Annotated in this window: 46 protein-coding genes, 3 tRNA genes and 1 pseudogene; 19 read left to right on the plus strand and 31 right to left on the minus strand. The window is 45.0% G+C overall.

Annotated features, from left to right (window positions below; genetic code table 11):
- Window positions 1–507 precede the first annotated feature (507 nt).
- The 14 genes from R7Z77_RS17675 to R7Z77_RS17740 form a co-directional block, all read right to left on the minus strand.
- Window positions 508–1,662, minus strand: a complete 1,155-nt coding sequence (locus tag R7Z77_RS17675) for a flagellin (RefSeq protein WP_005382038.1) — start codon at window positions 1,660–1,662, stop codon at window positions 508–510.
- A 427-nt stretch (window positions 1,663–2,089) separates the two neighbouring features.
- Complete coding sequence (gene flgL / locus R7Z77_RS17680) at window positions 2,090–3,283, minus strand: flagellar hook-associated protein FlgL (protein ID WP_005382037.1); 1,194 nt, start codon at window positions 3,281–3,283, stop codon at window positions 2,090–2,092.
- Window positions 3,284–3,296: 13 nt separating this feature from the next.
- A complete protein-coding gene (flgK, locus tag R7Z77_RS17685; protein ID WP_033906929.1) occupies window positions 3,297–5,237 on the minus strand; it encodes a flagellar hook-associated protein FlgK in 1,941 nt (646 codons plus the stop codon).
- Between the two features lie 160 nt (window positions 5,238–5,397).
- Window positions 5,398–6,324 carry a flagellar assembly peptidoglycan hydrolase FlgJ gene (flgJ, locus tag R7Z77_RS17690; RefSeq protein WP_031779079.1) on the minus strand — a complete coding sequence of 309 codons (927 nt, stop codon included), beginning with the start codon at window positions 6,322–6,324 and terminating at the stop codon, window positions 5,398–5,400.
- Between the two features lie 16 nt (window positions 6,325–6,340).
- Window positions 6,341–7,432, minus strand: coding sequence for a flagellar basal body P-ring protein FlgI (locus R7Z77_RS17695; RefSeq protein ID WP_005393118.1), 1,092 nt, complete (start codon window positions 7,430–7,432; stop codon window positions 6,341–6,343).
- 43 nt (window positions 7,433–7,475) lie between these two features.
- Complete coding sequence (flgH, locus tag R7Z77_RS17700) at window positions 7,476–8,255, minus strand: flagellar basal body L-ring protein FlgH (protein WP_213967739.1); 780 nt, start codon at window positions 8,253–8,255, stop codon at window positions 7,476–7,478.
- 30 nt (window positions 8,256–8,285) lie between these two features.
- Window positions 8,286–9,074, minus strand: a complete 789-nt coding sequence (flgG, locus tag R7Z77_RS17705; RefSeq protein ID WP_005382032.1) for a flagellar basal-body rod protein FlgG — start codon at window positions 9,072–9,074, stop codon at window positions 8,286–8,288.
- Window positions 9,075–9,092: 18 nt separating this feature from the next.
- Complete coding sequence (gene flgF, locus R7Z77_RS17710; protein WP_005382031.1) at window positions 9,093–9,842, minus strand: flagellar basal-body rod protein FlgF; 750 nt, start codon at window positions 9,840–9,842, stop codon at window positions 9,093–9,095.
- 331 nt (window positions 9,843–10,173) lie between these two features.
- Window positions 10,174–11,487 carry a flagellar hook protein FlgE gene (gene flgE, locus R7Z77_RS17715; RefSeq protein WP_005382030.1) on the minus strand — a complete coding sequence of 438 codons (1,314 nt, stop codon included), beginning with the start codon at window positions 11,485–11,487 and terminating at the stop codon, window positions 10,174–10,176.
- 30 nt (window positions 11,488–11,517) lie between these two features.
- Window positions 11,518–12,228, minus strand: coding sequence for a flagellar hook assembly protein FlgD (flgD, locus tag R7Z77_RS17720; protein ID WP_005382029.1), 711 nt, complete (start codon window positions 12,226–12,228; stop codon window positions 11,518–11,520).
- Between the two features lie 17 nt (window positions 12,229–12,245).
- Complete coding sequence (gene flgC, locus R7Z77_RS17725; protein ID WP_005393132.1) at window positions 12,246–12,659, minus strand: flagellar basal body rod protein FlgC; 414 nt, start codon at window positions 12,657–12,659, stop codon at window positions 12,246–12,248.
- A gap of 5 nt (window positions 12,660–12,664) precedes the next feature.
- Window positions 12,665–13,060: a flagellar basal body rod protein FlgB gene (gene flgB, locus R7Z77_RS17730; RefSeq protein ID WP_005382026.1), complete on the minus strand. Its 396-nt coding sequence runs from the start codon at window positions 13,058–13,060 to the stop codon at window positions 12,665–12,667.
- 303 nt (window positions 13,061–13,363) lie between these two features.
- Window positions 13,364–14,191 (minus strand): CheR family methyltransferase, encoded by an 828-nt coding sequence (locus tag R7Z77_RS17735; RefSeq protein ID WP_005382024.1) that lies wholly within the window; start codon window positions 14,189–14,191, stop codon window positions 13,364–13,366.
- Between the two features lie 11 nt (window positions 14,192–14,202).
- Window positions 14,203–15,129 (minus strand): chemotaxis protein CheV, encoded by a 927-nt coding sequence (locus tag R7Z77_RS17740; RefSeq protein ID WP_005382022.1) that lies wholly within the window; start codon window positions 15,127–15,129, stop codon window positions 14,203–14,205.
- 76 nt (window positions 15,130–15,205) lie between these two features.
- Here R7Z77_RS17740 and flgA point away from each other — a divergent pair, with 76 nt between their 5' ends.
- The 3 genes from flgA to R7Z77_RS17755 all read left to right on the plus strand — a co-directional run bounded on the left by flgA (window position 15,206) and on the right by R7Z77_RS17755 (window position 16,836).
- On the plus strand, window positions 15,206–15,952 hold the full coding sequence (flgA, locus tag R7Z77_RS17745) for a flagellar basal body P-ring formation chaperone FlgA (RefSeq protein WP_005382020.1): 747 nt from the start codon (window positions 15,206–15,208) through the stop codon (window positions 15,950–15,952).
- Window positions 15,953–16,068: 116 nt separating this feature from the next.
- On the plus strand, window positions 16,069–16,383 hold the full coding sequence (gene flgM, locus R7Z77_RS17750; RefSeq protein WP_005382018.1) for a flagellar biosynthesis anti-sigma factor FlgM: 315 nt from the start codon (window positions 16,069–16,071) through the stop codon (window positions 16,381–16,383).
- Between the two features lie 27 nt (window positions 16,384–16,410).
- Window positions 16,411–16,836, plus strand: a complete 426-nt coding sequence (locus R7Z77_RS17755; RefSeq protein ID WP_213967738.1) for a flagella synthesis protein FlgN — start codon at window positions 16,411–16,413, stop codon at window positions 16,834–16,836.
- A 102-nt stretch (window positions 16,837–16,938) separates the two neighbouring features.
- On the opposite strand, the gene flgP is transcribed toward R7Z77_RS17755, so the two are convergent.
- Window positions 16,939–17,370 (minus strand): flagellar assembly lipoprotein FlgP, encoded by a 432-nt coding sequence (flgP, locus tag R7Z77_RS17760; RefSeq protein WP_005382014.1) that lies wholly within the window; start codon window positions 17,368–17,370, stop codon window positions 16,939–16,941.
- 9 nt (window positions 17,371–17,379) lie between these two features.
- Window positions 17,380–18,018 carry a FlgO family outer membrane protein gene (locus R7Z77_RS17765; RefSeq protein ID WP_005382013.1) on the minus strand — a complete coding sequence of 213 codons (639 nt, stop codon included), beginning with the start codon at window positions 18,016–18,018 and terminating at the stop codon, window positions 17,380–17,382.
- A 169-nt stretch (window positions 18,019–18,187) separates the two neighbouring features.
- On the opposite strand from R7Z77_RS17765, the gene R7Z77_RS17770 reads away from it, so the two are divergent.
- From R7Z77_RS17770 to R7Z77_RS17780, 3 genes are all read left to right on the plus strand, one after another.
- Window positions 18,188–19,321, plus strand: a complete 1,134-nt coding sequence (locus R7Z77_RS17770; RefSeq protein ID WP_005382012.1) for a flagellar assembly protein FlgT — start codon at window positions 18,188–18,190, stop codon at window positions 19,319–19,321.
- A 175-nt stretch (window positions 19,322–19,496) separates the two neighbouring features.
- Window positions 19,497–19,573: transfer RNA gene (locus R7Z77_RS17775), tRNA-Arg, on the plus strand.
- A 279-nt stretch (window positions 19,574–19,852) separates the two neighbouring features.
- Window positions 19,853–20,359, plus strand: coding sequence for a hypothetical protein (locus tag R7Z77_RS17780; RefSeq protein ID WP_005382011.1), 507 nt, complete (start codon window positions 19,853–19,855; stop codon window positions 20,357–20,359).
- A gap of 115 nt (window positions 20,360–20,474) precedes the next feature.
- On the opposite strand, the gene R7Z77_RS17785 is transcribed toward R7Z77_RS17780, so the two are convergent.
- The 4 genes from R7Z77_RS17785 to chiP form a co-directional block, all read right to left on the minus strand.
- Entirely contained in the window at window positions 20,475–21,437 is a 963-nt protein-coding gene (locus R7Z77_RS17785) for an OmpA family protein (protein WP_005382010.1), read from the minus strand.
- A gap of 641 nt (window positions 21,438–22,078) precedes the next feature.
- The gene (gene gltX, locus R7Z77_RS17790; RefSeq protein ID WP_005384075.1) at window positions 22,079–23,506 is read right to left on the minus strand and encodes a glutamate--tRNA ligase; all 1,428 of its coding nucleotides are present in this window, start codon (window positions 23,504–23,506) and stop codon (window positions 22,079–22,081) included.
- 177 nt (window positions 23,507–23,683) lie between these two features.
- Complete coding sequence (locus R7Z77_RS17795; RefSeq protein WP_031780870.1) at window positions 23,684–24,280, minus strand: DUF2057 domain-containing protein; 597 nt, start codon at window positions 24,278–24,280, stop codon at window positions 23,684–23,686.
- Window positions 24,281–24,403: 123 nt separating this feature from the next.
- Window positions 24,404–25,525, minus strand: coding sequence for a chitoporin (gene chiP / locus R7Z77_RS17800; RefSeq protein WP_017819978.1), 1,122 nt, complete (start codon window positions 25,523–25,525; stop codon window positions 24,404–24,406).
- Between the two features lie 477 nt (window positions 25,526–26,002).
- Here chiP and R7Z77_RS17805 point away from each other — a divergent pair, with 477 nt between their 5' ends.
- Both R7Z77_RS17805 and R7Z77_RS17810 read left to right on the plus strand, forming a co-directional pair.
- Entirely contained in the window at window positions 26,003–28,699 is a 2,697-nt protein-coding gene (locus tag R7Z77_RS17805) for a heavy metal translocating P-type ATPase (RefSeq protein ID WP_064353692.1), read from the plus strand.
- Between the two features lie 21 nt (window positions 28,700–28,720).
- Window positions 28,721–29,170 (plus strand): DUF411 domain-containing protein, encoded by a 450-nt coding sequence (locus R7Z77_RS17810; RefSeq protein ID WP_005382005.1) that lies wholly within the window; start codon window positions 28,721–28,723, stop codon window positions 29,168–29,170.
- 65 nt (window positions 29,171–29,235) lie between these two features.
- Here R7Z77_RS17810 and R7Z77_RS17815 read toward each other — a convergent pair whose 3' ends face one another.
- Both R7Z77_RS17815 and R7Z77_RS17820 read right to left on the minus strand, forming a co-directional pair.
- Window positions 29,236–29,928 carry an oligogalacturonate-specific porin KdgM family protein gene (locus R7Z77_RS17815; protein WP_005382004.1) on the minus strand — a complete coding sequence of 231 codons (693 nt, stop codon included), beginning with the start codon at window positions 29,926–29,928 and terminating at the stop codon, window positions 29,236–29,238.
- A 439-nt stretch (window positions 29,929–30,367) separates the two neighbouring features.
- Window positions 30,368–33,029 (minus strand): annotated as a pseudogene (locus R7Z77_RS17820) (beta-N-acetylhexosaminidase).
- A gap of 494 nt (window positions 33,030–33,523) precedes the next feature.
- Between R7Z77_RS17820 and R7Z77_RS17825 the strand changes: the two are divergent.
- Complete coding sequence (locus R7Z77_RS17825) at window positions 33,524–34,396, plus strand: TraB/GumN family protein (protein WP_064353689.1); 873 nt, start codon at window positions 33,524–33,526, stop codon at window positions 34,394–34,396.
- 152 nt (window positions 34,397–34,548) lie between these two features.
- Entirely contained in the window at window positions 34,549–34,932 is a 384-nt protein-coding gene (locus tag R7Z77_RS17830; RefSeq protein ID WP_375792880.1) for a hypothetical protein, read from the plus strand.
- 186 nt (window positions 34,933–35,118) lie between these two features.
- Here the strand turns inward: R7Z77_RS17830 and R7Z77_RS17835 are convergent.
- Window positions 35,119–35,195, minus strand: a tRNA-Pro gene (locus tag R7Z77_RS17835).
- 259 nt (window positions 35,196–35,454) lie between these two features.
- On the opposite strand from R7Z77_RS17835, the gene R7Z77_RS17840 reads away from it, so the two are divergent.
- The 3 genes from R7Z77_RS17840 to rluF all read left to right on the plus strand — a co-directional run bounded on the left by R7Z77_RS17840 (window position 35,455) and on the right by rluF (window position 37,561).
- The gene (locus R7Z77_RS17840) at window positions 35,455–35,595 is read left to right on the plus strand and encodes a DUF3149 domain-containing protein (RefSeq protein WP_005382236.1); all 141 of its coding nucleotides are present in this window, start codon (window positions 35,455–35,457) and stop codon (window positions 35,593–35,595) included.
- Between the two features lie 132 nt (window positions 35,596–35,727).
- The gene (gene smrA / locus R7Z77_RS17845; protein ID WP_005382233.1) at window positions 35,728–36,309 is read left to right on the plus strand and encodes a DNA endonuclease SmrA; all 582 of its coding nucleotides are present in this window, start codon (window positions 35,728–35,730) and stop codon (window positions 36,307–36,309) included.
- Between the two features lie 94 nt (window positions 36,310–36,403).
- Window positions 36,404–37,561 (plus strand): 23S rRNA pseudouridine(2604) synthase RluF, encoded by a 1,158-nt coding sequence (gene rluF, locus R7Z77_RS17850; RefSeq protein WP_017634839.1) that lies wholly within the window; start codon window positions 36,404–36,406, stop codon window positions 37,559–37,561.
- A gap of 64 nt (window positions 37,562–37,625) precedes the next feature.
- On the opposite strand, the gene ybaK is transcribed toward rluF, so the two are convergent.
- The 8 genes from ybaK to hemA form a co-directional block, all read right to left on the minus strand.
- Window positions 37,626–38,099, minus strand: a complete 474-nt coding sequence (gene ybaK, locus R7Z77_RS17855; RefSeq protein ID WP_005384092.1) for a Cys-tRNA(Pro) deacylase — start codon at window positions 38,097–38,099, stop codon at window positions 37,626–37,628.
- 102 nt (window positions 38,100–38,201) lie between these two features.
- Window positions 38,202–39,884 (minus strand): bifunctional UDP-sugar hydrolase/5'-nucleotidase UshA, encoded by a 1,683-nt coding sequence (gene ushA / locus R7Z77_RS17860; RefSeq protein WP_213967735.1) that lies wholly within the window; start codon window positions 39,882–39,884, stop codon window positions 38,202–38,204.
- 220 nt (window positions 39,885–40,104) lie between these two features.
- Window positions 40,105–40,956 carry a 3-deoxy-8-phosphooctulonate synthase gene (gene kdsA / locus R7Z77_RS17865; RefSeq protein WP_005384095.1) on the minus strand — a complete coding sequence of 284 codons (852 nt, stop codon included), beginning with the start codon at window positions 40,954–40,956 and terminating at the stop codon, window positions 40,105–40,107.
- A 53-nt stretch (window positions 40,957–41,009) separates the two neighbouring features.
- The gene (locus R7Z77_RS17870) at window positions 41,010–41,819 is read right to left on the minus strand and encodes a SirB1 family protein (protein WP_005384098.1); all 810 of its coding nucleotides are present in this window, start codon (window positions 41,817–41,819) and stop codon (window positions 41,010–41,012) included.
- A gap of 5 nt (window positions 41,820–41,824) precedes the next feature.
- The gene (locus R7Z77_RS17875; protein WP_005382225.1) at window positions 41,825–42,208 is read right to left on the minus strand and encodes a SirB2 family protein; all 384 of its coding nucleotides are present in this window, start codon (window positions 42,206–42,208) and stop codon (window positions 41,825–41,827) included.
- 40 nt (window positions 42,209–42,248) lie between these two features.
- Window positions 42,249–43,103: a peptide chain release factor N(5)-glutamine methyltransferase gene (gene prmC, locus R7Z77_RS17880; RefSeq protein ID WP_017634841.1), complete on the minus strand. Its 855-nt coding sequence runs from the start codon at window positions 43,101–43,103 to the stop codon at window positions 42,249–42,251.
- A gap of 3 nt (window positions 43,104–43,106) precedes the next feature.
- The gene (prfA, locus tag R7Z77_RS17885) at window positions 43,107–44,195 is read right to left on the minus strand and encodes a peptide chain release factor 1 (protein WP_005382222.1); all 1,089 of its coding nucleotides are present in this window, start codon (window positions 44,193–44,195) and stop codon (window positions 43,107–43,109) included.
- A 29-nt stretch (window positions 44,196–44,224) separates the two neighbouring features.
- Window positions 44,225–45,481 carry a glutamyl-tRNA reductase gene (gene hemA / locus R7Z77_RS17890; RefSeq protein WP_005384104.1) on the minus strand — a complete coding sequence of 419 codons (1,257 nt, stop codon included), beginning with the start codon at window positions 45,479–45,481 and terminating at the stop codon, window positions 44,225–44,227.
- 134 nt (window positions 45,482–45,615) lie between these two features.
- Between hemA and lolB the strand changes: the two genes are divergently transcribed.
- From lolB to R7Z77_RS17920, 6 genes are all read left to right on the plus strand, one after another.
- A complete protein-coding gene (gene lolB, locus R7Z77_RS17895; protein WP_017634843.1) occupies window positions 45,616–46,254 on the plus strand; it encodes a lipoprotein insertase outer membrane protein LolB in 639 nt (212 codons plus the stop codon).
- Window positions 46,251–47,123, plus strand: a complete 873-nt coding sequence (gene ispE, locus R7Z77_RS17900) for a 4-(cytidine 5'-diphospho)-2-C-methyl-D-erythritol kinase (RefSeq protein WP_005384108.1) — start codon at window positions 46,251–46,253, stop codon at window positions 47,121–47,123. The genes lolB and ispE overlap by 4 nt, the downstream gene beginning before the upstream one ends.
- A gap of 27 nt (window positions 47,124–47,150) precedes the next feature.
- Window positions 47,151–48,095 (plus strand): ribose-phosphate pyrophosphokinase, encoded by a 945-nt coding sequence (locus R7Z77_RS17905; RefSeq protein WP_005393176.1) that lies wholly within the window; start codon window positions 47,151–47,153, stop codon window positions 48,093–48,095.
- Window positions 48,096–48,246: 151 nt separating this feature from the next.
- Window positions 48,247–48,837 (plus strand): aminoacyl-tRNA hydrolase, encoded by a 591-nt coding sequence (gene pth / locus R7Z77_RS17910; RefSeq protein WP_005384112.1) that lies wholly within the window; start codon window positions 48,247–48,249, stop codon window positions 48,835–48,837.
- Window positions 48,838–48,847: 10 nt separating this feature from the next.
- Entirely contained in the window at window positions 48,848–49,939 is a 1,092-nt protein-coding gene (gene ychF / locus R7Z77_RS17915; RefSeq protein WP_170893778.1) for a redox-regulated ATPase YchF, read from the plus strand.
- Between the two features lie 284 nt (window positions 49,940–50,223).
- Window positions 50,224–50,300: transfer RNA gene (locus tag R7Z77_RS17920), tRNA-Met, on the plus strand.
- Window positions 50,301–50,416: the final 116 nt, after the last annotated feature.

Raw genomic sequence — 50,416 nt, forward strand, 5'->3', positions numbered from 1 at the left:
TGGTGATTTCTCCAATTGATTTTCCGGTGTAGCGGTTTCCGACGTCTCGGAAAACCAAGTAGTTCTCTCAAAGTTACCTCTATTAACGACACCAAATTCAGAAGCTTTAGAAAAAAGTTTAAAAAAATAACATTGCGAGATTTAGCTAATAAAATTGAAGAAAAGTAAGAAAGAGTACTCAAGTTTCCACAAATCGAGCCGAGAGGGCCAAATTGTATAGAAAACCAGCAAAAGGAAACAATTAAAGGTTAGTTCGCAGACGATAGACGTGAAAATTAGAAAAGAAAAAGCCCCTTTTCCTTTGAGAGAACTGGGGCTAGGTTGGTCGCCAGAGCCTATGTGGAGATCAAGAGAAATGAACACATTTCCGGCATACCGAGTGAAACTTTACATTGAAAATGATTGGCAGGTGAGAGATGAGAGAGCCGCTCATTCTATTGTAAAGTTGCTTGCCAAAAGCCTGCATTCCCATCCACGTCTGAATGTATTGAGTACAGGCTAAGTAAACTACTGCAATAGTGACATTGCAGAGTTTGGCAACTGTTTCGCTTGAGCAAGAATCGATGTACCTGCTTGTTGCAAAATTTGTGCTTTGGTCATTTGCGTGGTTTCTTTCGCAAAATCTGTATCTTTAATTCGGCTGTTCGATGCGTCAACGTTTTCTTGGATATTCGCCAAGTTGTTGATGCTGTGACTCAAACGGTTTTGCTTCGCACCTAAGTCTGCACGTTGCGAGTCTACGTATTTCAGTGCCGAATCCAGCACAGAAATCGCGTTTTGAGAACCTTGTACCGTGGTCATATCAATATCTTGTACTGACGTTCTGATAGGTTCATCACTCAGGCCAAGCTCAGATGCTAATCCACCAGAAATGGAAATCTCGCCCTGAACGTTTGGGTGCGCGACAAAAACTTGCAGCTTGCCATCTTCACTTACAGACGCATTAATCATATCAGACTGACCATTAATGTAAGTGGCAAGCTCTTCGATGTCGTCGCCCGCTTTAGCATTAATATTGATTTCTAGATCATCAACATTGCCGTCTTCGTCTTCACCCATACCTGGTAGCGTGATCTTCAAGTCAGATTTAGCTGGGTCAACACTCCAGTTTTTATCTTTACCGTTCTCAGATAAGAAGGTCACACCACCCATGCGAGTATCGTCCGCACGAATGCTGGTGAGTCCCATGATCATGGCTTCACCTGAGCTCGCACCAATCTGGAATGCCGCTTCACCGAATGAGCCGTTCAATAGACGACGACCACCAAATGAAGTGGTTTCTGCAATACGGTTTAGCTCGTCAATCAATGCCATTGACTCTTCGTTGATCGCCTGACGCTCAGCCGGAGAGTTAGTACCGTTCGATGATTGAATCGCAAGGTCACGCATTCGTTGCATGACAGAGGTTGCCTCATTCATCGCACCTTCAGCGGTTTGTGCAATCGAGATACCATCGTTCGCGTTACGCATTGCGACATCTAGGCCACGAGACTGTGCAGTTAAGCGGTTAGAGATCTGTAGACCTGCCGCATCATCTTTTGCACTGTTAATCTTATGTCCTGAAGATAAGCGCTCCATCGACGTGTTTAATTCATCAGTCGCTTTGTTTAGGTAACGCTGCGCGGTCATCGCGGAGACGTTAGTACTAACTGTTACAGCCATTTTGCTCTCCTGTTGAGTTCGCAAGCTTTTGCGAAGCGGCCAGCTTTACTCTCATTTGGATAAGCACTGACCGTAAAAGTTACTTGCTAAATCTGCCTTAAACGCAGGGTTTAGAATCTCTAAATCTGTTCTGATATTTTCAATACAATTTGTGTGCCAACTTGCGTAAATTATTTAACTACTTTTAAAAGAATCAAATAAACAATAAGTTAGCTTTATCATTAAGCTATTTCCGGTTTGTCAGCCTCATCTTAGCCCAAGGGTATTGAACGCTGCCCTGTTGCCGCCCGACTTGCCTCCCGCATCATTGCCGCTTTGGGTAAAATCGTGCCGCATGACATCTCAGAGTCTCAGGTTACGTCGACTTATCGCGCTTAAGGCTTTGCACATAAGGCATCAAAATCAGACAATGTGTATGAGTGTCATACTAGATGTAGTTAAACAACGTTAGATCTTTGGTCTTACCGAATGCTTGTTGCGATGCCTGTAACGCTCGCGAGTTTTCACTGAACTCGATCACGGCTTTGGAGTAATCCAAGTCCTCAAAGTTGCTCTTCGCTTTTGCCAGAGACAAATTAAAGTCTTCATGATTTTGCTCTTGGATATCCAGCGTACTCAATCGAGCACCGGCATCTGTACGCGCTTTATTCAAATGGATAAAAGCAGCGTGGAATTCTTCTGTCATTTGGTGCAATTTAGCAGTCGCCGACGTATCCGAAACCGATTTGTCTGACCATGCCATTGCATCCTTGAAGGTATCGAAAATGCTGAACTCTGCCCGCTTTTCGATCTCAATGCTGTCACCAGGCGTAATTTGGCCTTTTACGTGCACTTTCAGGCCTTTGTATTCAATCCCTTTCTCTGGAGAAAACTCATCGGCATCCACTACTTTGCCGTTACGCTCTAATTGGTAACCAAATTTGCCGTTATTCATATCGACAAATGTCACGCGATACGCCGCATCATCCTTAGCGTCAACGTTAGTAGCTTTGTTTAGCAACAGCTCAGAGCCGTTTTGTAGATCGTAATTCGGCTGATAATCGCCAAATGGGTTTGGTATCTCCATAAACAGCTTGCTGCCAGGATCGTTCATTGGCATCTCAAGCATGCTGGAGACTTTCATTTTGCGCTGATAATCGTCCCCAGCGTATTGAACACTACCGTCTTTATCGCGATAGAATGGTTGGCTTTTTGGCTTAGTACCCGCAAACACGTAGTTACCAGATTCATCTTGCGAGTTCACTAAGTTAAGGAAATTGTTCGCAATCTCTTCTAACTCACGCTTCTTTGCTTGTCGGTCTTCAGCAGAAAAGGCACCGTTAATCATCTCCATCGTTAAGCGCTTCGACTCGTCGGCAAAATTCTCCGCATTGGCGATATTAACTTCGTGGTTTTCTAGACGATTACGCACCAACACTATAGAGCTAAGATATTGTTGTAGCTGCTCTTGTTGCTGACTAATGTTTTGGATGTAATGCGCAGCGAGGGGGTCGTCACTAGGTTTCAGTAACTTTTTCCCTGAAGCAAGTTGCTCTTGGTTGTGGTGAACCTTATTCTCTTGACGACGCAGATCATTTTGTACGGACTGATAGTTATGGAAACTAGAAATTCGGGTTAGCACTTATCTCTTCTCCTTACCTCAGTTGTAAAATGGTATTGAAGGTATCATTCGCCGCTTGCATCACACGTGATGAAGCCATGTACGCTTGTTGAAACTTCATCATGTTGGCCGCTTCTTCATCGAGGTTAACACCAGAAATAGAAGCAACGCGCTCTTGCGCCGCTTCATGCTCTAAACGAGCGACGGAGGCTAAACGGTTTGCTGTAGAAGACTTCAGTCCAACTTCGGTATTGAGGTTATGATAAACATCGATCAAGGTACTGGATTTTCCATCCATCATCTTGTCTGTTTGGATCTTCTGCATTTTTCTCAAGTTGCCGTTACCACCTTCAGAAGGCACCAAGTTTGCGGTGAATTTATCATTCATCAGTGCGCCTTCGCTCAACTCAAACACGGTTGCATCGCCGTTTTTATGCAGCGGATGACTTTTCGGCACTGATATTTCAATCTTCGGGTTATCTTTATCTAACGGGTATGAGTATTTGTCCGATAGTAAATTACCCTTGTTATCCGTGATCTTTAACCACGGCTTATCATGCTTCTCGTCGGCTGGTTGTACGGTAACCTCAAACTCTTTAACATCCCCCGCCTCACGAATTTTAAACTTGGCGTTACCTTGGGCAAAAGTGGTTGAGGCTTCATAACTTTGTGCGGCAATAGCTTTTGCGTCATTGGTTTCCATCTTTATGATGGCTGCACCACTTCTCGTTGGGCGTAGCAATACGCGCTCACCGGCGGCAAGGCCTTCACCAATTTGCACTTTCATACCATCCAGAACAAACGACGAATCCGAACGGTCGATGTTCAACGACATTTGCTCACCTTTCGGTGTTGTCACGCTGTATTGGTCGCCATCATAACGCAGCGAATATTCACCACCTTTGATCGCGGAAATATCCTCGATGTAAACCGCAACATCAGCTTGTGAGTCAGGTGCAGCAAAAACTCGAGATTTTGCCACCAGCTCAGAGTTCACGTCGGTAAATACGTCTTTACCTATCTTGCCGTTGAGATCCAGACCTTGAGATTGCAGCTGATTAATTTTGTAGGAGAAACCCGTCGCTAAACGGCCCATTTCATCTTGCAGTTGTGGGATGTGTTTGTCGCGCATTTCAAGTAAAGCGCCGATTTTGCCATCCATATCATCAGACTTGATCGCTTTAATGCCATTCCCTTCCACCATTGCTAATCGTCTTTGATGAACATCCGGATAGCCATCGATCATTTTGAGCTGGCTTGCTTCCGTGCCAGAAACAAGAGTGTGTCCATTGCCGATATGAACATTAAACCCTTCCGCATTTTTGCGTGGGGTTACGGTAACTTTGGTGTATTCTGACAGCTCAGTAACCAGCTTTTCATGCTGATCCATCAGGTCATTATGTGGACCGGGAGTACGCATCATCAGTCGATGAATATCGCGAATTTCCAACGCAAGTTGATTAACGCGCTCAATGCCCATATCCAATTTTTTATTGGTGACATCAGATTGCAGTCGCACGGTTTCGTGGAAATCATTTAATGTATCAGAGAAGATTTTTGCCTTTTCCAATACCACTTTTCGTGCCCCTAAATCGTTCGGGGTATCTGCCATGGTTTTTACCGCATCGAACCACTCATTCAGGTTCTCGGGAATTTTCTTCGATGCCACAGAGCTCAACATGCTAGAAAGCATATCAAGATTATCTTGGGTATCCGTTTTGTTGGCATTGTTGGTCGACGACAGGTTCAGTTCATTCACGGCAAACTGATCCCACGAGCGGCGAACATTTTCCACATGCACACCCATGCCGTAGGTAGAACCACCGAACATGCGCGGATCATTCGTGCCTTGGATAACAGACTGACGGCTATAACCCTCTGTATTAACATTAGAAATATTATGACCAGTGGTGTTTAATTGTCTCTGAGCAGTAAGCACACTTTGAGTACCTACATTCAGAAGATCTGACGCCATACATGCCCCCAAAAACGAAATATAAATCGGCAAAACCGATCACCTAGACACATTAAAAGCAAAAGATGTGCCAAGTGATAGAAAGGCGTAGATATTCAGATAAAGTGAAGGCTTGCACTATGGCAAGCCTTCGAGAACGTCATAAATTGGCGCAGAGACATTACATACTTTCGATTTTATCCTTCACCTGCAGGACTTTATCTGCGTAGTTCGGATCGGTCGCGTAACCCGCACTGTGGATACCGCGAATAAACGACTCTGAGTTCCCGCGTTGCTGCAATGCTGTCTCGTAACGTGGGTTGTCATTCAAAAATCGTACAAAGTCATTAAAGCTGTCTTCGTAACTTGAGTAGGAGCGAAACGCTGCCGTCTCTTTCACTGGCGTGTTATCGTGGAACTCTAGAGTTTGAGTCGTCACTTTGTCACCCTGCCAGCTTCGATCTGCTTTGATGTTAAATAAGTTGTTGCTGCTGCCACGCGCGTTCTTCACGACCTTTTGTCCCCACCCCGTTTCCAAAGCGGCTTGCGCAAGTAGCAAAGATGGCTCGACACCTAGGGCTTTCGCAGCTTTCTCCGCGTATGGCTTCATCGAGTTAACAAAGGATTCTGGTGAATCGAATCGAGTGGGTTCATTGCTTGGTCGAGATAGCTGACCAGACTCAATCAAGCGCTGTTCAATCTCGCGCGCTTTTTTCGGGTCAACACGACGATATTCCGCAGCATTGTTTGCCGCATCACGCATAGCCGTTTCTTTTTTGTCGTTCCCTTGCCCAGCCGTTAATTGCTTAACAATCATATCGGCCAGTCCCATTGAACCAGACGAACTCAATTCACTCGCCATCTGTTCATCCAACATTTGTCGGTAGAACTTCTCGTTTTGGCTGTTCATCATGTTGGACTCAAAGCCCTCATTGGCTTCACGCATGGATTTCAACATCATCGAGGTGAAGATCGATTCGAACTGACGAGCAGCCGCATGCAATGCTTCTTGCTCGCCATCTTTTCCCTCTTTCACTGCTTTTTGACGCAGAGTATCCAGAGAACTGATGTCATGGATAAAACCAATGTCGTTAGGATTGTTCATTATACCTACCTCCTAACCATTAAATGATGATCAACTGGCCTTCAATGGCACCAGCTTGTTTCAATGCTTGTAGAATTGCCATCAAGTCCGAAGGCGCAGCTCCGACTTGGTTCACGGCACGGACCAAATCATCCAACGTTAAGCCTGGTTCGAACTTAAACATTTTGCCTTGTTCTTCGCTGACTTCGATATCCGAGTCTGGTACGACAACGGTTTGCCCACCAGAAAAGCCGTTAGGTTGGCTAACATTCAGGTTTTCTTTGATCGCAACCGTCATGCCGCCATGCGTTACTGCTGCAGGTTTAAGACGCACATGCTTACCAACTACGATGGTGCCCGTTCGTGAGTTAACGATGATTTTGGCTGCACCATCTGCTGGGTCGAACTCTAGGTTTTCGATTGCCGATAAGAACGCAACACGCTGGCTGACGTCACGAGGAGCACGCACGCGCACTGATGTCGCGTCAACAGCGCTCGCCATTTGTGGGCCAAGGAAGTTGTTTACAGCATCCGCCATACGTTGAGCCGTTGTGAAGTCTGACTCAAGCAAGTTGAACGTGATGTAATCACCACGACCAAATGGGTTTGGAATTTCTCGCTCTACTGTCGCACCACTAGAGATAAGACCAACGGTTGGATTGTTACCTACGATTTTAGAACCGTCAGCGCCTTCAGCACTGAAGCCGCTCACTACTAAGTTACCTTGAGCAACCGCGTAAACTTGACCGTCGAGACCTTTGAGGAACGTTTGCAGCAAGGTGCCACCACGCAAACTTTTAGCACTTCCGATGGAAGAGACAGTCACGTCCACTTGCTGACCCGGTTTAGAGAAAGGCGGCAATTCTGCCGTAACCATGACTGCGGCAACGTTTTTAATTTTTGGCTTTGTACCCGGCGGCATCTGAATGCCGAAGTTTTGCAGCATGGCGGCGAAACTTTGCTCTGTAAACGGGTTCGCTTCACCCGTACCAGGTAAGCCTGAAACCAAACCATAACCCACGAGTTGGTTGCTTCGTACACCTGCCACTTGCGCGACGTCTTTGATACGTGCGGCTTGGGCTACGGTAGAAAACAGAGCAACGCTCATCAGTACTAAAAGGAGTTTTTTCATGCTTACTTATCTCTTGCAGTCAAATTGCCGTCAGCACGGCGTGTTATAGCGCTACACTAAAGAATCGTGCCAAGAAGCCTGGCTCTTGCATATCTTGTTGCAAACCAGTGCCAGAGTACTGAATTCTTGCGTTAGAAACACGATTTGATGCAATGGTGTTGTCGAAATTAATATCATCCGGACGAATAGTGCCACTTAAACGTATGTACTCATCACCTGTATTTAGCGTCATCCACTTCTCACCGCGGATCACGAGGTTGCCGTTTGCCAGTACTTCAATCACCTCAACAGTGATGTAACCACTGATGCTGTTGCTCTGCTTTGCAGAAGAGTCACCTGCAAATGAGTTGGAGTTGTTTAAGTCATAAGAGAAATTATATTTTCCGCCAATTTGCAGCTCTTCTCCGCCAACTTGAAGCGGGTCCATTTGCGCTTCATTGGTTTTCGATAAATCGGCATTTGCGCTTTTCGTCGCACTGGTTGTCTCATCCAGTGTTACGGTAATAATGTCGCCAATACCACGTGGTTTAGAATCGTCGTAGAGATCGGTAATGTGCTCGGCGCTAAACAACGAACCTGTTGCAGCAGCATAATGCTCAGGTTTGTTTTTCGGATGAATTGGAGCCCAAGCAGGGTCGCCAGCAACCGGATCGCTTCTACCACGTAAAGTATCTACAATACCGCTGCTCTCTTCTTTCGATTTATCGCCTTCTACTGCGTCGACCACAGTGGTTGCTTGTGTCACTTCATCCGTTTCAATCGGTTCCAACATGGCACAGCCCGACATCGTAGCAATCAAAGCGAGTAGGCAAATACGTTTCATCGTGAGCTCCTCAAATCTTGCTCTTAATCGTTACAATTGCTGGTTAACGAAGCTCATCATTTTATCGACTGACGAGATCACTTTTGAGTTCATTTCGTAAACGCGCTGGGCTTCGATCATGTTGACCAACTCTTCCGTTACATTCACGTTGGACGCTTCCAACATGGATTGACGAATTTCGCCCAAACCGTCCAAACCAGGAACACCCTCTTGTGGATCGCCACTGGCACCCGTTGGTAAGTAAAGGTTCTGACCAATTGGCTCTAGGCCACCCGGGTTAACAAAGTCTGTAATGGTTAGCTGACCAACGACTTGGTTGTCTTGCTGACCTCGGACGCGAACCGACACTTCACCATCCGTACCGACAGTAATAGAAATCGCATCTTCTGGAATCACAATTTCAGGCTCTACAGGGTAGCCAGAACCCGACGTGACTAACGTGCCTTCACCATTTAGCGTGAACTGACCGTTACGGGTATAACCGATGTTGCCGTCCGGCAATGTCACTTGAAAAAAGCCGTCGCCTTCCACCATCATGTCCAGTGCGTTGGTCGTTGTCTGCGCATTGCCGTGCGTGTGCACTTTTTGCGTCGCAACCACTTTAGAACCCGCACCTAGCATCAAGCCACTTGGCAGTTCCGTGTTCTGAGATGACTGGCCGCCAGGCTGGTTGATGTTCTGATAGAACAGATCTTCGAATACTGCACGGCTCTTTTTGTAGCCGACAGTAGAGGCGTTCGCCAAGTTGTTCGAAATCGTGGCAATGTTGGTTTGTTGGGCGTCTAGACCTGTTTTACTTACCCATAGTGCTGGATGCATAGTGAACCTCTAACTCTGTTAACTCATACGAAGCAGTGAATCTGAAGATTTATCCATTTCTTCAGCTGTGCTCATCATCTTGACTTGCATTTCAAACTGACGTTGTAAGTCAATCAATGCGGTCATTTCACCTACGGCATTCACGTTACTGCCTTCTATCGCTCCCGTCTGGAGACTAACAGTCGCGTCTGCTTCGTAAGGTTGGTTTGGAGTTTTATGGCGAAATAAGCCATTGGTGTCTTTAAACAAGCTTTGATCATTAGGCTTAACGAGCTTAATGCGATCAACCGCTTGGAATTCTTCTGCCGGGGCACCTTGAGGAAGTACAGAGATGGTGCCATCCCGACCGATTTCAATTTTGGAGAGAGGGATAGGCAAAGTAATCGGCGCGTCGTTTTCACCCAGCACCAAATGACCACTTGCGTTGGTAAGCATGCCATTTTGATCGACTTTTAGGTTGCCGTTACGGGTCAACCCTTCTTTCCCTGTATGATCGAGTACCGATATCCAACCGCTGCCTTCAATCGTCACATCCAGATCACGCCCTGTTGTAATCACGCTACCTTGAGCAAAGTTATGCCCTGGACGCTCTGTCATGCTGAATACACGTGAAGGATGGCCTTCACCATAAGCCTGCATTGAGCGAGCCTGTGCTAAATCAGCCCGAAATCCGGTCGTGCTTACGTTAGCCAAGTTATTAGCGCGCAATTGTAGTGCCTGCATATTTTGCTTGGCGCCACTCATTGCGAGAAACAGTGCGCGATCCATAAATTACTCCAAAAAATCTCTCTGTACACGGAGTAAAAAGCAATAGTTATGCCAAAACAAAAATAGACTTATTAATCAATACTTTGAATTAAAAATCAACAATGAAAAGAGGTCAATAGAGGCAGAAAACTGTAACGAGAGGCAAGGTTTTGATCCATACGGCGGCAACAGCGGCAAATCGTAGTTCAAAGCATGCTTAGCCTGAGTGAGGTGTATTCAGGCTAAGCATCAGATGAATGTCATGATGAAAATGAACAAAGCGGCAATTACTAAGAAGCAATCACACGCCATTGCTTACTCAAGCAGAGTATCGAATGACCCAGCTAGTGCTCTAGCGGATCTGTAAGATATTCTGTTGTAGTTGGTTGTGTACTTCTAGCGAACGTGAGTTTGCTTGGAAGTTACGCTGAGCAGAGATCAGGTCCACCAACTCCTGCGTCATATCAATGTTTGACTGTTCCAGCATACCGTTATTGATGGTGCCGAAAGAGCCTTTATTTGATTCACCCCAGATCTTGTCACCAGAGAACTGCGTTGAATCCCATTGAGTGCCGCCTTTCTTATCCAGACCTTGCTCGTTTGGAACACGTACGAGAGCAACACGACCCAATGTAACGTTTTCACCGTTTGAGTAAGTTCCCAATACGCTGCCGTTTTCATCGAAGTCAACTTTGGTTAGGAAGCCCGTCGTTGCACCGTCTTCGTCAAACTTAGTCAGTTCGAACGGAGCCGCAAACTGTGTTGCTGAGCCTAAGCCGAAGTTAAGCGTCTGCGCAGGATCGGCACCATTCATATCGACTGGTGTCGTGTTCGTCGCCGGATCGCCCAGAGCCACAGAAGTGATTGGCTGACCATTGTTCAAGCTCGCCAACGTACCATCGTTGTTGAACTTCATGGTATGCCCCACATGACCTGTTGGCGTTTGCGCATCACCAGCCGCAACATTTAAAGGCTTTTCACCTTCTTTATCTGTCACGGTGTAGTAAGTGTTCCATGTATTTGGCTGAGTCTGATCTTTCAAGTAATACGTCGTTAGCTTGTAAGACTGACCCATCGAGTCATAAATTGTCGAAGAGGTTGAACGGTTGTATGTATCTGGGTCTGAAAAATCAAACTGCGTTGGATCTTTCAAATCGCCGTTCGCTGGCAAGTTCACACCCACTTCAATGTTTGCTGTTTGTTTTGGCTTACCAAATTCAGCAGGAATATTGATGGGTTGTGGCTCGTATGAAGAAACCTCACCAGAGCTTGGGTCCACTTGGTAACCTAATAAGAACTCATCGTTCGCGGTCACCATGTAGTTTTCTTTATTTAAGTGAAATGCACCATTACGTGTCAGTTCATTCTGTTGTGGAGTTAGACGCTCTTTCGCTACAGCGAAAAAACCTGTCCCCGAAACACGCAAATCCATTGGGTTGTTGGTGTAAATGCTAGAGCCTTCATGGAACTGCTGTGCCACTTGGCTTGCTTGCGCACCACCACCCGGTGTGGTTTTTGCGTTAGTAAATAAAGAGTTAGAGTAGACATCAGCAAACTCAGCACGGGACTCTTTAAAGCCGTAAGTGTTGGCGTTCGCAATGTTGTTACTGGTGGTGTTCAAATCCAGTTGGGCGGCGGACAAACCGCTTAAAGATACATATGACATTCCAAAATCTCCTAATCTAGCGAGCTATGACTACGCTTTGCCGACTTCCAATACTTCTGCAAGTCGAACTGGCGATTCAAAACCAGCCAGATTGAGTAATACGTTTCCGTCACCTTTGCCAAGCAATACGCTGTTTACGTTGGCGTATGTCGATACTGGGAACTCTTGCGACTCCCCTTCAACTAAGCCAGACGCTTTCACTTTGTATTTGCCAGCTGGCAGTGGATTTCCGCTTTCATCTTTACCGTCCCAAAGCACACGCGTGTCGCCGGCTGGTTTCGCCCCTACCTCAAAGGTACGAACCAGTTGGCCAGCTTCATCCTCTACACGAACAAACAGATTATCGATAGATTGTGAAAGCTTAACCATTGCCGCCATTGGTGCGTCGTCCTGCTTCACACCTGCTGCTCCTGGGACCAATACGTCACGCCCTACCAAAGAGGAAGCTTGTAACGCTTGATTTGATGTCATTGACGAATTCAAACTCTCAAACTGAGTGTTCATCTTGCCAATGCCATCAACGGTCGCAAATGAAGCCATTTGCGCAATCATCTGGTCATTACTTACCGGCTTAAAAGGGTCTTGCTGAGACAGTTGCTTCGTGAGCAATGATAAGAAGTCTTCCTGTTTTAGGTCCTGCTTACCCGTGCTCTCTTCCGCTTTCTTGTTACTCTCTTGTAGACTTTTAAGCTGGTCGATATAGGACAAGCCGCTTTGACCAACGTTGTTAATTCCGGCCATACGCTACCCCCTTATCCTTATTGACCCATCTGCAGCGTACGCAGCAGCATTTGTTTACTAGAATCAGCGACCTGTACATTAGTTTGGTATGCACGAGAAGCTGAAATCATGTTTGCCATTTCTTCCATTACATTGACGTTAGGCTTGTAAATGTAGCCTTCTTCGTTTGCAAGGGGATGGTCTGGGTTGTACTCCGCACTCAGCGGTTTATCACTTTCTACAATACCCATCACTTTCACTGGCACCGTATCACCGCCACGCATGGCGTTACTTAACTCTGCACCAAACACTGCATGACGCGCTTTGTAAGTGTCTTTCGCAGAGCTGCTGACACTGTCGGCGTTCGCCAAGTTGCTTGAGGTAGTATTCAGACGAACGGATTCAGCGCTCATTGCGGAACCTGTCACATTGAAAACGTTAAATAAGCTCATCTAAATTATTCCCCTTTGATTGCTTTGGTTAAGTTCTTGAATTTGCTGCCTAGAAAGTCGAGTGATGCTTGGTGTCTGATTTGGTTTTGCATAAACAAGTTACGCTCTAAATCCAAGTCTACCGTGTTGCCATCTCCCGTATCTGGTTGCGTAGGAAGACGATATAACTTGTCCCCAACCAACGTTGTAGTGGCAGGAATATGCCGACCATCTGTGCGACTAAGACCAATGCTTGCCCCAGATGTTGCCGCTTGCAATTCCTTCGCAAAGTCTAAACCTCTTGCTTTGTAACCAGGCGTGTTTGCTTGTGCGATGTTGGTGGAAATCACCTCTGCATTGCGCTCACGTACGCCCACCGTGTGCTGGTGGATGCCTAGTGCGTTGTCAAAAGATATAGCCATGTTTGCCTCTACAATTAAGAACTGACCGTGATTGATAACCAAAAAGCAATTAGCATGCCAAAACCTAAAGCATTACACCAACCTAGTGGTTACCGTGAATTGAAATAGCAATAAGTGAGCCAAAGTAACTGGAATGTCATGTCGTATTACTTTGTTCACTTAATAAAGATACACCGTGTTGAGGGCACAAGGCAAAAACGCGCTTCAACTAATTGAGTGATACATGAAACGCTCGGCGCAGAAAGGTAACAAACAAAAAAGCCTGACACGAAGTCAGGCTTTTCTATCAATGAAGAGATACCGCTATTTAAGCTTGTAAATGATGCCAGGATTACAGCGCACCATTTCAAATTTATCAGTCAGACCAGTTAGCGACTCTGATGCCCCTAACAGCAAGTAGCCACCAGGGTTTAAACTGCTCGCCATTTGGTTAAGCACTTTAGATTTCATTTCTGGAGAAAAGTAAATCAATACGTTACGACAGAAAATGATGTCGAACTTACCCATCAGTGCGTAACTGTCCATCAAGTTTTGTGGACGAAAGTTCACCAAACGCTTGACGTTATCTTTGACTTTCATGCGACCACCGTCCGCATTTTCAAAGAAGGTGCGACGACGTTCTGGTGAAAGCCCGCGACCCAAAGCCAAGTTGTCGTACACCCCTGCACGACACATCTCGAGCATACTTGCCGAAATATCTGTGGCTGTAATGGACACGTTTGGTAACAAGCCCGGCTTGCGCTGTTGCGTTTCCAGGATCGTCATTGCAATAGAATACGGTTCTTGGCCCGATGAACTGGCAGCAGACCAGATCTTAATTGGGCGCTTACTTGCCGCTACTTCTGGCAATAATTTGTCAGCTAAAACCGTGAACGGATAAGTATCTCGAAACCACAAGGTTTCGTTAGTCGTCATCGCATCCACAGCGGCGACTCGTAATTCTCGATTACGCCCTGTAACAACATCACGTAGCAAATCTGATAACGATGCGAGCTTAAACTTCGTCACTAAAGGACTCAGTCGGCTACGCACGAGGTATTGCTTGCTATCACCTAACACGATGCCACATTGCGATTCTAGAAAACGGCTAAAGTCACGATACTCTTGATCACTGATTGTAATAGCAGTCATTAATGTCTCTTTTATTGTGTTAATGCAGATTTAACCGCGTTACCCAACTCATCTGGGTTAAATTTCGCAATGAAGGTGTTGGCACCTACACGCTCAACCATAGCTTGGTTGAATACACCACTTAATGAAGAATGGAGGATAACATAAAGGTCTTTCAAATCGGCATGTCTGCGAATTTCAGCCGTTAAGGTATAGCCGTCCATTTCTGGCATTTCAATATCGGAAATAACCAACGAAATTTGATCGTAGATATTGCCTTCTTGAGCCATTTCAATCAACTTATTGTACGCTTCTTTGCCGTCTTTGACAGATACGACCTCAAAACCGATGGATGTAATCGCACGCTCTACCTGTTTACGCGCGACCGTCGAGTCATCAGCAATCAGTATGCGGCGTACAATAGGCTTTTCTTGCTCTGCTTGTGCGATTTCTTCGCCAATAGCGGAATCCATCGTTTCATCAACTGGCGCAATTTCTGCCAGGATTTTTTCAACGTCAAGGATTTCAACCAGCTCATTGTCAATGTTTGTCACGGCAGTCAAGTAGTGCGCTTTACCTGCGCCGTCTGGCGGTGGCAAAATCGCTTCCCAATGCATATTGATAATACGCTCAACCGATGATACCAAAAATGCTTGGATCGTACGGTTAAATTCTGCAATAACAACAAAACATTTATCTAAATCAGTGGTTGGGCGGCCACCAATTGCCAGGCTCAAATCAATAACGGACACGGTATGGCCGCGGATATGAGCGATACCTTTAACCAGAGGGTGTAGATTTGGCATTGAAGTCAGCTTAGGGCACTGTAGTACTTCTTTCACTTTGAATACGTTAATGCCGTAGCGCTGTCGGCCCATCAGTCGAAAGGTCAATAATTCCAATCGGTTCTGACCGACGAGTTGCGTACGCTGATTCACCGAGTCAAGAATCCCCGTCATATGCTCATCTCCATCTCAAACTTTTTGTTTTTAAATGATACTCTACCACTGGCAAGCACGATACCAGGGAGACAGTATGGCGTATTTCACTTTCACTTCGACACCATTGACTATGACAATATGTAGAGCGCTAATTACAAAGTACGCTAAGTCTATCGGCATTTTGCTCAGTATGTTTAGCTTTTTTGTTCATTCAGCTTCAGATAATCAGATCGAGCAAATAAAAACAGCAGCAGAACAACATATTCTTGCTACGGTTGATCAGCCTGATGGTGGCGAGCTATCTGTTAATGCGGCAGAGATCGACTCGAGAATAAAAGCAACGGATTGCCCTGTTCCGTTAGATACATCTGCCTCTTCCACCAGCAGCACGAGAAGTAACATCAATGTGTTAGTGGAATGCCAACCGGATGACTGGAAAGTCTATGTTCCTGTGAGGATCTCGGTATCAGTACCAATGATCGTCGCGACACGAACACTAGGGAGAGGAGAAATCGTCAGCGCATCGGATGTTACCACTTCCATGATCGAGCTACAGCGCTTTCGTAAAGATGGATTTTCTAGCTACGATCAAGTGGTTGGGGCAAAGCTAAAGCGTAATGTTCGCTTAGGCGATGTCGTAGAGAGAAATGATGTTTGTGTGGTATGCCGAAATGAAAAGGTCATTATCAAAGCGGTGAATTCTGGCATGACGATCACAACGCAAGGCACAGCATTGCAGGATGGTTCAGCTGGCGATCAAGTAAGAGTGAAAAATGATAAGTCACAACGTATAATAGAAGGCATAGTGACTGACATTGCGGAAATCACTGTTAATTTTTAATACCCACTGGTAGCGTGTTTAAACTGATCAATAAAAATGCAAAAAATGACTAAAGTTATTTTTGCGCTGGTCGATAGTCTGGATACCAGTATTACGATACAAGGCAAAGGTTAAACATGGCAGGTATAGATAATATACGTTCAGGGCAAATGATGACGACAACAAGTCGCGCACCTGCACGTAACGATTCCAATGCTACCAGCACGACAGAATCAAAAAAGGCGCCAGCGCAACAAGACGCAGTATCACTCAGCCAGCAAAGTAAAGCCGTCAGTAAACTCCAGAAGGATATGGCAGCTTCTCCGGCATATGACAGCGCCAAAGTTGCAGCAATCAAAGAAGCTATCACAAACGGTTCATACAAAGTCGATCCTGAAAAATTGGCTGACAACATGATTAAGTTTGAAAACGAATTGCAAGGCAAAAGCTAACTGACTTAGGCCGAAGGTAAGTATTTTATGGCAGCATTAGTCGATCTCATTAATTTCCAGCTAGAAAATGCTAAGGCACTTTCCGCTGTTTTACGCCAAGAAACACAAGCAATAACGGCGCGTGTCTCTACCGAGATTGAGAACATTGCCAAACAGAAGATGACGCTCATTGATCAGCTCAGAACAACTGATCAGCGAATCGCCTCTCACCCGCACGTCAATCAACTTACTGAAGATGAGCACCTAAGTCAGGTTGTTGCTCAAATCCAATCGATCGTCCTCGACTGTCAACAAGTTAACCAAGTAAATGGCGAATCGCTTAGTCGCGCACAGCTGAGCTTCAATAAACTCAACAACATGCTCCAGCGAACTCATGGCAAAGTTGGCATGACCTACAATGCGGGCGGAAAAACCCACACCATCTCGACGCTTGGCACCAATATAAAAGCTTAAACGTCACTCCTACCCTCAATTCCCGCGCTCACGTAGATATAAAAAAGCGACTCATTGTTACCAGTCAGCCGCTCAAAAAGATTATCTGTCTAGTGAAATGGTTTAAAACAAAGTTTGCTGACGCTTCTCAGGCACTTGCTGAACTTCTCCATAATCACGTAGCTTATCCATCTTACGGATATCCAGACGCAGCTCAGTCACATAACTGTCTTCAACAAGATAACTACGCACAACTTCTGCACCACGAATTACACCATCGACGGCACCAGTGGTGCTTTCAATACCCAAACGCTGGTCTTGCAGCTCTGCACGTCCACTAACACGCATGCCATAAACTTGCTCTGCTAGCTCACGATAAGCATCAATTTTTGATGCGCGCATTGCTCGTACACGCTTTTCTTCTACTGTGCGGCCTGTTTGCTCACTGACGCTGGCGTAGCCCACCGCCACTAAGATTTCATCTTGACGCATCTGTTGTAATGGCTGACACCCAACCAATATCAGTGTGGCAACAATAAATAATAACTTCTTCATGCTTCTATCCTATGGACGGAGAATCACAGTGTACGGCTGACGAATGGTAGGGTCAGAACGAATCAACACACCATCTTGTGTGCGGATGCTATTTAACGTATCTAAGTCACGCCCAATACGGTCAGCCGGAAGGAAACCTTGCGCTGTCGCTACAACTACACGGCTTTGCATGCCAACCACGCGTGCATTGACAAGCACTCCCCCCTCTTGGCGCAGCATCGTTCCGGTCAATACATACTGAATTTGCTGCTCTTGAGCTAAATCTTGCCAATCACGACTTAAAGCAAAATCGCCCTGTTGCGTCACTTGAATAGAGCCCGTAGTTTTGAAATCAACCACTTTAAACCCTCGGCGCTGAAACTGATGGATAAAACCTTCAGAGACCGAGTTACCTAACCAGTTTGTTGCATCCATATTTTGTAGATCAACAAACGAGGTAATCGCAATCGGTGTCCGCGCTGATACTGCCACATTAGAAACCATCAGGTCTTCTGTCATGCTCTCAATGAAAAAGTCCATCGTATGACGCGGACTATCCATCAGCATGAACTGGCTTCCCGAGTAAGGTTCTTTACCATTGTAAATCGGTGAGTACGCGCACGATGTCAGAAGCGTCATCATCGATGCAGCGACAAGCCACTTTTTCATGGTTTGATTCTCCAGATAATCTTAGGTGATACCGTTCTTTATTAATTCCTTTCCAAGAAAGTGAATATTGGAACAGTCTTTGCTTTTCTTTGTTTGCCTAACGAAGAAAAACCCACCAAACTTCACTGAATTTGTTAAAGCAATATTTATACCCGAACGGTTGTAACCAATGAAAAAAATATTAAACAGTCTGTTTTCAATCACTTTAGTGATGCTTGTGCCTTTTAAGGTAATGGCATCTTGGTATGAAGTCACAGGCGTTGCCACCATCGTTTCTTCAGAAGAGACGGCAAGGCTCCATGCGTTGGAAGACGCGCTGTTCAAAGCCGTCAATTTTTCGGGCGCAGATATTGGCAGTATTAGCAACTTGATGCCGCTATTAGAAGAAAGTCGCAACGAATACCAGTTTACCAATCATGAAGTCCGTTACATTTTGGTGGAGTCTGAACGCAAACGTCGCGGTAAAGTCGAGGTAAAAATCCGCGTTGATATTTATCCATCGGCAACGGGTTGCCACACCGATCAATACAAAAAGACAATGCTGGTCGGCAATATTGAGGTCGCATCACCACAACAAGCAGTGATGGGACAAATTTATCAAGTTGGTGACGATTTTAGCCACGTAGTGAACCGTCAACTTGATCAAACCTCACGCAGCTTTGTGTCTGTTGGTACAACGGACTACTCAATAAGCAGCAACTATCCTGCTCGCACTCAAATGATCGCGCAAGACAATGGCGCACAATACATCATTGGAGGGGTCATTACCGATCTCACTGCAACGGTCGAATCTCAACTATTGCAAGATGACATCATCAATCGTCAGTTTGCGTTAGAAATGAAAGTATTTGATGGTAAAACTGGCCATGAAATCTTCAACAAAGCCTACCGTGAGGTCGCGCGTTGGCCATTTGCTAAGACGAGTCAAGTGGACACTCGTAGTGCACGTTTTTGGGCATCGACCTATGGCGAGATGATGCTTCGCGTTAGTCGCAATATTATGTTGGATCTGGAGTCGGAGCTATCTTGCAAAATTACACTGCCAGAGGTTGTGGCAGTCTTCGGTAATACCGTAACGATGGATCTCGGCCGTATGCACGGCGTAAAAGAGGGAGACAAATTGCAGCTTTGGCACACCGCGTCGTTTATCGACCAAAATGGATTGCCAAGAAACAAAGTCTCGCAAAGCGAAATTACATTAACGGTATCACGCATATACGAACACGAAGCGGAACTGACGATTGATCAGCCAAATTTAGCATCTAGCGTTCAAATTGGCGACGTAATGAACAAGATCCTATAAAAGCAAACATTAAGTCTTGAGATATGCTCACTTTTGAATATCATAGGCAGCGCATCTTATTTGATTATACCAATGACCGTAGCGAATCGTTCAACGTGATGCTGATACAGATCTGGTAGATTGCTAGATTTGAACTCAGTAAAACAGTGCAATGAACTGCAACTATTGGTATTACGCCCCCATGGCACAGCTGGATAGCGCAGTCCCCTCCTAAGGGACAGGTCGTAGGTTCGAATCCTACTGGGGGCGCCATATCATAGCCTTAGCTCCCACTTGAGCTAAGGCTTTTTTGTATCTTCAATTTCAAGCCTCGCACTGCTCCCCCTAGTACACCGTGTTAGATAATCTTCCCAGTAATCAATATGATCGGATCGGGTGTTTCGGTTACGGGATAAAGCCTTCTACTGATCTGACTTCTTCCCCTTGAAATCATTTCAACAAGCCCTATTTACAGTTTTGTATTTTATTACTTTAATTATCTATGAGTTTTGCTTACCCTTTTAGCTATTAATAAAATTATTAGTTAGCACTATGTCTAAGAGCAATTTAATAACTAACACTGGACACCGCTTTATTTCTAAAGGCAAGACAGCCTTTAAGATACATATCCATACCCCCGAGGATACGGTACTACACCGCTCGGTAGGATTTGTTCGTATTGGAGAAAAGAAAGGCTTACAAAAAGCCATTAAGCTGAGAAACGAGTTAGGCCGGCAAATGTGGGGCAAATTCTGGCGACGTCTTTTGAAAGACCCTTACCTAATGACTAGGCTTCCACATAGCGTTGAGCCTAAAATCGTTCACAAGCCTAACCCTACTCTTGAAAACCCTGACAACCGAGATACGTGTTACATCGCCAAGTGGCGAGAGTTCAATGATGACGGTGAGTATAAATATAAAACGGTGGTTCGCTCTATTAGTAAGTACGGCAAACTTGCCGCCTACATGCAAACCAAAAAAGCGTTGTTAGAAGCACATAAAGATAACTTGGAGATCCTGACATTTATGGGGCGTTTAAACAGCATTGATCTTAAGTAATACCTGGCCACTTTGAACATTTCAGTCAGTTTTTTGAAGAGAAATAAAAAGCCCCAAAGAGCGAACTCTTTGGGGCTTTCAGCTTCAGTCTTCTATACTACGGTCGAATAGGAGCTTATTGCTGAACTTGGTATTCAAATTCTGGAACAACGACTTCTACGCGACGGTTTTGTTGACGACCTTCACGAGTGTCGTTTGAAGCGATTGGGTTGTTTTCACCTTCGCCACGAGCTTGGATACGTGATGAATCAATACCTTTTTCAACGAGTGCGTTAGCAACAGACTCAGCACGTTTTTCAGAAACTTTTAGGTTGTAAGCTGCTGGACCAGACGTATCTGTGTAACCTACAACTTCAACGTTCGCTTGTGGGTGCTCGTTTAGGAAAGCAACTAGGTTATCAAGTTTTGCAGCGCTCTCTGGTTTTAGAGTTGTGCTGTTTAGATCGAAGCTACCTGTACCAATTGTTTGAGTTTCGAATGTTTTCGTAACTACAACTGGCTCTTCTACCACTTCTTCTACAACCACTTCTTCTACAACAACTGGCTCTTCTACGATTACTGGCTCATCGTTGCCGCCGAATTTGAAAGAAACACCTAGTGTTGCAGTGTTACCTGTCGCACGAGTTACATCGTTGCTGATGTCAGTCAGTGTTTGGTATTCCGCACGAGCTGTTACGTTTTGGCTTAGGTTGAATTCAAGACCAGCCGCGCCTAGGTAAGAGTAATCATCTTTGCCATCAAACATTACGTAAGCGCCACCCACTTTACCGTAAAGTGCGATGTCTTCAGTGATTGGTAGGCTAAATTTAGGAGCAAGAGTGATTGCTTCTACGTGGCCACCGAAAGAAGTTTGGTTAAAATCACCGATGTTGTCGAAACCCGCTTCTACTGCGAAGTATTTATTCATTTCGTAACCAACAAAAGCGCCAAGAGTAGAATCGTCTTTGTCACAAGCCTGGCCCGCTACACACGCGTCTTCCATCCATGACTTACCCATCTTACCACCAACGTATACTTCTGCTTGTGCTGCTGAAGCCATAAGTAGAGACGCTGAAATTACCGCTGCTAATTTTTTCATTATTGATTCCTCTAAAGAAGTTCTTTTGTTAGATGCCGAAATGCGCCGTCTGACTGACGTTGTATTTCAATTCTTTTTATTCATTCCTTGAGTGAGATACTTAGTCAGCTTCTTTTTATGCACATGCATTTTTTTTTATGGAAGCAACTTACGTATATTTCCTGTTCAGTGATACATATCGCCATCTCGGTATCGCTGACGGAATGAACTATAACGCTAAGAAATCGCGAGAAAAATCCCAATTCTGTCAATTTATTGTCATCAAAAATCTCGACAACATGTGATCTTAAGCAAAAAAATCCCCACGCAATCACCACGCAAACGTTTGCTTTGTTTTTTGAAACAAAATAGCTAAAGCAAAGGTTTTTCTTAAAAATGAGACAAACAAAATGGAACTTTAAGGAACATGGATAAAAATCAATCAGATATTTGATATATAATCGCTCGTTTTTTATTCATGCCAACGATATTTGGATTAAAAAATCTTATCCATATTGAGGTAAATTACAGGTGAAACCATCTCTTCATTCACCAATATGAGAGAAAGTTTCTCGTTATCTAAATTGAAGATACAAAAAAGCCGCGGTTGCTCACCGCGGCTTTGTGACTATTTATTCAAAAGAACGTTCAGTTCAAAGCAATTATGCGTTTGCTTCACGCTCAGCAATGAACTCAAGCGCCATCTTAATGCGAGCAATACAACGCTCTTTTCCAACCAGCTCCATTACTGCATCGACAGAAGGAGACTGACCCCCGCCTGTTACAGCAACACGTAATGGCATACCGATTTTGCCCATGCCGATTTCCAACTCTTCACATACTGCTGCGATAACGCCATCTTTGATGTTCGCTGTCGTCCACTCAGTTAGTGCTTCCACTTTCGCTAATGCAAGTTCTAGAGGCTCTTTAGCCACGCCACGTAGGTGTTTCTTCGCTGCGCCCGCTTCAAACTCAGAGAAATCTTCATAGAAGTAACGGATTTGCTCAGCTAGCTCAACTAGTGTGTTGCAACGCTCACCCACTAGCTTGATCACGTCAGTGATAGCAGGACCATTCGTTACGTCTAGTTTTTGTTGATCTAGATGCCATTGTAGATGCTCAGCAACGTACGCAGGGTCTGAGTTCTTGATGTAGTGGTTGTTCAACCATTGCAGTTTGTCAGTGTTAAAAGCAGACGCTGACTTAGATACTGCGTTTAGGCTAAATAGATTGATCATCTCTTCTTGAGAGAAGATTTCTTGGTCCCCATGAGACCAACCAAGGCGCACTAGGTAGTTGTTTAGTGCCGCAGGCAGGTAGCCCATATCGCGGTATTGCATGACTGATACAGCGCCGTGACGTTTAGACAGTTTCGCGCCGTCATCACCCAGGATCATTGCACAGTGTGCAAATGTAGGTACTGGCGCACCTAGTGCTTCGTAGATGTTGATTTGACGAGGCGTGTTGTTGATGTGGTCTTCGCCACGAACAACGTGAGTGATACCCATGTCCCAGTCATCCACTACTACACAGAAGTTGTAAGTAGGTGAACCGTCAGTACGACGAATGATTAGGTCATCCATTTGATCGTTGCGGATTTCAATGCGACCACGGATTTGATCATCAAATACTACGCTACCTTCTTTCGGGTTACGGAAACGGATAACACATGGATCGCCATCTTTTGCCGCTTCGTTTGCTGCTTTGATTTTTGGATGGTTAGCATCGTAGCGAGGCATTTCTTTATTTGCTTCTTGCTCTGCACGGATTTCATCTAGCAGCTCTTTGGACGCGTAACATTTGTAAGCTTTGTCTTCAGCAAGAAGCTTATCAACCATTTCGTTGTAACGGTCAAAACGTTGAGTTTGGTAGTAAGGACCTTCATCCCACTCCAAGCCTAGCCATTCCATGCCTTCAAGAATTGCATCAACCGCTTCCTGAGAGTTACGCTCAAGGTCTGTATCTTCGATACGTAGAACGAATTCACCACCTTGGTTTTTAGCGTATAGCCAAGAGTAAAGTGCAGTACGCGCACCACCAACGTGTAGATAGCCAGTTGGGCTAGGAGCAAAACGAGTTTTAACCGTCATTTGAGTTCCTTAGGGGTAATGAGCAACGAGAGATCTCTCGTTGTAATGTCAAGGATAAAAGTGGCGACATTTTACCACCGTAAGTCAATTCTACAATCGGTTTGACACCAGAAATAAAAACAGGGCAGAACCAAAAAGGCACAGCTCTGCTATTTACTGTTAAAGCACGAGACGAAATTACTTCAGGTTACGCATTGCCCATTGCATAAATTCTTGCTGCTCTTCACGGCTCAATTCATTAAACGATGCTTTGATTGTTTTGGTTTCCGCTGGAGAAGACGCAATGCTTGCCTTAGTCGATTCTTTATTCATTGCGTTATTATAGTCGGCAACTTCTCGTTCGTAATCACGAAAACCTTGCAAACCACCTTTACGAAGTTGAACCATAGAGAATGCCACTTCTTTTCCGTTTTTGTCTTTCAATACCACTTTAGGATCGAGTTCGAAGGCTCTCGCCTCTTCAATAGTACGGAATGTTTGATAAGCCAGAGAAAGCTCGGTGTCTTTTTCTGCATCAAACTCTAATACCAGCGGCTGCGAATCGAATTTACGGCGCTTTCCATCTTCAAATACGATTTGTCCAACCGTTACCGCTAATTGGTTTTCCCCATCCTTTAACTCGATGCTGTTGTTCTTGGATATCCACTCAGGGTAGACGAACTCGCCGTTGAGAACGCGAGGAACTAATTCAGATTGCAGAGTGAGTTGAGCAGCAAAAGCTGGCGCCGAAAGCATTGCGCAAAGTCCGAGAAGTGTCGTTGTTTTTTTCATCATGGTTTCTCACTTTATACCAATTTAGATAAGCCTCTAAAATTTACAGGCCAGTCATTTCAAAGGCTTATTTGAATAAGTATCAAGATAAAAAGGGCGTTTCCGCCCTTTTAGCTGCTTCTTTAATTAGAAGTAGTATTCAACACCTACAGAGAACTCGTCGTAGTCAGCAGACTTCCAACGTGCTTCTGTTGGTTTATCTAATTGAGACGCACCGTCGCCAAAGTCTAGAGTACGAGCACGTACGTACAGCACTGCCGATGGGTCTACGAAATACATAACTTGTGCTGATAACACATCGTCCGCTGTATCGTTAATTTTCTTACCATCACGCTCTAGATCAAAGTTAGCGGCGTAAGCCAGTTTGTATTGCCAATCACCCGTGGTGTACATGATAGCGGCAGACATTGCATCTTGCTTTTCACTCACACCATTGCTTGCGTCCGCCTCCATGTATTTGTATTGCGCGAAGAAAGAGATTCCGTTATCAAACCAGCCTTGTGCCCCTACCAAGTACGTGTTGTTTTCCCACGTTTGGCTTTCCATCTTGATATTACGGTTACCTTCATATGCCGCATCTAACTGGATAGGACCAATTTTGTAGTGTGCTGCGATACCACCCCAGTAGTCATCCCCTTCACCTAGACCTGCTTTATCACCTGCACCAGCTGCGATATCTAGGGAGAATTTGTCAGCAAACATTGGAGAGTCCCAGCGGATAGTGTTTGATTGACGGTCTTGGTACTTGGCGCCTCCAATAGCACCACCCCAGTCGTATACATCGCCGAGACCAGGGTTAGATGCTGGCCAGTCAACCAATTCGTACATAGGTGTCAAAACGCGACCCAGACGAATTTGACCCCAAGATGCACTTTCAAAACCGACGAATGTGTCACGTTCACCAAGACCTGCGCCCTCGCCACCAAAGCTAGGGTCTACATAACCGCCTTCGATTTGCCAAATAAAAGTAGGGTCGAAGTTAGCAAATTGTTTTTTACCACGGAAACCAATACGAGATTCGTTGTTTAGCTGCATGCCACCCAAATCATCGTCCGTTGCTTTGCTGCCAGAATCGTAATCGCGGTACGCGGCCTGCATCGCGATGATCCCGTAAACTTCATAAGAAAATGAATCTTTGGTTAGAAACTCTTTTGCTGCGTCACTGTTTGCACCATCAGCAAATGCAACACCACTGAACATCATGCCGGTAATTGCCGTGGCAAGTAGGCTTTTCTTTAGGTAAGACATTATAAACCCCTATATTTTTAGTTTTTTCCATTTTCAAATTCACTAACTAGGACATGGCAGGAACTTGAAACAGTGTTTGGACGGGGCAAATATGACAAACTTTTTTCGCACTAAAAAACTTTCCCTACAGCAATCTGAGCGACTTCAAAATGAGAAGATCAAAAATAAAATAAAATAATAAAAAACAATTACTTAACATCAAATATAAAAATAAAAAACGTTAAAAGTACGTTTTGACACTGAACAGACATTGAGAGTATCTAAAAAACGTGAGCGACTTCATTCATCTTTTAGGTGTTTTAACGGAACTTTATATTCAAAGAGAAAAAACCTTGAGATCACTCGCAAGTAAAATGACCGTGCACTTGTGGGATTCGAGAGATTTTGACGAAATTGTTGTGAGTAGCAAATGGGTATTGACCTTACCCTTGCAGGAAGGTTTAAGCTCATAGCATCACTACTATTGAGGTGCAGATTATGTATCAGTTAGTTATACCTTTATCAGGGCTCAACTGCATGGGCTGTGCGAGAAAAGTTGAGAATGCTTTACATGCGAATCACGATGTGGAGATCCTCAATTTGTCCCCGACGCAAGTAGAGGTCAAAACCGAGTCTTCTCTTAAAGAGCTCGTCTCGTCGATTGAATCTCTTGGTTACCAAGCAGGAAATCACTACGAACTAAACCTTTCAGGCTTAAGCTGTGGCGGTTGCGTCAGAAAACTTTCATCTTTATTAGAATCTAATCAAGACGTTATTTCTTTTGAGGCTTCAACAACGCACTTAGAGATTCGTACCCTCCTCTCCGAGCAACAAGTGATCGACTTAATAGCAACACTCGGCTATACCGCCAACCTTGATTCTGTTGAAGTAGAGAACGAAAGCTCACCAGAGACCGAACAGGTAGAAAAGCAAAGCAATATTAAAGATACGCAGGTGCCACCAGCGAGTATTCAATTGCAAATGCTGATTCAAGGCATGACGTGTGCGAGTTGCGTCTCTTCAGTAGAGAAAGCACTTACTAACGTAGAAGGCGTTGAGAAAGCACAGGTCAACCTCGCAGAACAAAGCGCACTAGTATTCGCAAGCCAAGACTCTGATGACCTCCTTAACGCAATTGTTGAATCGGTAAAACAAGCCGGTTACCAAGCAGAGATCCTACAAGACGCCGCAACCCAGCAAGAAAAGCAAGCGCAGCAACAACGTCAGCAACAAAAACGCTTTAAACTGGATGCTATTGCTGGCCTTGTCGTCGGTGCCCCCTTAATGATTTGGGGCGTTGCTGGCGGCAATATGATGATTCGCAACACCAACGACCAATTAGCTTGGGGCGCGATCGGTATCGTATGTTTACTCCTTCTTGCCACAGCAGGGAAACACTTCTTCAGTAACGCTTGGTTAGCAGCTACTCACAAGCGCGCCACCATGGACACGTTAGTCGCGCTCGGTACTGGCGCAGCGTGGTTCTATTCGATGCTTGTGGTGATTTTCCCAGACTGGTTCCCTCTTGCTTCACGCCACGTGTACTTTGAAGCGAGTGCAATGATCATCGGCTTAATTTCTCTTGGGCACTATATTGAAGCAAAAGCCAAAGCAAACACAACACGTTCCTTACAAGCTCTGATTAACCTGCAACCTCAGCAAGCTACGGTAATCACGGAACAAGGCGACCAACAAATCGCGGTTGAGCAAATCACGCTAGGCATGAAACTGCGTATCAAACCAGGCGAGAAAGTGCCTGTTGATGGTGTTGTGATTCAAGGTGAATCATACATTGATGAGTCGATGCTCACTGGTGAACCAGTACCAGTATTAAAAGCGCAAGAGGCTCAAGTGTCTGCTGGGACATTAAATACCGATGGTGGATTAGTCATTGAGGCAACGGGCATTGGCGCAAATACCATGCTGGCTCGTATCATCCGCATGGTGCGCACAGCGCAAAGCAGTAAGCCAGCCATCGCGAAACTGGCAGACCAGATTTCATCGGTGTTTGTCCCTGTCGTTGTTGGCATAGCAATACTGGCCGCGCTCGTTTGGTTTGCCGTTGGTCCAGAGCCAAAAGCGAGTTATATGCTGGTGGTCACCACAACCGTCCTGATCATCGCCTGCCCTTGCGCTCTAGGCTTAGCAACCCCACTTTCTGTCACGGTGGGAGTGGGTAAAGCCGCAGAGCTCGGCATTCTGATCAAAGACGCCGACGCCCTTCAATTGGCAAGCAAAGTCGACACGGTTGTATTCGACAAAACTGGCACGCTTACCCAAGGTAAACCTAGCGTTCAGCAAGTGTTTACTCACGCCACCAGCCAAGAAGATCTATTGGCTTTAGCGTATGCGGCAGAGCGTCAGTCTGAGCACCCACTGGCAAAAGCGGTATGTGATTACGCCAAACGACACGACGCAAAGGATGTCTCATTAGACAAGTTTGAGAACGTTCGCGGGCGCGGCATTTGGGCGACGTATCAAGATAAACCGCTGCTCATTGGTTCGCTTCAATTTATGCAAGCAGAGAACGTCGAGACCAGCGCACTAAAACCCGCCATCGATGAATGCGCAAAAAATGCGTGGACTCCGGTAGCTGTGGCATTGAACGGCGAACTGATCGGTCTGATCGCCATTGCCGACCCGATCAAATCAGATGCGAAGCAAGCGCTCTCTGCATTAAAATCGCAAGGCATCAAAACGGTAATGCTGACGGGCGATAACCAACACGTTGCCAATGCTATCGGCCAAGAACTTGGTATTGATGAAGTGATTGCCCAAGTAATGCCAGATGAGAAAGCTCAGCACATTGAGCAACTTCAATCTCAAGGACATGTCGTGGCAATGGTGGGGGATGGCATTAACGACGCCCCTGCTCTCGCGTTATCCAACCTAGGTATTGCCATGGGTAGCGGCAGTGATGTCGCCATTGAAAGTTCGCAAATGACCATCCTGAACACGTCACCAATGGCGGTAGTACATGCGATTGAACTCTCTCGCGCTACACTTAAGAACATGAAGCAAAACCTATTTGGTGCCTTTGTTTACAACTCGTTGGGTATTCCAGTTGCCGCTGGTGTGCTTTACCCAGCGTTTGGATTTTTGCTCAGTCCTGTTGTCGCAGGAGCGGCAATGGCACTGTCTTCAATTACTGTCGTTAGTAATGCAAATCGACTACGACTGTTTTCAGTAAAATAACCACTTCTTTTTGAGGGTATTATGAAGTTGAAACTATTGACCTTTGCAATGCTTGCGACCGTGTCCGCCAACGTATTGGCAGCCGATGTCATTAACCATAAATCGCCATACTGTGGCTGTTGTGGAGAATGGACAAAACACATGGAAGAGAACGGCTTTACGGTCGAAGAAAAATTGCACGATGACATGAACGCCATCAAACGCGATCTAGGCATCAAGAATGAACAGCTTTACTCTTGCCACACGGCAGAGATCAACGGCTATCTGTTTGAAGGTCACATTCCAGCCGAAGACATTAAAGCGTTTTTGAAAAATCCACCACGTAACGCAAAAGGCCTATCAGTACCAGGCATGCCAATGGGCTCCCCTGGTATGGAATATGGCGACAAAAAAGACAGCTACACCGTTTACGCCTTTAACGAAAAAGGCCAAGTGTTCGAATATAGCCACCACGAAGGCAACGACCAATAAAAACAAAGCCCAGCGAGATAAACCGCTGGGCTTTTTCTTAATGGACAGTTAAGACAAATATAAAATTAGAAGCCGTAAGAGGCACCAAATACAAAAGCGTTATTCACTAGGCTGTCACCACTCGCGTTTTCTGCACCGTGTGCTTGACTACGGAACTCAAAGTAAGGTTGAACACCTTTACGAGTCCACGTTGCACGAAGCTCGTGGTCCATGGTTTCCGCTTCAATCATGTAGACGTTGTTGTAGCTTAGCGTCACATCCTCATTCATCACGTAACCGATGCGGTTGTCCATGCGGTAATCTGTATCCGCATCTGCGTCTGTCGCATCAATGTGCGCACGAGTACGGTTACTTAAGGAGATGCCGTTATCGAAGTTGTAACCGATCTTAACCAATGGACGGTACTGTACATTCTCGCCAGCAGAGAACAGGTGTTGGTAACCCGCGGCAACCCATAAATGATCGGTAATATTAAATGACTGCTCACCACCCACAGTGATTGCTGGTGTTGTGTTACCTGCGCCACCGTTTTCTGTTTCCAGTTTACCCAACTGAATACCATCAAATTCGGTGTAAACCGTAAAGCCGCCGAATTGGTTATCAAAAGTATGACCAGCTTCCAGTGTAGACGTAACGTCCGAACCATGAATTCGACCATCATCGTGGAATTGAACATTACCTGTTACGTAAGAAGAACCAGCAAAAGCGCTAGAAGCGAAAGCGAGAGAAAGAGCACTCAGTGCAAAAATGTTTTTCATAATTACTGCCTTTATTTATTCACGTTATGCGATAGTTTTAGAGGGCATCTCTTCCCTTTTATCGCAAACTTTGGAATGTGCCTCCTTGGCGTTCGCAATATTGTTTTAATTAATTCGCGATGGAAAATAAAACATTTTAAAAAGTGATCTTGTTCAAACCGAAGCTCAACAACCCTGATAAAAACATGGAAAATACAGGCACTTATCGTATTTTTATAAAATTATTCAAAAAATAGAAGTGTGATCGTAAACAGATAATTTATTGATATTTAGCAGATTAAGTCGATCAAGTTCACAATAACCTTGACCATTACAACCAAAAACTTATTTATCAATGAAAAATAATTAGACATCGATCACGCTTAATTTCCTCAAAAAATAAAGAAAGCCCCAACATGATGTTGAGGCTTTGCCAAAAAATTAACTTACAAGAATCGAGTTATTTCACGCTGGTCACTCGACTTGCTTTCTCACCGCTTGCTGACACAGAACGGATAAACACTTCACCTTTCACATTTGGACGAGCATTATCTACGTAAGTTAGCCAGTTCTTGCCGTCTAGAGAGTATTGAAGCTTCACACCCGGGAACTGAACGTTCATTGCCAGTTTACCCTCTTCAACTTTCGCGCCTGGTACAGGTAGGCGGTAGTCGATACCCGCTTTTTCTAGCTTAGCCAGTTCGCGTTGGCCAAGTACGTTCGCAAAGCGGTTGTAGTCTTGGTTTAGCGCAGCTTTGTTTACTAGGTTAGAGTTTTGCGAGTATTCAACACCCACTTTGTAGTCGTTTTCCCAATCAGCACGGTGCCATGCACGTTCAGCGGCTGCCAGTACGCGAGGGAATACCATGTACTCGTATTGCTCGTCGTTACGTACTGTCTCAGACCACAGCTGTGCTGATAGACCATAGAAAGGTTTCGCTTTGATTTCACCTTTACCAGTGAAGCCGTTACCATCGCGGTCTACAGAGGTTTCTGCGTTCTGAGGCATGTTCTCTGGTGCAAAACCAAACATCTTACGAGTATCTGTTGCACGCGTCGCCCAGTAGTAACCACGCTCTTTCGGGTCAACTTCGTACGGCATGTCCATGTATACGTAGTCTGGGTTAGAAACGATAACGTCGTAACCTTTCTTAGACCATTCGTACACTGATGATGTGCCACCCCAGTAAAGAACGTCCCAGAAGTTAACACGTGTGTTTTCTGTTGCGAACGCTTTCTCACCTTCACTGTACTTAAGGCCATCTTGCCAAGCTTGGAAGTTTGGAATGCCTTTCTCTGCCACCATCTTCGACACTTCTTCTGCAAAGTGGCTTGGTAGATGAGCAAAATCGCTTACCGTACCGTCTGCAATTAGCGTCTGACATTGTGGTGACTGTGCGAATGGCTTGTCTTGCTTAGACAAATCAATGTTACCCTTCCAGCTTACTTTGTCTTCTGCGTTGATGTCTTGCAGACCAGCGCCTAGCTTGATGTTCTTCGCTTCGTCACCACCAAAGTGCCATGTTGTTAGCGGCGTGCCCGCTTCTTGGTGCATTGCTGCTACTTCTGAAATCACTTTATCAACAAAGCGAGTTGAAGATTCCATACATGGGTTGATGAAGCTTTGCTTATTGTAGAACTGAACCGTCGTTACGTTCGATGTATCTTGAGGATCCATCAGGCGGTACTCGTTCGCTTCTGCTTCTTTACCTTCTTCCATTAGACGGTCGTAACGTGCTTCCATTGATACCACTGCTGCACGAGCGTGTGCTGGCATATCGATTTCAGGAATCACTTCGATGTTACGCGCTTTCGCGTACTTCAAGATGTCCACGTAGTCTGCTTTGCTGAAGAAGCCAGAACCAAAGTTGTCTGTCGTTGCGCCTGAGCCAAGCTGAGGCAAGCTGAGGCAGTAAACAGCTTTTCTCTTCCAAATCGAAACAACGGTTAGCACCCACTTCAGTCAGCTCAGGCAGACCCGGGATTTCTAAACGCCAGCCTTCATCATCCGTTAGGTGAAGGTGTAGTTTGTTCATCTTGTACGCGGCCATTTGGTCAAGCGTTGCAAGAATCGCGTCTTTAGAGTGGAAGTTACGAGCCACGTCCACCATCACACCACGGTAATCAAAACGCGGCGCATCTTTAATAGACAGTTGTGGTAGAGAATCAGCATTTTGGCTATCTACCAGGCCAAAGATAGATTGTACTGCGTAGAAAGCACCTGCTTGGTCAAACGCTTTAATCGCAATACCGTCGCCTTTGATGCTCATTTCGTAAGCACCAGATTTTGCCAATTCACCGGTGAAGTCTGCAGGAACAACAGTGATGCTTACAGGAAGATCACCACGAACATCCACACCTACCACTTCTGCACGACCTTGAATTGCTGCGTATTGAGCCGCATCGAATGCGTCTTTAGGCAGCGCAATACCCGCCGCGATATCTACCGTACCTTTACCTGCTTCAACAGACATTGGCGTTGGTAGTAACGTGGTTGATACGTCTTGTTTTGCTAGATCTTCGTTCTTCTCGAAACGAGACACAGCGCTCGCAAATACGTTGTTGTCATCTGGCGTACGTTTTAGGTTGTTACCCTCAAGACCAGTCACGAAAGATGCAACGTCTTCTGTGTTAAGAGAAGCGATCATCTTAGGCTCTGCATTTGGTGCAGCAACGAAAGCGCCTGGCATGAAGTCAGTTTCAAATAGCTGCCAGTATTCAGCAACAAGAGGAAGCACAACCTCTTCACCCGCAGCAAAACCATCAAACTTATCTGTTGGTTCTAGTTTGTGTAGATCACCCGTTACGCGAGAGATTTTAAACTGTTCGTTTTCAACATCCAGAATCAGACGAATGCTATGGAAGTAAATAGCCCAATCTCTTGAGTCAACCGCTTCACCTTGGTTAACCAGCGTCATGTTTACCTTGTTACAAGACGCCCACTCAGCCCCTAAGTCCTGACAAGCAAGACCTTCGTTTGCACCGTGGTTAGTCAACACTTGGTATTGAATATCAAGATTATTAGCCAACGAATTTACAACTTGTTGTTCAGAGCTTTGCAGCGCAGAGCAACCTGCTAATGTAGTGATAACAGAAACAGCAATCAGACTAGGTTTAAACATCTTACTTCCCCAAAAAAGTCAGTGGTTCAAAACGACAATGATAAAAATCTCGGCCCCTCAAATGCGAGGTACCTAACCGTTACATTCAACATACAACCTGTTATTTCTAAGCGTAAAATAAATAGAAATAGGAAGTGATCCAGCTCAAAAAATGACACTCAGCAAAAACAATAAAAACCTAATTTTCATGGAGTTACAATACACGTCAAAATCGAACAACTTGTTTTGACGAGTTTGCTGCGATCTAGGTCACTTATATTCATGAGTTACGACTGATTTTGTAAGATTTGGATCACGCCTAATTATTTTGTGAACCATTAGTAAGCGAATTACCTATTTACCTTTCGTGAAGTGACTCTCATTTATTCGTCGTCAAAACTCGTCAATATTTTTATAAATGACGATTTTGTCGAATACACCACTGGAGAAATTGCACTTAACCTCACGCTATTTTGCGTATAAAGTTTCAAGGTATCTTATCTGAGGACCATTCTATGTTTCGTCTCTTGACGCTCATATCATCTCTACTTGTTACTTTAACGCCTTTTTCATCTTATGCAGAGCCACAGCATTGGTTAGCGAAAAAAGGGGAAACCGAACTTATGATTATTGGCTCGGTACATGTGGGGGATAAAACGATGTACCCACTCCCTAGAACGGTCATCCAGTATTTAAGCCAAAGCGCAGGGTTGATTATTGAAGCAGACGTCAGGAATTCTGAAGGCTTGGTTTACCCACAAACAACCATTCTTTCTAAAGATGTTTTAGACAGAGCTCAACGTCGCCACTTAATTGAAATTGCCCAAGATTTAGGTTTGCCAGAAACTCAACTCCTAAATTCCCCACCTTGGATGGCTGCATTCACCATCCAACTCGCTTTAGTCAACAAACTGGGGTATGTCTCTGATAAAGGGGTCGACATGCACCTAATAGGACTCGCTGATAAAAAGCAAATCCCGGTCATTCCACTAGAGTCAGTGCAATTCCAAATCGATTTAATCGCAGGTCAATCAGAAGGCGGTAAAGAGATACTTCTCTCGTCAATTGAAGAATATGATGGCGGAGAAGAGTTGGTTCAATGCTTGATAGAGAGTTGGAAGAGTGGTGATGGTAGCATGTTGGTCGAAGCCTCTTTGACCGATCATACAACAGAAGAGTTTAACCAAGCCTTTTTATACGAGCGTAATCGAGATTGGGCTAAAAAACTCGACACTGGCAGTGTTCTACCTCAACAATCGGGTCGCTTCACCGTTGTTGTTGGTGGCTTGCATTTAGTAGGTAAAGATAACCTGATTGAACTGCTTAAAAATCGGGGATTTAACATCAAACCACTGGGTAAGACGCGCCAAGCAAATTGTGATATCTAGTGATTGTTTGAAAAATGCCATTTAAATACAATTATTTAAATACAACCATTTAAAAATTCATTCAAACTTTCTTATAAAACACCGTTAAGCTAAGTGGATACAAAACAACTCATATGAAATTTAAATATTTATTCCTATACACGATTGGAATTATGCTCACTTCTTCGCTGTCTTATGCTAAACCGCCATGCAACGTAGAAGCTTTTCAAGCTATTGATATAACTCCGGAAGTAAAAGGCGGTGTTTTAGATAAAGAGAGTGGTCAATTTCTTATTACCGAAAAACCAATGATGCGTTGCGCGAACATCACGTTTTCAACAGCCCACACTCGAAATCGCGTTGCACATATGATAAACCAAGGCTTTGAAGCGGTTTACTATGATGGAAATACAAGCAAATCTCACTCAGTAACGTTTGATGAAGACGATTTAAAAGCGGGTTACGTCAAGATTGGTCCAAATCACCCAAAGACCGCTTATGTCTGCTTCACTACTTCTGAAACTCCTATCAATACTATCTCGTGTGACATCAAGTAATAAATTTACTCACTCTAAAAAATGAAAAGGCCCTACATTTCTGTAGAGCCTTCCTCTCAATACGTGTCGGTGAAGTGCCATATTCGAACATCAGGCGAACCCCAATTTGATTCGATACTATTGAAGTCTAAAATTACTAGCGCTAAAAACGACGAAAGCCTGCTCATTGAGCAGGCTTTCTAAAAGTGGTCGGTGAAGAGGGATTCGAACCCCCGACCCTCTGGTCCCAAACCAGATGCGCTACCAAGCTGCGCTATTCACCGAGATGTTTAACTGAGGAATTGTCCCCGTCAACGAATGCGTATATTACGGATTCTGAACTGTGGCGCAAGTGCTTTTTACAAAAAAACCTTAGGTCTTAATTCGTTTGATGAATAACTGAACACTAGCACGTAAAATGTGACTGATAACTCACAACAAAATACAGTTTATTAACCTTAGCAACATAATTGATCCAGATCAGTGTGCAACAAGACACCGCCATTTAGTTTATTCCTGTCGGGAACATCTTGGAGGAAACGTATGGACTTTTGGCTTGATCTCCTATTTGGTAATGCAGTGGGTCTATCGTCAATGATAGTAATTTTTGGGGCAATTGGTCTGATGTTATTTTACGGCGGTTTCTTCATATACAAGATCATGAACGACAAATCTCCTCACTAGATCTCGCTTAGCTCTAGAAACGCTTTGCACCGGAGTCGGTTACTTGCCTACTCCGGTTTTTTATTTGATCTCAATGCACCACTCATTGATATAATCCTATTATTCTTCCCTGTTCTTAATGAGATTACTGCTATGTCTCACGACGACGATTTTGATCTATTTCAACAGATGATGGGCGATGTAAAGCCAATCACTCAAGACACCACCGAACACAAAAAAGTACACCAAGTAACAGAAGCACAGCTCGCAAAACGCGAAGCAGCAATCTGGTTAACGGAAGATGACCCAGAATACCTATCACTTGATCACGCTGAAATGCTCAAGCCAGAGGACTTTGTTGAGTTCAAACGTGATGGTGTACAGGACGGGGTTTACCGCAAACTTCGCCTTGGTAAGTATCCAATCCAAGCTCGCTTGGATTTGCACCGTAAAACATTGAAAGAAGCACGTGATGAAGTCGTGACGTTTTTAAAGCAATGCCTATCAATGGACATTAGAACGGTCGTTATCGTCCATGGTCGAGGAGAACGCTCAAATCCACCTGCAATGATGAAAAGCTTTGTTAGCAGTTGGCTACGACAAATAAAGGAAGTCCAATGCGTCCATAGTGCGCAACGCTTTCACGGTGGAACTGGAGCCGTTTACGTCCTACTTAGAAAAAGTGCGGAAAAGAAATTAGAAACCCGCGAACGTCACCAAAAACGGTTAGGCTAAATTTCACCCTAATGCTAGAATGCCCGCCCTTATTCTTCCTTCCCCTTAAAGGAAGGGAGCTTCATTCGCCGTTGTGAAACGTTAGGAGACAAAAATGTCACAAGACAACGCTAAACGATTAAATAAATTCATCAGTGAAACGGGGTTTTGCTCACGCCGTGAAGCAGACAGACTGATTGAGCAAGGCCGTGTCACCATTAATGGCAACAAACCTGAAATGGGGACAAAAGTGCTACCTGGTGATGATGTTTGTGTGGATGGTAAGCCAGTGGCAGCAAAAGAGAAGCCGATTTATATCGCTCTCAATAAACCAACAGGCATCACCTGTACAACTGAGAGAGACGTCCCTGGAAACATCGTTGATTTCATCGGCCACCAAAAACGTATCTTTCCGATCGGCCGCTTAGACAAACCCTCTGATGGTCTGATCTTTTTGACCAACGATGGCGACATCGTGAACAAAATCCTTCGCGCAGGCAACAGCCACGAAAAAGAGTACGTCGTACGCGTGGACAAGCCAATTACAGGCGAGTTTCTCAAACAGATGTCGAGTGGCGTTAAGATTCTCGACACAGTCACCCTACCTTGTAAGGTAACGAAAGAAACTAAATTCTCTTTCCGTATTGTGCTCACTCAAGGACTTAACCGTCAGATCCGTCGCATGTGTGAAGCGCTGGGCTATGAAGTATTCAAGCTGCGTCGCGTACGCATCATGAATATCTCTCTTGATGGTATTCCCAATGGGAAATGGCGTTATCTAAGTGACGAAGAAGTGGCAGAGATCCTAGCAATGTGTGAAGGCTCGGTAGGTACAGAAGAAGCATCAAAAACAGACTCTAGAGGTCGCAACATTCGTAAAGCGACCGACGCGAAGCTGTTTGATAGCCGTGAAGAAAACCAAGATTCTACTGCTCGTCGTAACCAGAAGACACGAACTTTCCGCGGTAACAATGCTGATGAATTCCGTCATGCACCAAACTCGAAAAAAGGTCAACAAAAGCGTCGTCAGCGTGATGATGAAGGCGGACGTCCAGCTAAAGAACATTACAAAGCGAAATCACAAGGTGAACGCAGCAGACCGCAAGGCGAGCATGGTAAATCGCACCGTAAACCAGATGCATCGAGCAATACGCATTCAGCAAACAAGCCTCAATCACTGAGTAAGCCTAAGCAGCATTACATGAACCCAAATGCCGCGAAACCAAGCAAACCAGCTAAACGCACTGGTGGTACATTGAGTCTGAAGAAGTAACGCTTCACTGACAGGCAAGATCAAAAAAGGACGCTCATGAGCGTCCTTTTTATTTGTCATGAGTTTACAAACAAAGAGGTGCAAACTGACCACGAGTTAAGCTCAGCAAATCTCTCGGGGCTAACTCAATTTCTAAACCACGTTTACCAGCACTCACACAGATTTTGTCTTGCTCTGCTGCGCTTTCGTGCAAAAAAGTAGGTAAGGCTTTCTTCTGCCCTAGTGGGCTAATTCCACCAACGACATAACCTGTGGTCTTTTGGGCGATTTCCGGATCAGCCATATCGGCCTTTTTGCCCTTCGCTGCTTTCGCCGCCAGTTTTAGGTTCAGCTTTTGGTCAACAGGGATAATCGCAACCGCAAGGTTCTTTGGCTCCCCGTTCAAGCAGAACAGCAAGGTTTTAAATACTGTTTTCGGATCCTGCCCCAGTACTTCAGCAGCCTCCAAGCCATAACTATCGGCTCTAGGGTCATGCTCATACTGATGAATCGTGTGTGGAATTTTTTTCTTTTTCGCAAGATTAATGGCCGGAGTCATCAAGATTCTCCTCATAAAAACAAAAAGCGCAGATTGAATTGGATCTGCGCTTTTAGTTAATGATATCAGCGAGTTTGAGTCAATCGCTTTTTCTCTGTTGGGTTACTGATCAATCGCCGTATCAACTAAATACGTGATTTCACCTGAAGGGGCATACTCATTAACATCAATAGGGCTATGTGTTTCTAAATAATCCTTCAAAACCTCAGCATCGGTAAAACCTGTATTTACATACCCTGGATGATCGTCGATTTTAGGGTAACCATCTCCACCAGCAGCATTATAGCTTGGTACGGTAAAGCGGTAATTACCATCTAAGCGAAGTTGCTTATTACCAATGAACACATTGGTTACCTCACCATTATTGATACTCATCGCAATGCCGGCAAACTGCGCGTAAGCTCCAGAGTCGACAGGTTTAGTTGCAACGACATTTAGGTAATCCAATACTTCTTTGCCCGTCATATCAACGTAAGAGACCATATTGCCAAATGGCTGAACAGTCAGCACATCTTTGTAGGTAATCTCACCTGCTGCAATCGAATCGCGAACGCCGCCAGAATTCATTACGGCGAAATCTGCTTTCGCACGTTCCATGTGAGCCGTTGCAATTAATCGACCTAAGTTTGTTTGCTGGTAACGAACCACATTGCGGTCACCCTCAAGCTTACCGTTAGATTCTGCAATCTTCACGTTTAGTTTGCCCTGACCTTTTTCTTGATAAGGACGAAGAAACTCAAGCATCATTTCGTCTTGTTTAATCTCATCTTGGATCAAGACTCGTTGCGACTGACCATCAACTTTAACTTTCTTTTTCAAGTTTACAGGGATTAGATCGTAGCTCACCATCGAGAGTTCGCCATTACGAAACTCGTAATCGGCGCGTCCCACATATTTCCCCCACTCATGTGCCTGAACAATAAAGGTACCATTTTGTTTATCGGGCTGACATTCATCACCTGGTTTAAAGTTCTTTTTAATAACGTTTGGACCTTCCATGCACACAGGTTCTTGTGAGTGTCCTCCAACGATCATGTCGAGATCGCCGTCATTCAAATAACGAGCTAACGCCACATCGCCAGGAGCATTGATGCCTCTATTACCATTTTCATAGTGTCCCATATGCGTGACAGCAAAAATCAGATCTGGATACTCTGTCTCTTTCAGTTCTGCAATCAACTCCTTGGCTTCTTCTTTCGGGTCACGGAAGTCAATTTGTTCAATGAATTCAGGGTTGCCAAGTTTCGCAGTGTCTTCGGTTGTAAGACCAATGACCGCAATTTTAATGCCCTGCTTTTTAAACATCGCGTATGGTTGGAATAAACGCTTGCCAGTATTTTTATCGTAAATATTGGCAGACAACATCGGAAAGTTTGCCCACTCTTGCTGCTTGAATAGCACGTCCAATGGATTATCAAACTCATGATTACCTAGAGCCATCGCATCGTAACCAATTTTGCTCATGCCTTTGAAATCCGGCTCGGCATCTTGTAAATCAGACTCAGGTACTCCTGTGTTGATGTCACCACCAGAAAGCAATAACACGCTCCCCCCCTCAGCCTGTATTTCTTCGCGCAAATCATCGATTAACGTTTTACGCGCCGCCATGCCATATTCACCGTATCGATTTTGCCAAAAGCGACCATGATGATCGTTAGTGTGCAATACGGTCAATTTATAGGTTGTATCGGCATTCCATTCTGGTGCAGGTTGCGTAGCACACCCAGCTAACGAGGCCAAGATAGCGGCACTCAAAACAGTTTTGATCATCAGACGCTGATTCATTTATTTACCTTTTTCTTATTGGGATTACTGATGCACATTTTAAGCATTGGATCTATTTGAAAACCACGTGCACCCTAACACATTGATTTAATAATTATGATGCATTGTTTAGCAATAACAAATTCATCAGTAACAAGTTTGAGAATTCACGGCTTTTCAGATAAAAAAATAGCCAACACTCGGTTGGCTATAGTATTTGTTACCACCAGTCATCTGGCGTTTACTTGATATCGATATCTGCAAAGCTCTTGATCAGATCATCAAGCGATTTCATTTGTGCTAAGAATGGCTCTAACTTGTCTAGAGGCAGTGCAGATGGGCCATCACAACGCGCTTGGTCTGGGTTTGGGTGCGCTTCGATAAATAGACCTGCGATGCCTGTCGCTAGACCCGCTTTAGCAAGCTCAACTGTCTGCTCACGACGACCGCCAGATGCTGCGCCTGATGGGTCACGCATTTGTAGTGAGTGCGTTACGTCAAAGATGATTGGGCTACCTTTCGAAGCATTTTTCATCACACCAAAACCAAGCATGTCTACAACTAGGTTATCGTAACCGTGGCAAGAACCGCGCTCACATAGGATGATCTTGTCGTTACCGCATTCTGCGAACTTCTCAACGATGTTACCCACTTGACCTGGGCTCATAAATTGAGGTTTCTTCACGTTGATAACCGCACCTGTTTTGGCCATAGCTTCAACAAGGTCAGTTTGACGAGCTAGGAATGCAGGAAGCTGAATAACGTCTACCACGTCAGCGACAGGTTGAGCTTGCGCTTCAGTGTGAACGTCCGTGATGATCTTTACACCAAAAGTGTCTTTCAGCTCCTGAAAGATTTTCATACCTTCTTCCAGACCTGGACCACGGTATGAATGAACAGAACTGCGGTTTGCTTTGTCAAACGACGCCTTAAATACGTAAGGAATACCAAGTTTTTCCGTTACTTTTACGTAGTGCTCACAGATCTGCATCGCAAGATCACGAGACTCAAGAACGTTCATACCTGCAAATAGGGTGAATGGCTTGTCGTTAGCAACCTGAATGTCGCCGATATTAACGATTTTCTGTTCCATTTTGATTCTCTTTTTCTGTCCACGATACGCCACCGTTCGGCACATCGATAAAATTAGTGAAGTGTGACGTGCGTTTCACTCATCACATTAACTTGTGATTTTAGTAGCTCGGAAGCCGGATCGTCAGGGCATTGGTCAATAAAGTACTGAAAATCTGATACCGCTACTTGAGGGCACTCTAGCTGTTGGAAAATAAAACCACGGTCACGAATTTCGTATGGGTCATCTGGCACAAATGTTAGAGCAAGATTTGTACAACGTAATGCCAGCGTATAATGCTCTTCACGCAACATCGCACTTTTAATCAATGCCAACCAGCGACCAATAATTGTTGGGTTGTCAGCTTCCTCAAAATGTTCAGGCTTTAGCTGAGCTAACGGTCCTTCCTGGCCAATAAGCCAAGCTTGAAGAATCCTTTCACCTACATACTCACCATTAAATGGGTTGATGTAGTCTGGCTTCTTATGCATCCAATCGACTTTTAACAGGAACTGAGTAGGGAAAGTAACTCCCTTCAACGGGAACCCCAGCTTTTTGCCTAGGTATAACAAAATCGAACCTAAGCTCACAGGAATACCTTTTCTGCGCTCCAACACTTTATCGATGAAGCTGTTGTCCGAAATAAAGTATTCCTGCTCGTCGCCTTTGAACCCCCACTCGTGGAAAAACAGTCGTAGGAATGCATCAAATCGTTGCTCTTCATCGGTTTCATGAACAAGCGTGGCTTCTGCATCTTTGTAAAGACGCTCTAACTCTTGTTTCGCCCAATGTACTTTGGTTTCTGGGTTAATCGCTTTGTTTAGCTCAAGCGCACCTTCCACCAACGGTATATTGTCAAAATCTTCGTCAAAAAACTCTAACATGACGTCTATCCAAATAACGTAGGGCTCTTAGACACAGCAATGTTTGCAGCCATGACCAACCAACCTAATGCGCCGAAAAAGCCAAATATCTTCAGTAGGTTGTTTTTCGCAAGTTTCAATGAGAAGAATCCAAGCGCAATGTACGCCAGTACGCAGGTGATTTTGTTTGTTAACCACGGTGCGGCATCGGTAAACGGGATGAAACCCGTAATGAAAATAAGCGCGATACCTGACACTAGCAATGCAGTATCAACGATGTGGGGAAACACTTTCAAAAAGCGATTATTTCGCTTCGGTGAGTTCATCATCATTAACACGAATCGGATCGATAGTAGCGTCGCGCTGAGAGCGATCGTCACTAAGTGTATGTGTTTTAGAGCTACGTACATTTTTCTTCTCTTTTTAGTTAGTGTTTGCTGACTTCCATGATTAACTGGCCAGACAACCAAGTGTTACTCGATCGTTACCGCCATAATCTTTTTCCGTAGCGACCTGTTGGTAACCAAAGCCACGCATTATCTCACGCACCGCCTCACCTTGATCATAACCATGTTCAAATGCCAGCCAACCGCCCACTTCAAGATACTGACGAGCAAGATCCGAGATATGACGAATATCAGCTAAGCCATTCTCTTTAGCAACTAATGCAGATTTTGGCTCAAAGCGCACATCGCCTTGGGATAAATGTGGATCTTTTTCATCAATATATGGCGGGTTGGAGACAATTAAAGCAAACTTCGTACCTTCTGTAATAGGCTCAAACCAACTGCCTTGAGCAAAGGTCACATTTTTGATGTTTAGCTGCTCAGCATTGTACTCTGCAAGTGCTTTCGCTTCTTGCTTAAGGTCTACGCCCATCACTTGACGCTTTGGCATTTCAGATGCAAGCGCGATGGCGATAGCTCCCGTCCCCGTCCCAAGATCTAAAATAGGCCCAGTCTGCTCGTAGGTCTTATCGAGTGCAACTTCGACCAAACGTTCTGTATCCGGTCTTGGGATCAAGGTAGAGGGAGAAACTTTGAATGGTAAAGACCAAAACTCTCGCTCACCAATAATATAAGCGACGGGTTCACCAGTTAAACGTCGTTCAAGTAGAGCGTCAAACTGAGATTTTTGCTCTGCTTCTAATGCTTTTTCTGGCCAGGTCAGCAGGTAAGTTCGTGGTTTGCCAAGGACATGGCAAAGGAGTACAGCTGCATCGAGAGAAGGCGACTCTTTGCCGCCTTCTGCCAGTTTCGCCGTCGCACTTTTCAGTGCTTGCTCAATCGATTGAACTTGGCTCATCGATTAGCCGTTCTCTGCGAGCGCCGCAAGTTGGTCTGCTTGGTGCTCTTGAATCACAGGATCAATCAAGCTCTGCAGGTCACCTTCCATCACTTCGTTCAAACGATAGATGGTCAGGTTGATACGGTGATCAGACACACGACCTTGTGGGTAGTTGTATGTACGAATACGGTCACTACGGTCACCAGAACCTAGAAGGTTACGACGTGTATCAGACACTTCTGCGGCACGACGCTCTTCTTCCGCTTGAACGATACGAGCAGCAAGAACCGCCATTGCTTTCGCTTTGTTCTTGTGCTGTGAACGCTCATCCTGACACTCTACTACCGTACCCGTTGGTAAGTGGGTAATACGAATTGCAGAATCCGTGGTGTTAACGTGCTGACCACCCGCGCCAGATGCACGGAACGTATCGATTTTCAGGTCTGCTGCTTTGATTTCAGGCAGATCCGCTTCAGGGATTTCCGCCATTACTGCTACTGTACAAGCAGAAGTATGCACACGGCCTTGAGATTCAGTTGCAGGAACACGCTGTACACGGTGACCGCCTGACTCAAATTTCAACACGCCGTATGCACCGTCGCCGCTTACTTTCGCGATCATCTCTTTGTAACCACCGTGCTCTGCCTCGTTTGAAGACATGACTTCGATGCGCCAGCCACGCTTTTCTGCGTACTTGCTGTACATACGGAATAGATCACCCGCGAAGATACCCGCTTCGTCGCCACCCGCACCTGCACGAATTTCTAGGAAACAGTTACGATCATCGTTCGGATCTTTTGGCAGAAGAAGAATCTGTAACTCATCAGTAAGACGCTCAATCGTCGCTTTCGCTTCTTTGATTTCTTCTTGCGCCATTTCACGCATTTCTTCGTCGTCTTCGTTTGCCATCTCTTCAGCGGCGACAAGATCTTCTTGTGCTTGTTGATAAGCTTGGAAGCACTTGGTTACTTCTTCTAGCTGAGAGTACTCTCTTGATAGAGCACGGAATTTGTCCTGATTTCCAATTACATCAGGATCACCAAGAAGATGTTGAACTTCTTCGTAACGTTCTACTAGCGTTTCTAGCTTAGTCAGAATAGAGGCTTTCATAGTGTCGTTTTCTTAATAAAAAGCGTGAGTTATAGATCATCCAAGCCAAGTGTTTGGCGGATAATCGTTAATTTTGCTGGTTCGCCTTGCTCTGCTGCACTTTGCAATGCGCGAGTTGGAGCGTGAATCAGTTTGTTGGTGAGTTTATTACTCAGCTCGCGCAGCACTTTCTCCGGATCTGCGCCTGCCGCTAAAGATTGCAAACTTTTGCTCAGTAACTCTTCACGAATTTCGTTGGCTGATTTGCGATAGTCGCGAATACTATCGACGGCTTGCAGTGAACGCAACCATGTCATAAATGCAGCGCTTTCTTCACTAACAATCGCTTCAGCTTGAATCGCTTCGACTTTACGCTGCTCAATGTTGCTGTCGATGATAGATTGCAAGTCATCAACAGAATACAGATATGCGTCGTTCAGTTCACCGACTTCCGACTCTACATCTCGCGGCACCGCAATATCGACTAACAAGATAGGTTGATGTCGGCGCTGCTTTAGAGCCGTTTCGACCATACCTTTGCCAATAATAGGCAATGGGCTCGCCGTTGAGCTAATCACAATGTCCGCTTTCGCCAAATGTTCAGGAATTTCGTTCAAACTGATCACTTCTGCGCCAAATTGGTCCGCTAAGCCTTGCGCGCGCTCTTTAGTGCGGTTCGCGACAATCATTTTTGTGCAACCGTTGGACGCTAAATGCTTCGCGACCAATTCAATCGTCTCACCCGCACCAACTAAAAGCACGGTTGAATCTGATAACGACTCAAAAATATGTTTTGCCAGTGTACATGCCGCATAAGCCACGGACACGGCATTACCACCAATATCTGTCTCTGTTCTTACCCGTTTGGCGACTGAGAACGTCTTTTGAAACAGTTTATCAATCGAGGCATCGACAGCTTGATGATCTCGCGAGTCAGAAAATGCTTGCTTTACCTGCCCCAAAATTTGAGGCTCACCCAACACCAGAGAGTCAAGACCGCACGATACGCGCATCAAATGCTTTATTGCAGCTTGTTCTTCATGAACATACAAACTCGGCATTAAATCTTCGCGGCTCACTTGATGAAATTGAGCAAGCCAATCGATCAACTTGTTTCGCGCTCCTTGCTTAACATCGCAGTACAACTCGGTTCGGTTACAGGTTGAAACAATCACACTGCCGTTAACCGCTTCGTGCTCTCTAAGTTGCTCGAGTGCAGGGCCGAGTTTATCCGGACCAAACGCCACCTTCTCTCGCAAGTCGACAGACGCTGTATTGTGATTAATTCCAATAGCAAGCAAGGACATCTAACGTGGTATCTCTGGGATAGGTTATAAAATAGGTCCAGAATTTTACTGTAAGCACGCATTTATTGAAAGGGTAAGCCGGATTTGTTTTCCTAAGTGCGACTTTTCAATGCTATAGTTGTGAGCGATTCCCGATGAAACTGATTAATAAGCCATCAAACATGACGTTACGCTCCTTTATTCTTTTTTTCTTGTCGAGCTTACTGCTCGCTGGTTGTTCGTCCGTTCCTGAAAGTGTTACCAGCGTTGAATGGCAAGCTCATGAGCAACGACTCGAGACCATCCAAGATTTTCAAGCAACGGGAAAACTTGGTTATATCGGCCCAGACCAAAGACAAAATTTAAATTTCTACTGGAAACATTCTTCAGCACTAAGCCAGTTGCGTTTAACTACGATTCTCGGACAAACGGCATTAAAGCTCACCATCACCCCACAAGGCGCCACAGTAGAAACTTACGACGATCAGGTCCTTTCTTCTCGCAGTGCTAACCAGCTGATTTACCGTCTTACAGGGTTAATGATGCCCGTCGATCACATGCCTGACTGGCTATTAGGTCTACCTACCGATGCCGACAAATTCCAACTGTCTCCAACCAATACACTGCAAGCGTTAAACAAACAAATTGGTTTAAATGATTGGAGTATCGCTTATCAACGATATGGCGACGTTCAATGGCATGAACAGTCTCTCCCTCTGCCAAATAAGCTGAAACTCACCACAGCTGATGTCAAAATAAATCTAGTGATCACAAAATGGAACATCACCCAATGATTGAACTTTCAACACGCTGGCCATCACCAGCGAAATTGAATCTCTTTCTATATATCAACGGCCGTACAGAGAATGGCTACCACGAGTTACAAACCTTATTCCAATTCGTCGATCACGGCGATGAGCTCACCATTCAAGCGAACCATTCTGGTGATATTACGATTTCTCCAGAGATAGAAGGTGTGCCTCTTCAAGACAATTTAATTTGGAAAGCAGCAACCGCGCTTCAAGCTTACTCAAACTGCCCTTTTGGCGCGCATATTGAGCTACAGAAAGTGCTGCCTATGGGTGGGGGCATTGGTGGGGGCTCATCGAATGCAGCTACAGCACTAGTGGCACTGAACTACTTGTGGCAACTGAATCTAACTGACGATGAACTGGCTGAAATTGGTTTAAAGTTGGGCGCAGACGTGCCCGTATTTGTGCGCGGATTTGCAGCTTTCGCTGAAGGTGTTGGCGAGAAACTCTCCCCCGCTTATCCAGAAGAAAAGTGGTATTTAGTCGTCAGACCGAATGTTTCTATCGCAACCGTCGACGTTTTTTGTCATCCAGATCTAACGCGAAACACCCCAAAACGAGATCTAGAAACACTTTTAAATACGCCAAGCGTAAACGATTGCGAAAAAATTGTACGAATGCTCTACCCAGAGGTTGATAAGCAACTTTCTTGGCTGCTACAATACGCGCCGTCAAGATTGACGGGGACAGGATCTTGCGTTTTTGCTGAATTTTCGAGCAAATCTGAAGCAGAAACTATCCTTGCACAACTCTCTGATAAAGTCTCGGCATTTGTCGCTCAAGGGCGCAATATTTCGCCATTAAAAGAGACTTTGGCTGAATACCAATCAGCCTCACACCGACCTATTTAAACTGGACGCAAACCCGAGGTTTCCACCGTGCCTGATATGAAGCTATTTGCTGGTAACGCAACACCTGAACTAGCCCAACGTATTGCTGATCGTCTTTACATCTCTCTTGGTGATGCATCTGTTTCTCGCTTTTCTGATGGCGAAGTTGCAGTTCAAATCAATGAGAATGTTCGTGGTAGCGATGTTTTCATCATTCAATCCACTTGTGCACCGACTAACGACAACCTAATGGAATTGGTTGTTATGATTGATGCAATGCGCCGTGCTTCAGCAGGCCGTATCACTGCAGTTATCCCTTACTTCGGCTACGCTCGCCAAGACCGTCGTGTACGTTCTGCGCGTGTGCCAATTACTGCAAAAGTTGTTGCTGATTTCCTATCTAACGTTGGTGTTGACCGCGTTCTAACTATCGACCTACACGCAGAGCAAATTCAAGGCTTCTTCGATGTACCTGTAGACAACATCTTCGGCACGCCAGTGCTACTTGAAGATATGCAGGCTCGCGGTCTAGATAACCCTGTAGTGGTATCTCCTGACCTAGGTGGCGTTGTTCGTGCTCGTGCAACAGCAAAAGCACTAGGCGACATCGACATCGCAATCGTAGATAAGCGTCGTCCACGTGCAAACGTTTCTGAAGTAATGAACCTAATCGGTGATGTTGAAGGTCGTGACTGTGTGATCGTTGATGACATGATCGACACAGGTGGCACACTATGTAAAGCAGCTGAAGCACTAAAAGAGCGCGGTGCTAAGCGTGTATTCGCTTACGCTACTCACGCAGTATTCTCAGGCAACGCTGCGGATAACATCAAGAACTCAGTTCTTGACCAAGTTATCGTGACTGACTCTATCTCTCTGTCTAAAGAGATGGCTGCAACAGGTAAAGTGACAACACTAAGCCTATCTCGCATGCTGGCTGAAGCGATTCGTCGTATCAGCAACGAAGAGTCAATCTCTGCAATGTTCAACTAATACGAACATTTCAGTTACACTGATTTCAAAAGCACCCCTCTTTGGGGTGTTTTTTTATTTGTACTGATAACTAGAAAATCCCTTGGTCGCCCACCGCGAGTTTTCTGTGCTATCATACTGCGCTTTTTGAGATTCCAGAGAGATCCTAACCTTGAGTCAACAAATCAAACTTCTTGTTGGTCTTGCTAACCCAGGACCAGAATACGCCAGAACTCGTCACAATGCGGGCGCTTGGGTTGTAGAAGAATTAGCACGCGTTCACAACGTTACACTGAAGAACGAACCAAAGTTTTTTGGTCTAACAGGACGCATTATGGTCAATGGCCAGGATCTCCGTTTGCTTATCCCAACCACCTTCATGAATCTATCAGGTAAATCGATCGCAGCGCTTGCGAAATTTTATCAAATTAAACCTGAAGAGATCATGGTCGCTCATGACGAGCTAGACTTACCGCCAGGTGTCGCTAAGTTTAAAAAAGGTGGGGGTCACGGTGGACACAACGGTCTGCGTGACACCATTAGCAAACTGGGCAATAACAAAGATTTTTATCGTCTTCGTATTGGCATTGGTCATCCGGGACACAAAGATAAAGTGGCGGGTTTTGTATTAGGTAAAGCGCCAGCTAAAGAGCAAGAGCTTTTAGATGCAGCAGCTGATGAGGCTGTTCGTTGTCTAGATATCCTGATTAAGGATGGCCTATCTAAAGCACAAAATCGCCTCCACACGTTCAAAGCTGAATAAGGTTACTATCATGGGTTTTAAATGTGGCATCGTTGGTCTACCTAACGTAGGTAAATCAACTCTGTTCAACGCACTAACTAAAGCGGGTATCGAAGCAGCAAACTTCCCGTTCTGTACCATTGAACCAAACACTGGTGTGGTTCCTGTGCCAGATCTACGTCTAGACGCACTAGCTAAGATCGTTAACCCACAGAGAGTTCTTCCAACGACGATGGAGTTCGTGGACATCGCTGGTCTTGTTGCTGGTGCATCACGTGGTGAAGGTTTAGGTAACAAATTCCTAGCTAACATCCGTGAAACAGACGCGATTGGCCACGTTGTACGTTGTTTTGAAAACGAAAACATTGTTCATGTTTCAGGTAAAGTTTCACCTATCGAAGATATCGAAGTGATCAACCTTGAACTTGCAATGGCTGACCTTGATTCTTGTGAGCGCGCGATTCAACGTAACGCGAAGAAGGCAAAAGGCGGCGATAAAGACGCAAAATTTGAACTAACCGTACTAGAAAAACTGTTACCAGTACTAACTGAAGGCGGCATGGCACGCACAGTTGAGCTATCTAAAGAAGAGTTAGCATCAATCGGCTACCTAAACTTCCTAACACTGAAGCCAACTATGTACATTGCAAACGTAAACGAAGATGGTTTCGAAAATAACCCATATCTAGATGCGGTTCGCGAGTTCGCAGAAAAAGAAAACAACGTCGTTGTACCTGTATGTGCAGCTATCGAATCTGAACTATCTGAACTAGAAGATGAAGATCGCGAAGAATTCCTAGCGGATATGGGGATCGAAGAACCGGGGCTGAACCGTGTAATTCGCTCTGGTTACGAACTACTGACTCTACACACCTACTTCACAGCAGGTGTTAAAGAAGTACGTGCTTGGACAATCCCTGTTGGTGCAACTGCGCCTCAGGCGGCAGGTAAGATCCACACTGACTTCGAGAAAGGCTTTATTCGTGCAGAAGTAGTCGGTTACGACGATTTCATCCAATTCAATGGTGAAAATGGCGCAAAAGACGCAGGTAAATGGCGTCTAGAAGGTAAAGACTACATCGTAAAAGATGGTGATGTTGTACACTTCCGCTTCAATGTTTAATTAAATGAATGAATTCTAAACACTTCATTTACACTAAAAGCCAGCTGTTAAGCTGGCTTTTTTAATACCTTAAGTAAATGAACAAAAATAAATTACGCAACTGCAAGCTAATTTATTTCCAGTTTTAGATCATAAACACGCCTCTTTGTTTAAAAAGGAAGCGAACGAGGTTTTTTCCGAAATTTATTAAAAAAAACTGTTGACGGATCTCACTCAACTTCGCATAATGCGCGCCGTTCCCAACGACAAGGCAACGAAGCGTTGAGAACAAAAAATATGGTTTTGGCTACGTAGCTCAGCTGGTTAGAGCACATCACTCATAATGATGGGGTCACAGGTTCGAATCCCGTCGTAGCCACCATTCCTAAATGTTCTTTTTATCAGAGCAGTTAGGAATAGATGCGGAAGTGGCGGAATTGGTAGACGCACCAGATTTAGGTTCTGGCGCCGCAAGGTGTGAGAGTTCAAGTCTCTCCT

This window comes from Vibrio sp. 1401 (genome assembly GCF_033340295.1).

Excerpts from the sequence above, each read along its gene's own strand:
- R7Z77_RS17675 (WP_005382038.1), bottom strand. The coding sequence starts at position 1,662 with ATGGCTGTAACAGTTAGTACTAACGTCTCCGCGATGACCGCGCAGCGT.
- flgK (WP_033906929.1), bottom strand. The coding sequence starts at position 5,237 with ATGGCGTCAGATCTTCTGAATGTAGGTACTCAAAGTGTGCTTACTGCT.
- R7Z77_RS17695 (WP_005393118.1), bottom strand. The coding sequence starts at position 7,432 with ATGAAAAAACTCCTTTTAGTACTGATGAGCGTTGCTCTGTTTTCTACC.
- flgH (WP_213967739.1), bottom strand. The coding sequence starts at position 8,255 with ATGAAACGTATTTGCCTACTCGCTTTGATTGCTACGATGTCGGGCTGT.
- flgG (WP_005382032.1), bottom strand. The coding sequence starts at position 9,074 with ATGCATCCAGCACTATGGGTAAGTAAAACAGGTCTAGACGCCCAACAA.
- flgF (WP_005382031.1), bottom strand. The coding sequence starts at position 9,842 with ATGGATCGCGCACTGTTTCTCGCAATGAGTGGCGCCAAGCAAAATATG.
- flgE (WP_005382030.1), bottom strand. The coding sequence starts at position 11,487 with ATGTCATATGTATCTTTAAGCGGTTTGTCCGCCGCCCAACTGGATTTG.
- flgD (WP_005382029.1), bottom strand. The coding sequence starts at position 12,228 with ATGGCCGGAATTAACAACGTTGGTCAAAGCGGCTTGTCCTATATCGAC.
- flgC (WP_005393132.1), bottom strand. The coding sequence starts at position 12,659 with ATGAGCTTATTTAACGTTTTCAATGTGACAGGTTCCGCAATGAGCGCT.
- flgB (WP_005382026.1), bottom strand. The coding sequence starts at position 13,060 with ATGGCTATATCTTTTGACAACGCACTAGGCATCCACCAGCACACGGTG.
- R7Z77_RS17735 (WP_005382024.1), bottom strand. The coding sequence starts at position 14,191 with ATGACTGCTATTACAATCAGTGATCAAGAGTATCGTGACTTTAGCCGT.
- R7Z77_RS17740 (WP_005382022.1), bottom strand. The coding sequence starts at position 15,129 with ATGACGGGGATTCTTGACTCGGTGAATCAGCGTACGCAACTCGTCGGT.
- flgA (WP_005382020.1), top strand. The coding sequence starts at position 15,206 with ATGGCGTATTTCACTTTCACTTCGACACCATTGACTATGACAATATGT.
- flgM (WP_005382018.1), top strand. The coding sequence starts at position 16,069 with ATGGCAGGTATAGATAATATACGTTCAGGGCAAATGATGACGACAACA.
- R7Z77_RS17755 (WP_213967738.1), top strand. The coding sequence starts at position 16,411 with ATGGCAGCATTAGTCGATCTCATTAATTTCCAGCTAGAAAATGCTAAG.
- flgP (WP_005382014.1), bottom strand. The coding sequence starts at position 17,370 with ATGAAGAAGTTATTATTTATTGTTGCCACACTGATATTGGTTGGGTGT.
- R7Z77_RS17765 (WP_005382013.1), bottom strand. The coding sequence starts at position 18,018 with ATGAAAAAGTGGCTTGTCGCTGCATCGATGATGACGCTTCTGACATCG.
- R7Z77_RS17770 (WP_005382012.1), top strand. The coding sequence starts at position 18,188 with ATGAAAAAAATATTAAACAGTCTGTTTTCAATCACTTTAGTGATGCTT.
- R7Z77_RS17780 (WP_005382011.1), top strand. The coding sequence starts at position 19,853 with ATGTCTAAGAGCAATTTAATAACTAACACTGGACACCGCTTTATTTCT.
- R7Z77_RS17785 (WP_005382010.1), bottom strand. The coding sequence starts at position 21,437 with ATGAAAAAATTAGCAGCGGTAATTTCAGCGTCTCTACTTATGGCTTCA.
- gltX (WP_005384075.1), bottom strand. The coding sequence starts at position 23,506 with ATGACGGTTAAAACTCGTTTTGCTCCTAGCCCAACTGGCTATCTACAC.
- R7Z77_RS17795 (WP_031780870.1), bottom strand. The coding sequence starts at position 24,280 with ATGATGAAAAAAACAACGACACTTCTCGGACTTTGCGCAATGCTTTCG.
- chiP (WP_017819978.1), bottom strand. The coding sequence starts at position 25,525 with ATGTCTTACCTAAAGAAAAGCCTACTTGCCACGGCAATTACCGGCATG.
- R7Z77_RS17805 (WP_064353692.1), top strand. The coding sequence starts at position 26,003 with ATGTATCAGTTAGTTATACCTTTATCAGGGCTCAACTGCATGGGCTGT.
- R7Z77_RS17810 (WP_005382005.1), top strand. The coding sequence starts at position 28,721 with ATGAAGTTGAAACTATTGACCTTTGCAATGCTTGCGACCGTGTCCGCC.
- R7Z77_RS17815 (WP_005382004.1), bottom strand. The coding sequence starts at position 29,928 with ATGAAAAACATTTTTGCACTGAGTGCTCTTTCTCTCGCTTTCGCTTCT.
- R7Z77_RS17825 (WP_064353689.1), top strand. The coding sequence starts at position 33,524 with ATGTTTCGTCTCTTGACGCTCATATCATCTCTACTTGTTACTTTAACG.
- R7Z77_RS17830 (WP_375792880.1), top strand. The coding sequence starts at position 34,549 with ATGCTCACTTCTTCGCTGTCTTATGCTAAACCGCCATGCAACGTAGAA.
- R7Z77_RS17840 (WP_005382236.1), top strand. The coding sequence starts at position 35,455 with ATGGACTTTTGGCTTGATCTCCTATTTGGTAATGCAGTGGGTCTATCG.
- smrA (WP_005382233.1), top strand. The coding sequence starts at position 35,728 with ATGTCTCACGACGACGATTTTGATCTATTTCAACAGATGATGGGCGAT.
- rluF (WP_017634839.1), top strand. The coding sequence starts at position 36,404 with ATGTCACAAGACAACGCTAAACGATTAAATAAATTCATCAGTGAAACG.
- ybaK (WP_005384092.1), bottom strand. The coding sequence starts at position 38,099 with ATGACTCCGGCCATTAATCTTGCGAAAAAGAAAAAAATTCCACACACG.
- ushA (WP_213967735.1), bottom strand. The coding sequence starts at position 39,884 with ATGAATCAGCGTCTGATGATCAAAACTGTTTTGAGTGCCGCTATCTTG.
- kdsA (WP_005384095.1), bottom strand. The coding sequence starts at position 40,956 with ATGGAACAGAAAATCGTTAATATCGGCGACATTCAGGTTGCTAACGAC.
- R7Z77_RS17870 (WP_005384098.1), bottom strand. The coding sequence starts at position 41,819 with ATGTTAGAGTTTTTTGACGAAGATTTTGACAATATACCGTTGGTGGAA.
- R7Z77_RS17875 (WP_005382225.1), bottom strand. The coding sequence starts at position 42,208 with ATGTACGTAGCTCTAAAACACATACACTTAGTGACGATCGCTCTCAGC.
- prmC (WP_017634841.1), bottom strand. The coding sequence starts at position 43,103 with ATGAGCCAAGTTCAATCGATTGAGCAAGCACTGAAAAGTGCGACGGCG.
- prfA (WP_005382222.1), bottom strand. The coding sequence starts at position 44,195 with ATGAAAGCCTCTATTCTGACTAAGCTAGAAACGCTAGTAGAACGTTAC.
- hemA (WP_005384104.1), bottom strand. The coding sequence starts at position 45,481 with ATGTCCTTGCTTGCTATTGGAATTAATCACAATACAGCGTCTGTCGAC.
- lolB (WP_017634843.1), top strand. The coding sequence starts at position 45,616 with ATGAAACTGATTAATAAGCCATCAAACATGACGTTACGCTCCTTTATT.
- ispE (WP_005384108.1), top strand. The coding sequence starts at position 46,251 with ATGATTGAACTTTCAACACGCTGGCCATCACCAGCGAAATTGAATCTC.
- ychF (WP_170893778.1), top strand. The coding sequence starts at position 48,848 with ATGGGTTTTAAATGTGGCATCGTTGGTCTACCTAACGTAGGTAAATCA.